The sequence below is a fragment of the Bradyrhizobium sp. USDA 4451 genome (genome assembly GCF_054822585.1).
Window position 1 is genome coordinate 4,593,452 of record NZ_JBTRCH010000001.1, and the last position, 57,671, is coordinate 4,651,122.

The window sequence follows — 57,671 nt, forward strand, 5'->3', positions numbered from 1 at the left end:
GGCGATGGTGGCCTCCAGCGCGGCGTCGGTGATTACGGTCGTGCTGACCAATTCGGCGCGGGAGCGGATATGACGAACGACGCATCGGGCCGCGCGCTCTCGAAGTTGCATATCGGCGCCTTCAATTGCGGCATCGAGGGCTGGATCAATACCGACATCACGATGCATCTGTGGATCGCGCGCCTGCCGTTCGCGGCGAAAGCGCTGCATCTCGCCGGCCTGCTGAGCGATGCCCGCTATGCCGAGCACCGCCAGGGCAAGTTCGCAGGGCTCCGCCACATGGACCTGACCAAGCCGCTGCCGTTCGCGGATGGCAGCCTCACGGCGGTGTTCAGCGCGCACGTGTTCGAGCATCTGTTTCCCGACGAGGTCGAGCGGCTGGCGCGCGAGATCGTGCGGGTGCTGGCGCCCGGCGGGGTATGCCGCATCGTCGTCCCCGACATGGAACGGATCGTCGCGCTGTACGATCCGGCGGCGCCGCAGGCTTTCCTCAAGGGCGTGTTCGAGATCGAACGCCGAAAGGAGGTGGCCTTCGCGCATCACTGGGGTTTTACCCGCGCGTCGCTCGCGACGCTGTTCCGTGGCGCCGGGTGCTCGGAGACCCACATAAGGGCCTATCGCGAGGGCATTTGTCCCGATATCGACCGGCTCGACAACCGGCCGGACGAATCGATCTTCTTCGAGGCCATCAAGTGAGCGGGAAAGATCGCATGCGTCGTGCTGGATCGGTGCGACCGAAAGCAGGAGGCTGATCGTGCTGGGCGTCATTCAGGCCCGATTTTCCAGTGCGGCACGCCAGCGGCGCGGCGAGTTCCTCGTCCACACCGTGAACCTGCCGCTCGATGCAAAGATCCTCGATCTCGGCGGCGGCACCGGCCGGCACATTCGCGCGATCCTGCCGCGCCATACCGACATCACGGTTTGCGACATCTCGGCCGACGATCTGAAGGCTGCGCGCGAGCGCTTCGGCTTCAAGACTGTGCTGCTGCAGGAGACCGAGCGCCTGCCGTTCGACGACCAGGCGTTCGACTTCTGCTTCTGTTCGTCGGTGATCGAGCACGTCACCGGGCCGAAGCAGGACGTGGTGAGGATCGCAAGCGACGCGGATTTTCTGAATGTCGCGCGCGAGCACCAGAACCGCTTCGCCCGCGAGATCTCGCGGGTCGCAAAATCCTTCTACGTGCAGACGCCGTACCGGTACTTTCCGATCGAGAGCCATACCTGGCTGCCCGGCATCATCGTGCTGCTGCCGCGGCGGATGCAGATCGCGCTGATCGATATCTTCAATCGCTTCTGGTTCAAGCGGACCGCGCCCGACTGGCACCTGTTCGATTGGCGCGAGATGACGGAAACCTTTCCGGACGCGAAAATCTATCGCGAACGCTATCTCGGCATGACCAAATCGCTGATGGCGATCAAGACGTGAGACGGGCGTCCGCCTGCCGCATCAATCGTCGCGGCGGGCCAGGATGTTGATCAGCGTGCCGATCGTCGGCCGGCGATCGAGCGCCGGCGGCAGCGGGGAGCCGGCAAAGCTCGAGCCGAGCATCGTGAGGCCATGCTGTCGCAGCAGGCCCTGCATCGCGGCCGGCGAGGTGTCGAATTTGGAGAAGGCAAGGTAGCGGAACAGTGGCCGCGCCATCACGCGTGATGATGCCGCGTGCGCGAGCTTGTAGCCCCGGCGCAGCAGCGATCCGCGGTTCGGGATCGAGACCAGCAGCACGCCGCCGGGCCTGAGCACGCGATGGATCTGGCGGAGGCACTGCGCCACGTCCGGGACATATTCCAGCACGCTCGCGCACAGCACGCCATCGAACGATCGATCGGCGAAGGGCAGGTTTGCGATGGTCGGGATCTGCCGGAAGGTCAGCCGTTCGGCCGGTAGGTCGGCGAGGCGGCGGCGCGCCGCCGCGATCATCTCGGGCGAGGCGTCGACGCCGGTGACGTCGCAGCCCCGTGCGGCGAGCAGGCGCGACAGCGTTCCGGTGCCGCAACCCGCATCCAGCCAGCGCTGGCCGTTGAGCTCCGCATTCCCGAGCAGGCCAAACATCGCGGTAGTGCGCGCCCTGAAGGTGCGGCTCTGATGCAGTGCCTCCCATCCCGACGAGATCTCGTCGTGGAAGCGGATTTCGGGTCGGTCGCGGGTCTCGGCCATGGTCGCCATGGTCATCCCTACCAATGGAAGCCGCTCACTCTGGCGCTGACTTCGTCGGGCAGTCCGATATCAGCCAGTTCGAGCACGGTCTGGTCGGGACGGCTTGCCGTCAGTGCCGCGACGAAGCGCGGATCGGCCGTCGTCAGCACGATGATATCGGCCCATTCGATCGTCGCCGCCACGTCGTCATGCAGCAGGCCGACCAGGTCCGGGTTGCGCATCAGGAAGTCGCGGTTGGCGCCGATCAGTTGTGATAGCTGCACATTGGGGTCGTAGATCCGGATTTCGCGCCGTTCGCCGCGCAGACTCTTCACCAGTTCGACGAACGGGCTGTCGCGCACGTCGTCGGTGCCGGCCTTGAAGCTGATGCCGAGGAAGGCGATGCGGCGCCCCTCGTGCGACAGGATCCAGTCGGCTCCGCGCGACATGATCATGTCGTTGCTCGGCAGAATGCTTTCGAGCACCGGCGTCGACAGCCCGCGGCTGTGCGCCAGATGCTTCAGCGCCTTGACGTCCTTGGGCAGGCACGAGCCGCCGAACGCAAAACCCGGCCGCAAGTATGCCGGCGAGATGTTGAGCCGCGTGTCCTGCATGAAGATGTTCATGACGTCGCGGCCGTCGATGCCGAGTGTCTTCGCGATGGTGCCGATCTCGTTGGCGAAGCTGACCTTCAGCGCATGCCAGCTATTGTCGACATATTTGGCAAGTTCCGCGGTCTCGACCGGCGGCGTGATCTTGGCGCCCGGCAGGTCCTTGTAGAGCGCCATGACGCGGTCGGCGGTTTCCTGGTTGAAGGCGCCGACCACGGTCTTCGACGGCGCATTGAAGTCCGCGATCGCTGAGCCTTCGCGCAGGAACTCGGGATTGAAGGCGAGGTCGAAATCGCGTCCGATCCTGTTGCCGGAGGCTTCCTCGATCAGCGGCCCGACGGTGCCGCGGGTGGTGCCCGGCAATACAGTGGAGCGGATCGTCACGGTATGCGGCGCGTTCTTGGCGCGCAACCCGCGGCCGATCTCGATTGCGACCTGCCGGATCGCGGTGAGGTCAAGATTGCCGTTGCCGGAGGAGGGCGTGCCGACGCAGACCATCGAGATGTCGCTGTTGACGATCGCCTCGGTGGCATCGGTGGTCGCGGTCAACTGGCCGGCTGAGACCGCGCGCGCCACCTTGTCGGAAATGCCTGGCTCGATGACAGGCGATCGGCCGTCGCGGATCAGGTCGACCTTCGCCACGCTCTTGTCGACGCCGATGATCTGGTGGCCGAGCTCGGTGAAACAGGCGGCACACACCGTTCCGACATAACCCAGGCCGAATATGCTGACATTCATGCTTCGACCTTCAACAGCTTGGAAACGCGCGCGTGGCCGCGGCGCGCTTGGCGTGGGTGAGGCGGCAGCGCGTTCAACGCGAGGCCCGCCCGGCGGCCGCATTGGCGTTGATGCCGGAGGCTTGTGAGGTCGGCCGTTCCGCGGTTGCGCTCGTGCGTGGCGTACGGCTCTCCGAGGCCTTCTCGGCGAACAGCGCCTCATAGGCCGCGAGCAGCTTCGGCTCCTCATGGGTCCACGACAATGCGCGCTCGACGCGGCTGCGGCCGAACGCGCCCATCGTCTGACGCAGCGACGGATCGTCGATCAACGTGATGATCTTGCTGGCAAAATCCTGCGGGTCGTTCTTCGCTGCATAGAGCGAGGCATCGAGCGCGGAGCGGCGGCCCTCGCGGACGTCGAACTGCACGATCGGCCGCCCGAGCGCCATGTACTCCATGATCTTGTTCATGGTGGAGATGTCGTTCATCGGCGTGACGCGGTCCGGATTGACGCAGACATCGGCGGTCGAGAGCATCGTGAACAGCGCATCGTCGGCGATGGCGCCGGTGAAGTTCACATAATCGGAGAGCTGCATCTCCTCGCAGAGCTGGACCACTGCGTTCCATTCCGGCCCGGTGCCGCCGATGTTGAATTGGATGTCGGTGCGTCCGAGATCGTGCACGATATGGCCGATCGACTGCAGCAGCAAATCGATGCCTTCCGACTGGCCGATCACGCCGACATAGCCGACGCTGTAGCGCCGGCCACGGCGCCACGCCGGATCGTCCGGGCGCAAGCGCACCCGCTCGAGGTTGGGGCCGGAGCGCACCACGAAAACCCGGTTGGCCGGCATGCCGCCGCGCGTGACCGCGATCTCGCGATAGGATTCGTTGGTCGCGATCGAGATGCTTGCCGTCTTGAAGGTGAGATATTCGACCAGCCGCAACAGATGCCAGAAAAAGTCCCGTCGGCCGAATTTCGCCTCATAGAGCTCGGGATTGACGTCGTGATGATCGAACACGAAGCGCCTGCCGCCGAGCTTGAACAACAGGCCGATCAGGAAGATCAGGTCAGGCGGATTGCAGCCCTGGATCACGTCGAAGCCGTGCTTCCACGCCACCTTGATCGCAAGCCAGGTTTCCCAGAACAGTGCGACCGGATACTCGATGAGATAGGCGGCGATGCCGCGTGCTTCCAGCGGCATCGGATGGCGGTAGATGTGAATGCCCTCGAGACATTCGTAGGCTTCGTCGTGACCGCGGCCCATCGGGCAGATCACCGAAACCTGATAGCCCGCCTTCCGCAGCGACGTTGCCTCGCACCACACCCTGCGATCGAAAGGAACCGGAAGGTTCTCGACGACGATCAGGATCCGCCGCGGTGATGGTTCAGCTCTCGACATCTGCGATGATCTATACCATTGACCTAACAACATCACAATCCGACTAACATCGGCATTAACATGCGCGACTTGCATTTAGCAATCCCGGCGCGGATGTGACGGCGACGAGACGAGGACATGGCAGGCAAAGTGAGGGAATGGGGTCAAAGGGCGTTGATTGCCCTGGTTTTGAGCGCGCTCGCGCCGCTGGCCTACAAATGGCCGTTGCTGTGGGCCGGCTCGACCTCAAACGATGCGCTCGTCGCGAGCCGTCTGAACGCGGTGGTCCCGTCGACGCTGTTCGGCATGACGGTCAACGCGATCGGGCAATCGCAACCCTGGCCTGAACTGAAATTCGACGGCGTTCGGCTGTGGGGCGCGATCTACTGGGCGCAGATCAATCCGGCGCCCGGGATCTATAACTGGGCGCGCTTCGACGCCATCCTTGCGGCGGCGGAGCGCGAGCACGTCGATATCGTGCTCAATCTCGCCTTCACGCCGCGCTGGGCCGCGTCGGTGAAGGACGCGCCGCCAGCGTTCACACCCGGCGCAAGCTCGCCACCTGCCGATCTGGCGACATGGGATCAATGGGTGCGCGCCGCCGTCACACGTGCCGCCGGACGCATCAAATACTGGGAAATCTGGAACGAGCCGGAAGATCCCAAATATTACTCGGGCGATATCGCCACCATGGTCCAGATGCAGAAGCGGGCCTACGAGATCATCAAGAGCGCCGATCCCGATCTGATGGTGCTGACGCCGCCGTCCAACGGCACACCCGACGGATATCGCTGGCAAAAGGCCTTCATGGCGCAAGGCGGCGGGCAATATGCCGATGTGTTCGCCTTCCACGGCTATAGCGGCGAACCCGAAGCGGTGATTGGCATCATTGCGCGCTTCAAGCAGATTCTCGCCGCGCACGATCTCTCGGCAAGGCCGATCTGGGACACCGAGGCGGGCTGGTCGTCCTATGAGGACAATCCGGACGGGTGCCTGGCGCGGGCCTACATCCTGAAATGGATCAGCGGCGTCGACCGGTTCTATTGGTACGAGTTTGCCGGCGGCGGCAGCGACTTTGGAAAATTATGGGATCCGGCACGCGGGCTGCTTCCGAGCGGAATTGCCTACCGCACGGTCCAGTCGTGGTTGGTCGGCGCCAGCGTCGTGGCCGCAGGCAGGACGTCGCCGTCGACGTGGCGGGTCGAGCTTCGCATGCCGGATGGCCGCAACGGCCTGATCCTCTGGAGCACCAAGGGCCGGTCGCTCACCCGGGTCGATCCGCATTTCAGCCGTTATCAGGGTCTCGACGGCGGCGAAGGAGCTGTCGCCAATGGCGAGGTCGAGATCTCGCCGAAACCGGTGCTGTTGCTGGAATGATAACGATGTTAAACCCCGGCCGCGGAATAACTATATCGATGTTCTTGGCTTCATTGCCGGCGGCGGGCGCGATACAAGGGCGCTGTTAACGTGAGGCGATTGACCGACTGTGAAGCAGATCGCGCAGAACTATAAGAGCGGCGAGCTCAAGCTGATCGATGTGCCGGCGCCGCGCTGCCGCCCCGGCGGGGTTTTGGTGCGCACGGCATTCTCGGCGGTGTCCACCGGCACCGAGATGATGAAGTTCACCGAAGGCCGCCTGTCGCTGCTCGGCAAGGCGCGCGCGCGGCCCGATCAGGTCGTGAAGGTGGCGCGCTCGGTCCGCCAGCAGGGCCTGCTTGCGACCTATCAGAAGGTGATGAACCGGCTCGATTCCTACACGCCGCTCGGCTACTCACTGTCGGGCACCGTCGTCGAAGTGGGCGAGGGCGTCGGCGGCTTCTCGGTCGGACAGCGGGTCTGCTGCGGCGGCAATCAATATGCGACCCACGCCGAATACAATTGGGTGCCGGTGAACCTCTGCGTGCCGCTGCCGGACAGCGCCGCGCTCGACCAGGCCGCCTTCACCACCATCGCCTCGATCGCGCTGCAGGCGATGCGCCAGTCGGAGATCCGTTTCGGCGAGACCGCCTGCGTGATCGGCCTTGGCCTGATCGGGCAGATCATGGTGCGCCTGCTGCGCGGCGCCGGAGTCGTGGTCGCGGGGCTCGACAGGCTGGAGGCGCGCTGTCGGCAGGCCGAGTCTGCGGGGGCTGCGGCCTGCGCCGTCGCAGCCGACGATGCCGCGGTCTCCTTTCGCGCCCGGATCGATCAGCTGACCGCAGGCAACGGCGTCGATTGCGTGTTCATCACCGCAGGCAGCGACGATCCCGAGCTGGCATCGCGTTCGGCGGCGTTGCTGCGCGACCGCGGCCGCATCGTCGATATCGGCAAATGCACGCTGAACCTGCCGTGGAACGAATTCTACGACAAGGAGCTCGACGTTCGCTTTTCGCGCTCCTACGGCCCCGGCCGCTACGATCCGCTCTACGAGGAGGGCGGCATCGATTATCCGATCGGTCATGTGCGCTGGACCGAGAAGCGCAACATGGAGGCGATCGTAGCCCTGCTCGCCGACGGACGGCTCGATTTTTCCTCGCTGATTTCCGAAACAGTGCCGCTGGAGCAGGCAACATCGGCATTTGAGCGCATGAGCCGGGGCGAAGTCGGCCTCGGCATGGTGTTCGCCTATCCGGACGCCGCTCCCCGCACGATGCAGATGACCTATCGTCCGGCGCTTGCCCTGCGCAGCGGCCGGGTGCGGCTCGGCGTCATTGGCGCGGGCAATTATGCCTCCAGCATGCTGCTGCCGCAGCTCGCGAACAACGCACGCGTCGATCTGGTCGAGGTCGCCACCAATACCGGCTTGAGCGGCGCGACCGCGGTGCGCAAGTTCGGCTTCGCGCGCGCCTCGACCGATGCCGCCTCCGTGCTCGGCGCCGACGACATCGACGCGGTGCTGATCGCGACGCGCCACGCCTCCCATGCCGGCCTTGCGGTGCAAGCGTTGCGTGCCGGGAAGGCGGTGTTCGTCGAAAAGCCGCTGGCGATCGATGCCGGTTCGCTCGGCCAATTGGAGCAGGTGATCCGCGAGACCGGCAACAACAGGCTGATGGTCGGCTTCAACCGCCGCTTCTCGCCGCTGCTGCAAGCGATGCGCGCGGCATTCGCTCCGGCAGGTCCGCAGACCCTGCAGTATCGGGTCATCGCCGGCCCGTTGGAGAAATCATCCTGGTATTTGCAGGCCGAGAGCGAGGGCAGCCGCTTTGTCGGCGAAGGCGGCCATTTCATCGACGTGTTGTCGTGGTGGCTCGGCACTGAGCCGGTGCGCGTCTCCGCGCGCGCCGCGGGCAGGGATGTCGACAATCTCGTCGCCACCTTCGACTTTGCCGACGGCTCGGTTGCGAGCCTCAGCTATCTCACCGGCGGCGATCCACGGGTGCCGAAGGAGGCGCTCGAAATATCGGCAAGCACCGGCTTTGCCGCCTTCGATAATTTCGCAGGCTTCGAGGTCTGGCACGCCGGACAGCGGACGACGAAAAAAGCGCGGCTGGACAAGGGCCAGCGGCCGATGCTGGATGCCTTCATCGCGGCTGTCGCAGCGGGGAGCGCGATGCCGATCGGGCTGGATTCCCTGCTTGCGACCACCCGCGCAACGCTTGCGGTGCAGGAGAGCGCGGCCGCCGGCATGCCGGTCGATCTGACGCGTGACGTCGCAGAGCAGGGCGCCGCGCGCGCCGCGACCGGCGCGAGATGAATCCGGCCTGGTATCTGCGCAGGCTGCGGCGCATGGAGCCGTCCGAGCTTGCGGGACGGGTGAACGACCAAATGCTGCGCCAGCTTTGGCGGATCGCTCCGCCCGATCTCGCGCGGCGCACCGGCATCAGGCTCGCGCCGGGCACGCGGCAGCCGCGGCTGAAGCCGCTGCCTTCGCCGGACCGCGCGCCGCAGCCAGCCGCCGAGCGGCTGATCGCGTCCGCCAACCGGGTTCTCACCGGACACTGGCGGATCTTTGCCAGGGATCATGATGCCCTCGGCGAACGGCCCGACTGGTTCGTCGATGTCCGCAGCGGCAAGCGGGCGCCCGCTGGTGCGTACGCGTTTGCGGTTCCGTATCGCGACGAAGCCGCGATCGGAAACATCAAATACATCTGGGAGCCGTCGCGTCACCACCATCTCACGGTGCTCGCGTCCGCATACTACCTGACCTCGGATCAACGCTACGCCAGCCGCGTGGCCGAGCACCTGTCGAGCTGGTGGCGCGAGAATCCATTTCCCTGCGGTCCGCACTGGATCAGCGGCATCGAGCTCGGCGTGCGGCTGATCTCCTGGGCCTGGGTGCGCCAGCTGTTGCAGGGCTGGCCCGGTGCGCCTGCGCTATTCGAGGACAACGATCAGTTCCTGACGCAGCTTTATGCCCATCAATACTGGCTGTCGCAGTTTCCAAGCCGGGGCTCGTCCGCCAACAACCACATCATCGCGGAGGCTGCCGGACAGTTCGTGGCGGCCTGTGTGTTTCCCTGTTTCCGCGACAGTGCGCGCTGGCGTGCGCAATCCTCAGCGACGCTGGCGCATGAGGCGGTTGCGCAAACCCTTGGCTGCGGCAGCAACGCCGAGCTCGCCACCGATTATCACGGCTTTGTCCTCGAACTTTTGCTCGCCGCGGCGGTGCAGGGCGAAGCGTCGGGACATCCGCTTGACGACGCGGTCTGGGCCAATATGTGCCGGATGAGCGACGTCATTGCCGCGATGCTGGACGATCGCGCGCATCCGCCGCGTCAGGGCGATGGCGACGACGGCATTGGCCTGCTGCTCGACGATCACGCCGGCAATCGCTGGCTCGGCTTGCTCGCCACCGGCGCGCGCCTGTTCGGCGATCTGCCGTGGTGGCCGCCATTGCCGGAGTCCGATTTGCGCAGCTTTGTGCTGACCGACGGCATCGCGGGGCGCGCGATCGCGGGACGGCCGCAGCGCCGTCCGCATCTGCTGGCTGAGGCAGGACAAGCCTTTCTCGTCGATGCCGAGCGCGCGGTCTGGTGCCGCTGCGACCACGGTCCGCACGGCTTCGGCCGGATCGCCGCGCATGCCCATGCCGATGCGCTGTCGCTTGAATGCAGGATCGCCGGCGTCGATGTCCTCGCCGACCCCGGCACCTATTGCTATCACGGCGATCCGCGCTGGCGCGCCTATTTCCGCTCCACGCTGGGCCACAACACGCTCTGCCTGTTGGCGCGCGACCAATCGGTGTCGGGCGGGCCGTTCCTCTGGACCCGGCATGCGCAGAGCCGGCTGATCGCGACCAGTGGCCTGGATAATCGTGATGCAGACGCGAGCTGGGTCGCGGAGCACACGGGATATCGCGACGAAGCGGGTCTCGTGCATCGCCGCTCGGTGCATCTGCAGCGTCAGGCGGCGCGGCTCGTCGTCACCGATATTGTGCTTGGGGATGAAGGATTTGGCGACGAAAGACGTGCGGTGCCGGCGAGCCTCAGTTGGCATCTCGGTCCCGAGGTTGAATGCAGGCTCGAGGGGCGCACGGCGCAGCTCGCATGGCCGGGCGGACGCGGCGAGCTCGATCTGCCCGCCGGGCTCAGCTGGACGTCATATCGTGGTGACGAGGCCGTGCCCGCCGGCTGGTACTCGCCGTCGTTCGATCTGAAAGTGCCGGCGACCACGCTGATCGGCTCCGGTGCGCTTGCCGCCGGCCAAAGCCTGGTGACGGAGCTGCGCTGGTCGCGAGACTTGGCGCCCCGATCATGAAGATCCTGGTCGCTCACAACAGATTTCAGGGGCGCGGCGGCGAGGACGTTGTGTTCGAGGCCGAAGTCGGCCTGCTGCGCGGCGCGGGACACAGTGTGGAAACCCTCACGGTCAGCAACGAGACGATCAATTCGCTTGCGGCGCGGATCGCGACCACGCTGTCGATCGCCGACAATGCGGACGGCAGCAGGGTCATGGCGGATGCGATCGACCGCTTCCGCCCCGAAGTCGTGCACGTCCACAATTTCTTTCCGCTGCTGTCGCCCGCGGTGTTCGATCTCTGCCGGCAAAGGGGCGTGCCCGCGGTGGTGACGCTGCACAATTATCGCACCATCTGCACCGGCGGCATGTTGCTGCGGGATGGCCGCATCTGCCACAAATGCCTGGACCGCGGCCATCTCTGGGGCGTTGCGCATCGCTGCTACCGCGGATCGCTCGCCGGCTCGATGGCCTCGGCCTACATGATCGCGCAGCACCAGCGCCGCGGCACCTGGACGCGTCCCGGGCTGCGCCTGATCGCGCTAACGCAATTTGCCAAGACCCTGTTCGCGCAGGCCGGCTTCGACGCGGACCGGATCGACGTGAAGCCGAATTTCATGGCTGATCCCGGCGCGCCCGATCCGGCCGCGCCGCGTGCCGGATTGCTCTATGTCGGACGGCTGAGCCGCGAGAAGGGCGTCGGGGTGCTGCTCGATGCCGTTGCCGGGACCGACGTGCGGCTGCGGATCGTGGGCGCGGGCCCGGAGCGCGCCGCGCTCGCGGCGCGGGCGTCCGGCGATGTGACGTTCCTTGGTGCGCTTTCGCGCGCGGAGGTGCTGCGGGAAATGGCGAAAGCGCAGGCCTTGGTCGTGCCGTCGCTCTGGTACGAGGGCTTTCCGATGGTCGTGGTCGAGGCGTTTGCGCGCGGCACGCCGGTGATTGCCTCCGAGATCGGCGGACTTGCCGAGGTGGTGAGTGCCGGCAGGACCGGCGCGCTGGTGCCGCCGGGCGATGCGGCTGCGCTCCGACGCGCGATCGCCGACACCCTCGGCGCCGCGGACCTTGCTGCGGACTGGGGGCGGGCCGCACGGGCCGCCTACCTCGAACTCTACGCGCCGGCTGAGAACCTTCGACAGCTTGAGGCGGTCTACGCGCGCGCGACCGGAGGACGATCGCGGCCGGTGGCCGTCTTGCCCGATCGGAGGCCATCGGCCGGGCCGCGCTGCTAACAACTCGCGGCAAATCTGTGTTAATTTGTTATGTGCGGCATCCGACATGGCTCCGCACCGACCCTGGTCGGTGAGGGAATCGCCTCGAATCTGCGGCCGATTACGCGATTTCCGCCCGACCCGGAGCGGCAATCCGCAACCAGGAAGCGCAATAATGCCGGTCAGTTTGCTGGCCGGTTGTGAAGTTTGACGCTTTTTTGGAAAAGCTCTCACGCGGCGCAGAAATATTTTTTCAGATCAAAAAATCGCGTCGAAAGCAGCGCAACGACTGCAAAATTCCGCGCTCCGATGCGGTCGGCGGACCCGATGAAACCCCGTATAATCACTACCCTTTTTTGCGTCGCGGCTAACATTTCTGAGTTGTGTGCATTGAATGTTATTTCGTATTCGAAATCGCGCTAAGTCTCACATAAGTCTCAGGGAACCAGACGTTAATAGCACATTGCTGATTGACACTGCGTAATTGCGGACTTAACAATGGACTTAACAAGTTCGTAACGTGTGTCCACTTTTGGGTTGCGTCGCAACAAACCGGTTGTGAATCAACGGCTTAAGTGCGGGCGAGCGGCTTGAATCCTCGTATCCCAAGCAGGGGCTACCTCGATGGCGACTTACAATCTAGACCAAACGGACCTCAAAGCAGCGATCCACGGCACAATCGATCATGCAACCCAGCAACAGATTCTTGACTATCTGATCAATGCTGGGATCGGGTACACCAGCCCGGACAATGGCGCGACGATTCCGGTGCAGGAAGGGGCCGGCATCAGCAACCCGGATCCGAACGCCAACGTTCTCATCGAAACCAACGCAAATAACACTGTTAACACCGACGCCAACCTGAAGGCGATCATCGAGGCGACCAACCAGGACGTCACGCTGACAGTGAACGGCAGCACCCCGGTGCTGGTCGCGACCGGTAACGGCAACGATCAGATCTACATCAACAACACCGGTGACACGACGGTTCTTGCCGGCAACGGCAACGACACGATCTTCGGCGGTTCGGGTCACGACTCGCTCGTCGGCGGCCGCGGCAACGACGTGATTGTCGACAACCTCTCCGGTCACAGCACGCTGGACGGCGGCTCGGGCAACGATCTGCTGGTCGGCACCGGCGCCGACACCCTGATCGGTGGCTCCGGCAACGATACGCTTTACGGCGGCACCTCGTCGACCCTCGAGGGCGGCAAGGGCAATGACGTCCTGGTCGGCGGTTCGGGCAACAATCAGCTCATCGGTGGCGCCGGCAACGACGCGCTCTACTCGAACTCGGATGCGTCGCACGGCTCGACCCTCGAGGGCGGTGCAGGCAACGATTCGCTGTATGGCGGTGCGGGTGCCGATACGCTGTATGGCGGCGCCGGCAACGACCTGCTGGTTGGCGGCACCGGCACCGTTGCGGAATACGGTGGTGCCGGCAACGACATCATCTACTCGGGCAGCGACGCCTCGCACGCGACCTCGCTCTACGGCGGCGGCGGCAACGACTCGCTGTACGGCGGTGCCGGCAACGACACCCTGTACGGCGGCGCCGGCAACGACACGCTCGTCGCCGGGTCGGGTACCCAGACGCTCATTGGTGGCGCCGGCAACGACTCGTTCGTCGGCTCCGCGACCGGTACGGCGTCGATGGTCGGCGGCGCTGGTCAGGACTACTTCTACCTGTCCAACCTCCACAGCAGCGACACCATCGACGGTGGCGCAGGCAGCAAGGACTCCCTGACCTTCCTCGATCATTCCTCGACCGACGTGACCGGTATCACTGCCGGCAAGGATGGTTCTCTGGACGTCAACTTCAGCAATGGCCAGGTGACCCAGATCAGCAACATCGAATACCTGATCTTCAACGATGGTCACTCGACCAAGCTGTAATATCCCAAGTCTGAACCAAGCGAACCTGAACTAAGCAAAGGCGCCGTCTCAACTCTGGTTGAGGCGGCGCTTTTGCGATTGGCAGGAGCTATATCGACGGTGACGCAGAGCCTGAACCAGACGCAGCTCCAGGCCGCGATCAGCTCCACGATCGATCAAGCGCCCCAGGTCAGCAACGTTGAATACCTGATCTTCAACGACGGTCACCAGGCTGTGAGGATCGATCCCGGATTTGCATCAGGCGAAGCGCCGTCTCGACACCAGTTGAGGCGGCGATTTCCTGCATACGAATGTTAAGATCGGAACTTTGTCGACCGATCCGCGTCGAATCTGCTCCCCTCCATCACAAGTTCCCCGCCTGGCATTTCCGCCAGCGGATGTTAGAAGTTAGTTCGTCACATTCGGACCACGTAGCTTTTGTAAAGGCGTGCTCGATTGACGTCACGCGAACCCCGCGGAGCTCTCGAATTGGCCAAGAAGAAAATGCTGAATGCCGGCGCTGGATCGACGGTCAACAAGCGGATCCAGCCGCTCCTGACATCGCATGAGTGGGAGGAGATTCGATTGGACATCGACGGCGAGGTGAGCCCGGATGTCGTCGGGTCGATCACCGACCTCTCCCTCTTGTTCCCGCTGGCCTCGTTCGATGCGATCTGGTGCTCGCATGTCATGGAGCATCTCTATGCCCATGAGGTTCACCCGACATTTGTCCAGTTTCGTGAAGTCCTCAAACCGGACGGCTTCGCGCTGATCATGTCGCCCGACCTGGAGGCGGTGGCTCAGCACATGCTGACCCGGGGCCTCGGCGCGATCGCCTATGTCTCGCCGGCCGGTCCGATCCGGCCGCTGGATATGATCTACGGACACTCCGGCGCCATCGAGCAGGGGCGCCACCACATGGCGCACAAAACCGGCTTTTCGTGCGACCGGATGGGAAACCTGCTGCTCAGCGCCGGCTTTCCGACCGTTTCCGTCCGCAGCGGGAATTTCGAGATTTGCGCGCTGGCGCTGATGCCGCAGGCCCGGGAGGAGCGGATCCGGCCGCAGCTCGAGGCCTGCGGTTTCGACTTCCGGGAGACGGTGACCGCCGTCCCGTAATCGCAGATGTTGCTAAATGTTATAAAGTTCCGCGATTAACCTTCCACGGCAATGTTCGAAACCGGCTTTCGGGCCTGCCGCTCAAATATCTTTTTTGACCGGTGCGCTGAAAATGCTGCGTTAGCGAACTAACAATGATAAGTTATAACTCGCCCGATCCCCGTGATCATGCGCAGTCGAAACTCCGAGGCCTCCATGACCAAACACCTCTCGCTCGTCGGCGCACCTTCGGTGGAGGCGCTGCCACCCTCGGGTCTCGCCTGCCTCGTCATCGTGGCACGGCAGCACGGTTTGCACCTGACGCCGACCCAGCTGATCCACGACAATCTGCTGGGCGACCAGGAAGTCACGCTGCCCGAGCTTCTGAAGTGTGCGAATTCCTCGGGCATGACGGCCAAGGCCGTCACGCTGGATTGGCAGGGGCTGAGCCACCTCAAGCGGGCGCTGCCGGCGATTGTTCGGCTGCGCGACGGCAGCCACATGGTATTGCTGCGCCTCGAGGGCGATGAAAACAGCTCCCGGGTGGTCTTGCAGGATCCGAACGCGAGTGAGGACGCGCTGCTGATCATCGATCAACCGCGCTTTGAGGACATCTGGTCGGGCGACGTCGTCATGGCCAAGCGCGACTACGAAATTTCGGACGAGACCCAGCCGTTCAGCTTCGGCTTTGTCACCGCGTTGCTGTTCCGGGAACGGCGCATCCTGCGCGACGTATCGATCGCTGCGCTGATCCTTGGTTTCATGGGCCTGGCGCCGATCACGTTCTGGCGACTGCTCTCGGACAAGGTGATCTTCTACAAGGCCTACAACACGTTCTACGTGCTGTGCATCGGGATGCTGGTGATCATCCTGTTCGAGGCGGCATTCTCGTTCCTGCGCCAGTATCTGGTTCAGCGCCTGACGGCACGGCTTGACGTCAAACTGTCGACCTACGTGTTCGAAAAGGTGCTCAACCTTCCGATCGACTATTTCGAACAGAACCCTGTCGGCCTGATTTCGCGGGATATCCGCGAGGTGTTCCGGATTCGCGGCTTTCTGACCGGGCAGTTGTTCGGAACCATTCTCGATTCGACGACGCTGTTTTTCTTTCTGCCCGTCATGTTCTTCTTCAGCCCGATCATGACGCTGATGGTTCTCGCCTTTGTCGGCCTGATCGTCGCCTGGCTTATCCTGATGCTGCCGACCTATCGGAAGAAGTCCGCGGCAACTATAGCGGCTGAAGGCGCCCAGGGCGCATTTCTGATCCAGAGCCTGAACGGCATGCGGACGATCAAGTCGCTGGCGCTCGATACGCGACAGCGTCACATGTGGGATGTGCTTGTGGCGCGCGTCGCCAAGGCGCGTCTTGCGGAAGGCATGACCGGAACCGCCATCCAGACGCTGGTGCGTCCGTTGGAACGGTTGGCGGTGAGCGGTACCTATGCGTTCGGCGTCTACCTTGCCCTGAGCAGCGGCGACCCGGTCTACGTCGGGGCGTTGTTTGCCTTTCTGATGCTGTCGCAGCGGGTCGCCGGCCCGCTGATGCAGATGGCCCAGCTCATCAACCAGTATGACGAGGCACGCTCGGCGGTCACGATCGTCGGCAGGCTGGTCAATCAGCCGCCCGAGGAGGGACGTTCCGGACATGGCGTGAGGGTTCCGCTGAAGGGCCTGGTCGAATTCTCCGGCGTCACCTTCCAGTACAAGGGGGCGGTGTCGCCGGCGCTGAACAACGTCTCCTTCGAGATTCCGCGCGGTACGACGCTCGGCGTGATGGGCAAGAGTGGCTCGGGGAAGACCACGATCACGCGGTTGTTGCAGCGCTTGCACTCGGACTACGGCGGGTTGATCAAGGTCGACGGTGTCGATGTTCGCGAATACGATGTCGACCATCTCCGGCGCAATATCGGCGTCGTGTTGCAGGAGAACTTCCTGTTCAGCGGCACGATCCGCGAGAATATCGCGGCGGCAAAGCCCGATGCGACCTTCGACGACGTTGTCAGGGCGGCGCGCCTTGCCGGCGCCGAGGAATTCATCGACAAGCTGCCGCGCGGCTATGAGACCTATATCTACGAGGGATCCACCAATCTCTCCGGCGGCCAGCGTCAGCGCCTTGCGATCGCAAGAGCACTGATCGTCAATCCGCCGATCCTGATCCTGGACGAAGCGACCAGCGCGCTCGATGCCGAGAGCGAGACGATTGTGAACGCGAACATTTCGCGGATTGCACAAGGGCGCACGTTGATCATCATCTCGCACCGCCTGTCGTCGCTGACCAAGGCCGATGCGATCCTCGTGCTCAATCGCGGCGTAGTTAACGATATCGGCCGCCACGACGAGCTTCTGGAACGAAACGACATCTATAGCTCGCTCTGGTACCAGCAGAATACGCACCTGGTTCCGGCGGGCCGCAACGAAAAGAACTTCAGGAGCCCGACCCTTGTCTCGTAATCAAGCGTCGCTCGCGACCGTTCGCCAGTTCCAGTCCGAAACCGACGCCATCCGCGAAGCCGCCGAGCCGTTGCTGGCGCGCGCGACGCTGTTCCTCCTGGCGGGGCTCCTGCTATCCGTTGTGGCGATCATGTGCTTCACGCGCGTCGATCGGGTGATCTCGAGCTCGAGCGGCAGGATCGTTCCCGTCGATCAGATCAACGTGCTGCAGGCCCTGGACGCGTCGATCATCAAGACGATCGATGTCCGGGACGGTCAGCAGGTTGAGACGGGACAATTGCTCGCGACCTTGGACTCGACCTTCACCGCCGCCGATGTGGCGCAGTACAAGTCGCAGATTGCGAGCCTGGACGCACAGGTCGCCCGTGACGAGGCTGAATTGTCCGGCAAGCCGTTGTCCTTCGCCCAGTCCACGGATCCGGAAGTTACGAGGTATAACGCCTTGCAAAAGGCGCTCTACGATCAGCGTGTTGCCCAGTACAACGCGCAGGTGACCAGCTACGATTCCAAGATCAGTCAGACCGAAGCGACGATCCAGAAGGCGAAGAAGGACGACGAGCGATATGCTCAGCGTGCCGAGATCGCCGGCAAGATCGAGGACATGCGCTCGACGCTTGCCGAAAGCGGCAGCGGGTCCAAGCTGAACCTGTATCTGTCGCAGGACACGCGCCTGGAGTTGCTGCGCCAGATCGACAACACGCACAACAGCCTGCTGGAGGCGCAACACCAGCTGGATTCGCTGAAAGCGGATCGCAGAGCCTTCATCGAGCAATGGAACGCGCAGCTGAGCCAGGATCTGGTCACGACGCGCAACAGCCTGGATACCGCCCGCGCATCCTATGACAAGGCCATCAAGCATCAGGACCTGGTGCGCTGGACCGCTGCCGAGCCGTCGGTCGTTCTGACCCTCGGCAAGCTCTCGGTCGGATCGGTGCTGAAGCCGGGCGATCCCTTCATTACGCTGATGCCGCTCAAGACGCGGCTCGAGGCCGAGATTCAGATCCTGTCGCGCGATGTCGGCTTCGTGCGGCCGAACGACCCCTGCACCATGAAGATCGATGCCTTTAACGCGGCGGAGCACGGCACGGCGGAAGGCAAGGTTCGCTGGATCAGCGAAGGCGCCTTCACGACCGATGATGACGGCAAGCCCGTCGACGCCTACTACAAGGCGCGGTGCTCGGTCGACGCGACCAACTTCAAGGACGTTCCGGCGAACTTCCGCCTTATCCCCGGCATGACGCTGCAGGGCGATGTCAATGTCGGCACCCGCTCGGTGGCGATGTATCTGCTCGGCGGCATGCTGCGCAGTGCAAAGGAGGCAATGCGCGAGCCATGACGGTGTCGGCGCGATCCCTGCTCGACTTGCTCCGGCCCGGTTCGTCCCGTTCAGACTCAAAGCAGTTTGAACGGGGGCTGGCGGCGTATGAGGCCCGGCAATATCTCGAGGCGCTGCGCCTTTGGCGGCTCGCGTCGCGAGCCGGCAATCCGGAAGCGGATTACCGGATCGGGCTGCTCTACGCGAGGAATGAGGGTGTTATCGGCAATCTTCCGGACGCCGTCGCGTGGTATGAACGCGCCGCGCTGAACGGACATACCGAAGCGCAATTTCAGCTTGGCCTGATCTACCTCAATGGGGTCAAGGCCACGGTCGGGCCGAACAGGCCCGAGATGTGGCGGCAGTCCACTGCGGCGCGTTTGGGTGACAAGGCGACCAACCTGCACGATCTGGTCTTCCCGAACGGAATCGGCGTGCCCAAGGATATCGATGCCGCTTTCCTCTGGATGTCGGTGGCGGCGGAAGCCGGCAAGGCGGAGGCCCAGGCGATCCTCGGCGACATGTACGCCAACGGATGGGGCTGCACGAAGGATCACGCAACCGCGTTGCGCTGGTACGAGGCCGCGGCCGAGCAGAAGGCGGCGTCCGGCGAATTCGCGCTCGGCGATGTGTACTATCAGGGCCGCGGCGTTCCCGTTGATTTCGCGCAGGCGGCGATCTGGTATCACAAGGCCGCGGAGCAGGGACATGTCCGCGCGCAGGTTGCGCTCGCGTTCATGTGCCTCAAGGGCACCGGGCTTCCGGAGAATGCCGACGAAGCTGCACGACTGTTCCAGAGCGCTGCTGCCCATGACGATACGATCGCGCTCTACAACATCGCGCTGTTGCGGCTCGCCGGCAAAGGCGTTGCCAAGGATATCGACAAGGCCGAGACCGCGTTGCGCAAGGCGGCGCGGAAAGACTATCTGCCGGCGATCCAGGCATTGGCCGAGTTCTACGCGCTTGGCACCTCAGCCGAACCGGATCTGCGCGAGGCGGCGTATTGGTACGAGAAGGCGGCCGACCGCGGCGACGCGCAGGCGCAATTCTTGACCGGGCGCTTCTATGCCACCGGCACCGGCGTCCCGCCCAGCATCCGCCAGGCGGCGAAATGGTTCGAACGCGCGGCCGAGAGCGGCCACGCCACGGCGGCCCACAACATTGCGGTGTTCTATCTCAACGGCAACGGCGTGACGCGCGATGTCGCGACCGCGATCAAGTGGTTCGAGCGTGCGTCCGAAGGCGGCATCAGCGCCGCGGGTGTGCAACTCGGCCGGCTCTACGCGGCGGGCAACGGCGTGCCGCGCGACCAGGTGCGCGCAGCGGAATGGCTGAGCAAGGCCGCCAATGCCGGTGATGCCGATGCCAAGACGGCCTATGCCGTGTTTCTGATCCAGCAAGAGCCATCCGAAGCGCGTCTTGCGCAAGCACGCACGCTCTTGACCGACGCTGCCGAAGTCGGTCATCCCGCGGCGGCATTCCAACTCGGCGGGCTGCATATGGGAAGGTCCGGCGGCGCCGTCGATCTTGCGGCCGCGGCGCAATGGTTCAAGCGTGCGGCAAGCGCCGGCCATGTCGAGGCCCAGCACACGCTGGCGCTGCTGTATTCCGATCCCAAGAGCGACCTCAAGGATCCGCAGGCTGCGGCGAACTGGATCGTCAAGGCCGCCGAGGGCGGCAACGCCGCGGCGCAGTTCAAGCTTGCCGTTATGTATTGCACCGGGCAGGGCGTCGAGCAGGACCTTGCCCGGGGCGTGACGTGGTACGAGGCCGCAGCGCGCCAGGGCCACGCGACGGCGCAATACAACCTAGCCGTGATGCTGGGGAAAGGGCAGGGCTGCAAGCAGGATCAGCGGAAGGCATTCGAATGGTTCGAGCAGGCCGCCGAACAGGGAATGACGGCGGCACAGGTTGCGGTTGGGGACACACTCCATTCCGGAAACGGCGTGACGCAGAACGTCGAGGCAGCGATGGTTTGGTACGAGAAGGCCGCGGCGCGAGGCGATGAGGTGGCGCGGCAGAGACTGACTGCGATCGGCCACCGATCGCAGCGCGACGGAGGCTCAGATCCTTCATGAAGTCGTTCGGCATTCGCAGGGAATTTCTGCACGGCTTGTGAGGTTCGATTCTTGCATCGCATTTGTCATGCGAAGCAATCTTCGAGTTAGTCAGTAATCGGAATGATCAGAATGTCTAAATACACCTCGTTTGCAGAGATCGAAAACCTGTTCGAAGCGACGCCGTATTTCGATCCAGCGTGGTACGTTAGGTTCAATTCTATCACCTTGGCTCCAGATCAAACTCCGCAGCAGCATTTTCGGGATGTCGGCTGGGCTGCCCATCTTCAGCCAAGCTTCTATTTCTCTCCCAAATGGTACCTGTCAAAATACCCCGATATCAAAAAAGCCGGGATGAACCCCTTTTCTCACTTCTTGCTGAGGGGCATCAACGAGAACAGAGAAACCGCAGAATTCGTGAAGAGCGGCAAGCTGAACTTTCCGCCGGCGAAGTTGGCGTCGTTCGTAAGGGAGTCAGGCCTTTTCTCGCCTGAATGGTATGTTTCGAAAAATATGGACGTTGCGAGTGCAGGAATCGACCCTCTCGCTCACTTCAACGGCAAGGGGTATCGAGAGAATCGAACTCCAAATCCGATTTTCGATTTGAAATTTTACAAGCTGGCCAACTCCGACCTGGAGGCCTTCGGCTGGAACCCTCTCTTGCACTACGTGTTTGTGGGTTCGCTGAAGGACCAGTCTCCCAACCCCTTGTTCTCCCATGCTTGGTATTCAAGCAAGTATGGTCCGTTCAAGGAAGGCCAAACGCCTCTGGCTGACTTTCTCTTGCACCTGCACGATCGGGATCCCAATCCATTCCTGCATTCGGACTGGTACTTAAAAACGTACGCAGATGCGGCGGGCTATCCAGGCGGGCCGCTCAAGCATTACTTCGACATAGGGTATCTCGAAGGTCGCGATCCCTCGCCCGACTTCGATACCAAGGGCTACATTGATGCAAATATGGACGTAAAGGCTTCCAAAGCGAATCCTCTAGTCCATTTCGCTCTATTCGGACAAAAGGAGGGACGGGCTCCGAAACCGGAGCTGCGTGGCCGGCAAACCAAGCTGTTTCGGGTTGGCGTGCCTGAGTACGGTCCAATCGAGCAGGTGTTCTCGCACGATGCAAAAGTTGTCGGATCTCCCAAGATCGCAGTCCACCTGCACTTGTTCTATCCCGAACTATCCGAAGAATTAGCCGGCTATCTCGCCAACATTCCGATCGATTTCGATCTCTACATATCTACCCCCAAATCGGTGAGCGATCTGCTCGAGATTGAAGCGCGCTTCCGAAGGCGGCTGCCGAATGTCGACCTGATCGACGTTTGGAATTGCGAAAATCGCGGCCGGGATATGGCGCCGCTGTTCGTGGACATAGTCGATGAGATAGCCAAGTACGACCTGTTTTGCCATCTGCACTCAAAACGCTCGACGCACAATTTCGCGCATAGCGACTGGCGGCGCTTTCTTTGTCACCACATCCTGGGGTCGGAAGAAACCGTGCGGTCGATCCTGAATCAGTTCGAGACCCGGCCGGGTCTAGGGTTACTGCAGCCGCCATACCACGGAGCGCTCCGCAGCCAGCCAAACTGGGGTAAAAACCGCGGCGTCGTCGACGAAGCGCTCGAGCGTATCGGGGTAGAGTACGAAGGAGATGTGTGCCCGGACTATCCAGCCGGCTCATTTTTCTGGGCGCGGCCGGCTGCGATTGCGCCGATCCTAAACGCAAAGCTCACGCTCGATGAGTTTGCTCCTGAGGAGGGACAGGTAGACGGAACATTCGCTCATGCGCTTGAAAGGCTTCTGGGTATCGTTCCGTTGACTCTCGGCTATCAGGTGAGCTGCTTCTCGATCGACGTCGCTCACAATCTCACGAGCTACTATCATCCCAAGAGGCTCTACAAGCCTCTCGAGCGAGATCGAACCGACGATATTCTCAGATACCGGGCCAGCCGGAAAAATAGAGGGCTCGCGCGGACCGCCGTTTGCACGGCTGTTTTCGGAGATTTCGACACTTTGCTTCTTCCCGAGGTTCTGGAGGAAGATTGTGACTACTACTGCTTCAGCGACCGACAAATAGACGGGTACGGTGTATTTGACATTGTACAGGCGGACTATCGCGACCCTGATCCGCGGCGGAGCGCGCGTTATGTCAAGACTCATTTGATTAATTATGTCGGCGAGTACGAGAACGTCATTTGGCTCGACGCAAATGTTCTTATTCGGAAATCTGTCCAACCCTATTTGAAGATGTTGGGAGGCGACATTTCGTTGGCGGCAATCGCTCATCCGTTCCGGGAAACCTGCTTTGAGGAAGCTTCGGTATGCAAAGAGATGAAGCTGGACGAAGCCGAACTGATAAACGAGCAGATCCGACGGTATGTCACCATTCCCGAATTGGCTTCGAGCCAGCTGATCGAAACAAATTTCTTTTGTTTCCTCGCTCAGCGAAAAGAAGTCCGGGAGATGTTCAGGGTTTGGTGGAACGAATTGAACCGCTACAGCCGCCGAGATCAGATCAGCATCAATTATGCGATCTATAAGAGCGGGGTTCGCTGGAAGCCCGTATTCGCCGATCGCATTTCGCTGAGGGATGCTCCCGATTTCTGCCTGTTCGAACACGGCATGAACAAGTGGCCCGGTCGTCCTCTGTCGGATCAGCCGTGGTATCGGCCAGCAAGCGTATCGTTCGCGGAAGGGACGGCATCGGATCGGAGGGGCGCAAAGCGAAAGAAATCCGCAAAGCGCCCGAGCGCCAGTTCGCGTGAGCCTACGGTGGACGTTGTGGTGTGCGTCCACAACGCGTTAGATGACGTCTTGCAGTGCCTCCGGTCGCTAGTTGACCAGGAGGATCGGAACTTCAGGTTGATCTTGGTCGACGACGTATCCGACAAGCCCACCAAATCCGCCATCGAACGCTTTGAGTACTCCTGGCTGGAGCATCAGATCGTGCCGCTCACCGTGCGTGGGGGTTACACTAAAGCGGTCAATGCAGGGCTCCGGCAGTCGAAAGCGGATGCGGTCTTTCTACTTAACAGCGACACGATTGTGCCACCTGCGGGCATTAAGAAACTGCGAGCCGCTCTCTTCAGCTCCGATGCGCGCGGAATAGTGGGTCCTCTCTCGAATGCTGCAAGCTTTCAGTCGGTTCCCAGCACCAAGGGAACAGTCGGGCAAACGGCCATCAATCCTTTACCCGTAGACATGACTGTGGAAGATTTGGATCAATATCTAGAGGCCAACTGGAATGGAATATATCCGCTGACGCCTTTGGTTCACGGGTTCTGTCTGTGTGTTCGGCGAACCGTGCTGGATGCAATCGGCGAATTCGATGAGAGTGCGTTTCCGTTCGGATATGGCGAGGAGAATGACTTTTGTTTTCGCGCCGCCGACGCCGGCTTCGAACTGGCCGTGGCCACGAATACCTACGTCTTTCATGCAAAGTCCAAGAGTTACTCGGATGCGGAACGAACCAAGTATATGGAGGCGGGCGCCGAGGCGCTCTTTAAGAAGCATTCGAGAGGGCGCGTGAAATCTGCCGTGAAATTCATGGAGGACAATCAGGTTTTGAACGAGGTCCGTCTTCTGGCTGCCAAGCTGTTCGACAGCAGGGGCCGGCAGATTATTCAGTCTAGAGACAGTCGAACTAAGGGTACCGTGGCTTGACGCCGGGATGTCGTCTAATTGCAGTGGAGCTGAGCGTATGAATAACCCCGTGACGGAACTGGACGGCAAGGAACTTCCTCTTCCACCGAAGGACTTGCTGTTTATGAATGAAACTTGGGAGAGCTTTCCCAAGAATGGGGCGGGTCTGCTTGCCTTGGGCAATCGAGTTTTGCAGCTTCGTGGACGGCCGATTGTCGATATCGGGTGCGGCTTCGGCCGGATAGCCTACGCATTGGCGGCAAAAGGATATCGCGGCAACTACTGCGGCGTAGACGTGTTGTCGCCTCAGATTAGCTGGTTGCAATCCAATTTCTCTCCGGTTCTGCCGAGCTACCAATTTCATCACTTCGATGTGCTGAACGATCGCTACAATGCGTCGGGAAAGCTGAGGACAGAAGACTTCAGAATAGATAGGCGATACGCGTCGCCCGACGCGATCTTTGTCCTCAGTGTCTTCACTCATATGTATGAGGCGGACATTATTGCTTATCTCAAGGAAATCGTAGCGATCATGGACGAGAAGAGCGTGATATACGCGACGTTCTTCCTTTCGAACGGCGAAAGTCGACACCTGGAATCGATCGATAAGTCGTCGTATCCAATGAAGCACGTGCTGAACGATCACTGTTCATATTTCAACACTGAGGATCCATTGCACGCTATTTCATTCGACGAAGTCTGGTTGAAAGCGACGCTGGCCGAATTGGGTCTCTACACCGCGGCCGTGTTTTACGGCACGTGGGCAGGGAGAAAGGGCGCGTTGAGCTTTCAAGACTCGATCTTCCTCATGAAAGCGTAAAGGCCCGGACGACCCGGCGACCAGGGGAAGGATCAACTGCGGCCTGCGATCTTTGTACGCAATCTTTTCGGAGGTGGATTGTTACCCAAGCGAAAAATCAGCAGGCTATCGAGGACCTCGATTGAGGTCAGACGGTGCCGCATCTCGGATACGTTCGCCTTGTTTTGATTGATCCAGTCGGCGTTGTCGAACAGCTCGGATGTTCCGGCAGCGATAAACCATTCATGCAAGGTATCCAGTTTATCGACGAGAAAGTTCGACAACGCGGCCTTGCTTGGAGGCGGTTGCCAGTATGCTGCGTGGGTATCCTCGATGATGTAGGCGTGTCTTGTCGATCGTATCAGCGACTCGAATGAAGCGATTTGGTCGGAGACCAGGTGACTTCCGTCATCGATGACGATGTCGAAGCCGCCAAATTGTGCCGATAGATCGGAGAGGAAAGCCTGATCGCCCTGGTCGCCGATCACGACATGGATGTTGCCGCCTTCATGTTTCTTGCACTCCGGATTCTTATCGACTCCTACGATGACGCTATCCGGCGAAAAGTACTCACTCCAGAGGCGAAGAGATCCGCCGTGGTACACGCCGATCTCGAGCAACTTCACCGTTCGAGGAAGCTGGAGAAAGAGTTCGGAGTACTTGGCGATATAGTGTTCCCACTTGTCGAGGTCGGGCCGCGGGCGCTCGGAAAACAGCTCAGCCAACGTTGGTTGCCGATTGGCGATGTATCTTGAAAGCAGTCGACTTATTTTCATCAAGATCGAAGACTCCAACTGTTGATCGTTTGAGACTGCGCGGGCCGGCTATGTGTCGAGAGCAAGTAGGAGGGAACCTTGAAACGATCTGTTCGTCATCTCCGGGACGTCCTCGTCTTCATCGCACTCGCCTGCAATCTAGCCGGGGCGTCTGGCGCCGATGCTCCGGCCCCGGTGATCGTGCCAGTAGACAATGTCTGGACAGGTACCAACTCGCAGTTTGCTAGCCTGACGGTCGGAGAGCAAGCGTTCATCGCCTACTACAACGCACAACGTGTGTTCAGTGTTGCGCAGATCGACCTAGCGTCAGGATCGGTGCGCCGTAAGGAGCTTCAAGCCAGCACCCCGGGTTGGGACAGTCACGATGAGACGAAGCTGGCACTTGACGAGCAGGGGCACTTGCATGTGGTTTTCGTGAACCATGCCCATCCATTGGAGTATTTCCGCTCAACGTCCGCGCGTTCGATTGCTGACATATCTGCAGCGACCATGACCGGAAGGAACGAGGAGCACATAACTTATCCATCGTTCGAAAAGGCTGGAAAGAATCTGCTGTTGGTATTTCGCGACGGCGTAAGCGGCAATGGAGCGTGGTACGCCAACGTTTGGAACGGCACGAGCTGGAAGCGGCTTTCCGAAACGCCTCTATTCTCGGATAGGGCTAAGGGTGGATCGGTAAGCGCCTATCCCACGGCATTCGTCAGAGGGCCGGACGGAGAGGTCAATGTCGCAATCGTGTGGCGGAAAACCCCTGATGTCGCGTCGAACTTCAGGATTACCTTCGCCAAGAGTCGTGATTTTGTTTCGTGGACCAAAGCGAATGGTGATCCGATCCTCGGTTCAGTCAATCCAAGGAATAGCGATCTCGTTGATGATCCGGGCGAGGGCCGAGGCTTAGTGAACAATGCCGAACTGAACGTGACCACGGACGGCACTCCGCTCATTGCCTACACAAAGTTCGATGAAGCCGGAAGAAACGGCGTGTATCTGGCTTATGAGAAGGAAGGCTGGAAAACTCTGAAACTGGCCGCGTCCAGTGCGCCGATCGAAATTGCCGGGAGAGGATCGCTTCTTCGCCTTCCAAGATTCTCTCAACCGGTCATCACAAATGGAGTCGGCAGGGTTCACGTGACCTTTCCTGGTGAAGCCGCCATGGACAAGACATTTGACGCCAGAAGTCTTGGGCTTGCCGATACAAAATCGAACGAGGCTCCCAAGTTCCAGTTTCCCGCGATTTCTACCGAAGGACTCTCCGAAGCAGTGACGCTTTCGTCGCTTGCGAAGCAATATGCTCCAAGCAAGTACAACGTTGTTTTTCGATGGGTCTCCCAAGGGCCACACTCGGACATTCCTCGGTCCTGCACCCGGCTTGAGCCAGAGGCTTGCAAGCCGAGGCCAGCACAGCTGCAGGCCTATATTTTCAAGCGATAAGAGGAAGCTCGACAGCGAAGCCTGCCGCGGGATTGGTCTCGCGTATGATGTGCTCGACGTCATCGCAGGTACCGACCGGCACGGTCGGTTCGCTGACGATGACGGCAAAGCCATTCAGATGTGCGACGATCTCGCGGGCGGTTGCAAAGCCTATTCGCCGGACTACTGGTTCAGCCCGACGCGCTCAACCTTGTAGCCCCGCTCCAGGATCGCGCGCCACCAGGGTTGCTCGTCGACGTACCAACGCACGGTCTTGGCGATGCCGGTCTCGAAATTCTCCTCGGCGCGCCAGCCGAGCTCGGTTTCGAGCTTGGTGGCGTCGATGGCGTAGCGGCGGTCGTGGCCGGGACGATCGGCAACGAAGTTGATCAGCTGCCGTCGCGGGCCTGCAGCCGACGGCGCAACCTCGTCGAGCAGGTCGCAGATGCTTTCCACGACGTGCAGATTGGTGCGCTCGTTGCGGCCGCCGACATTGTAGGTCTCGCCGATCCTGCCACGCTCCAGCACGAGCGTCAGCGCCTTGGCGTGGTCCTCGACGAACAGCCAGTCGCGGATGTTCTGGCCGTCGCCATAGACCGGCAGCGGCTCGCCGGCGAGCCCCTTGATGATCATGTGCGGGATCAGCTTTTCCGGGAAGTGATAGGGGCCGTAATTGTTCGAGCAGTTGGTCACCAGGGTCGGCAGCTCGTAGGTCTCGCGCCAGGCGCGCACTAGATGATCCGACGATGCCTTGCTGGCCGAATAGGGCGAGTTCGGCGCATAGGCCGTGGTTTCGGTGAACAGCCCCTCATCGCCAAGGGTGCCGAACACCTCGTCGGTCGAGATGTGCAGGAAGCGGAACTGGTCGCGCTTCTCGGGCGAGAGCGTGCGCCAGTGGCGCAGCGTCTCCTGCAGGATCGTGAAGGTGCCGACGATGTTGGTCTGGATGAATTCGCCGGGGCCGTCGATCGAGCGGTCGACATGGCTTTCGGCGGCGAGATTCATCACCGCATCGGGCTGATATTTCTCGAACAGCCGTCGCAGGCTCTGCGCCTCGCAGATACAGGCCTTCTCGAAGCTGTAGTTCAGGCTTTCGGCCGAGCCGGGCAGCGAGTCCAGATTGGCCGCATAGGTGAGCTTGTCGATGTTGACGACCCGGGCATGGGTGTCGCGCAGTAGATGGCGGACCACGGCGGAGCCGATGAAGCCGGCGCCGCCGGTGACGAAGATCGTCGATCCCTTAAACCGCATGTTTGAAGACCTCGGCGGTGCGGGGTTGGCCCTGGAACGAGCGGTAGACCGACAGCAGATACTCGCCGTAGCTGCTCTTGGCGGTCTTCTGCGCCACCTTCGCGAAGGCCTCCAGCGAGATGTAGCCCTGGCGCAGCGCGATCTCCTCGGGACAGGCGATGCGCAGGCCCTGGCGCTGCTCCAGGATCTGGACGAAATGGCTGGCCTCGACCAGCGAGGAGTGGGTGCCGGTGTCGAGCCAGGCAAAGCCGCGGCCGAGCACCTCGACATAGAGGTCGCCGCGCTCGAGATAGGCCTTGTTGACGTCGGTGATCTCGATCTCGCCGCGCGGCGACGGCTTGATGCCGGCTGCGATGTCGACCACGTCATTGTCGTAGAAGTAGAGGCCGGTGACGGCGACGTTGGATTTCGGCCGCTTCGGCTTCTCCTCGATCGACAGCGCCAGGCCGGTGTCGTCCAGCTCCACCACGCCATATTGCTCCGGCGCGTTGACGACGTAGCCGAACACGGTGGCGCCCTTCTTGCGAACCGAGGCGGCCGACAGCATGCTCGGCAGGCCGTGGCCGTAGAAAATGTTATCGCCTAACACAAGGGCGACGGAGTCGCCGCCGATGAAGTCGCGGCCGACGATGAAGGCGTCGGCGAGACCGCGCGGGGTCTCCTGCGTGGCGTAGGAGAACCTGATGCCGATCTCGTGGCCGTCGCCGAGCAGCCGCTGGAACAGCGGCTTGTCCTGCGGCGTCGAAATGATCAGAATGTCGCGAATTCCGCCCAGCATCAGCGTCGACAGCGGATAGTAGATCATCGGCTTGTCGAACACAGGCAGCAGCTGTTTGGAGACGACAGTGGTCACGGGGTAGAGGCGCGAGCCGGTTCCACCGGCGAGGATAATGCCCTTCATGGTCCCTCACAGTTTGACTATCAAAACATAACAGATAGCGTGCGCCGCACAAGTTTGTTACGAGTATCAAATTAACATTTCGGGCCTGCTCAAAACTGGAACCTGCGTTACATGAACGTCATCAAGACCGAGCTCCCAGAAGTCCTGATCGTCGAGCCGAAGCTGTTCGGCGACCAGCGCGGCTTCTTCCTCGAGACCTATCAGGCGCCCCGTTATGTCGAGCACGGCATCACGCGACCCTTCGTGCAGGACAACATGTCCCGCTCGGCCTATGGCGTGCTGCGCGGGCTGCATCTGCAAAACCCGCTCACCCAGGGCAAGCTCGTGACCGTGCTGCGCGGCAAGGTGCTCGACGTCGCGGTCGACGTGCGCATCGGCAGCCCGAATTTCGGCAAGCATGTCGCGGTCGAGCTGAGCGAGGACAACCGCCGGCAATTATGGGTGCCGCGCGGCTTCGCGCACGGCTTCGTGGTGCTCTCGGAAACCGCCGACTTCTTCTACAAATGCGACGATTTCTACAGCCCCAAGGACGAGCTCTCGATCCGCTGGAACGATCCGGCGATCGGGATCAAATGGGGCGTCGACAAGCCGCAGCTGTCGGCCAAGGATGCGGACGCGCCGCTGCTCGCCGATGCCAGCAACCTTCCGACCTACGGACAAATCTGATGATGCGGATCTTGTTGACGGGAACACGCGGGCAGGTTGGCAGTGCGCTGAAGCCGCTGCTGGAAAGTCACGGCACGATCCTCGCGCCGCCGACCGCGGAATTCGATCTGTCGAAACCGGATAATCTGACGGGCCAGCTCGAAAACCTGAAGCCCGATCTCATCATCAATCCGGCGGCCTATACGGCGGTCGATCGCGCCGAGGACGAGCGCGAGCAGGCCTTCCTGGTCAACGCCAGGGGGCCCGAGACGCTCGCCAGATGGGCCGCGGCGAACCATGTGCCGCTGGTGCATTTCTCCACCGACTACGTCTTCAACGGTTCGGGTGACAGGCCGTGGCGCGAGGATAGCCCGACCGAACCATTGTCCGTCTATGGTGCCAGCAAGCTCGCCGGCGACGTCGCGGTGCAGGCGGCGGGCGGTGCGCATCTGATCGTGCGCACCTCGTGGGTCTATGCCGCAAAGGGCACCAACTTCCTGCGCACGATCGCGCGGCTCGCCGGCGAGCGCAAGGAGTTGCGGATCGTGGCCGATCAGATCGGGGCGCCGACCTCGGCACAGGCGATCGCCAGCGCGGTGGCCGGCATCGTTCTGCCGAACCTCACCACGCTGCACGACCAGCTCGCGCGCAGGGGCGGCGTCGTCAACCTGGTTTGTGCCGGCGAAACCAGCTGGCACGGCTTTGCCAGCGCCATTGTCAGCGGGTTGAGGTCGCGTGGCGTCACGTTGGCCGTCGAGAGCATCGCGCCGATTGCAACGGCGGATTTTCCGACCAAGGCGGTGCGTCCGGGCAATTCGCGGCTGGATCTGACCCGGCTGAAGGCGCAGTTCGGCGTGGCGATGCCGACCTGGCAGGAAGCGCTCGCGCACGAGCTTGATGCCTATGTCCAGCTCGGCGCGCCCGCGCACGCTTGATGCGTCTTCGAGGTTTGCAAACAAGCGCATCAAAAACCAAGGCCCCGGCTCAGATTTGATCTGAACCGGGGCTCGTTGAACCGAGCGGCGGCGATCGCCGCCGAGGTGCTACCGCTCAGCGCGGCCGGCCGATGCTGTCGTAGGTGAATCCGTGCGCGGCCATCTCGTCGGGACGGTAGATATTGCGCAGGTCGACCACGACCGGACGCTTCATCTCCTGCTTGATCTGCTTCAGATCGAGTGCGCGGAACTGGCGCCATTCGGTGACGATGACAAGCGCATCCGCCTGGCGCGCGCACTCATAGGCATCCTTGCAGTACTCGATCTCGGGCAATTCCTTGCGCGCCTGCTCCATGCCGATCGGATCGTAGGCCCGAACCTTGGCGCCGAAATCGATCAGGCCGTTGATCAGCGGGATCGAGGGCGCCTCGCGCATGTCGTCGGTATCGGGCTTGAAGGTCAGGCCGAGCACGCCGATCGTCTTGCCGCGCAGCTCGCCGCCGAGCACGTTGGCGACCTTGCGCGCCATCGCCCGCTTGCGGTTGTCGTTCGCGGTCAGCGTGGCTTCGACGATTTTCAGCTGGACGTCGTGGTCGAGCGCCGTCTTGAACAGCGCGCGGGTGTCCTTCGGGAAGCACGAGCCGCCATAGCCCGCGCCGGCATGCAGGAACTTGGTTCCGATCCGGTTGTCGAGCCCGATGCCGCGCGCGACCTCCTGCACGTTCGCACCGACCCTCTCGGAGAGATCGGCGATCTCGTTGATGAAAGTGATCTTGGTGGCAAGGAACGCATTTGCGGCGTATTTGATCAATTCAGCGGTGCGCCGCGCGGTATAGAGGATCGGCGCCTGGTTCAAATAGAGCGGGCGATAGACTTCGCCCATCACCCGCTTGGCCCGATCGTCCTCGGTGCCGACGACGATCCGGTCGGGATGGCGAAAATCCTGGATTGCCGCGCCTTCGCGCAGGAACTCGGGATTCGACGCAACGGCGAAATCGGCGTCGGGATTGGTCTCGCGGATCAGGCGCTCGACCTCGTCGCCGGTGCCGACAGGCACGGTCGATTTCGTCACCACCACGGTGAACTTCTTGAGCGCCGCGCCGATCTCCTTGGCGGCAGCATAGACGTAGCTCAGGTCGGCATGGCCGTCGCCGCGCCGCGATGGCGTTCCGACCGCGATGAACACGGCGTCGGCATCGGCGACGGCGCCGGTGAGCTCCGTCGTGAAGGTCAGCCGTCCGGCGGCGGCGTTGGTTTCGACGAGCTTGTCGAGGTCGGTTTCGTAGATCGGGATCTTGCCGCGCTTCAGGGCTTCGATCTTGCCGGCGTCCTTGTCGACGCACACGACCTGATGGCCGAAATCGGCAAAACACGCTCCGGACACGAGACCTACATATCCCGTTCCAACCATTGCAATCTTCATCAATCCGCTCGTCGATCAGTGTGGAGAGGAGGAGTTAGCACTAGCACAATTGGCGCCGACAACGCCAAGTTTTATAACGTATAGTTTGTGTTGGAGCTCGGCGGCTTTTTGTGCAAACGGTGATCGCCTCAGTGCAGGTGAATGCTCGCTAGTCACCTTTGGGCGCGCCATGGACACATTCTCAACTTGAAATCGACCGACAATCGAGCCGCCGTTTGAGGGGTGGACATGAGCACGAAGACGATTGGCAAGCACAGGCCCTCGGGAGCTGATTACGCGTCGTTGCAAACGCAGTTCACCAGATACGATCGCACGACGTTTTCCGGGTTTGTCTATGACCGCGCCGATCTCGGCCGGCGCTACACCGTCGAACTGCTGGTCGACGGCGAGCCATACATGTCATCATTGTGTGACGAGTTTGTAACAGAGCTTGCCGAGGCCGGTATAGGCGACGGGCGCTTTGGTTTTACATTCAATGTGCAGGATCAGGTCGGCGCGAACGCTGGGATCGTCGAGGCCAGATTGGCCAACATCGGCAGTCCCGTCGGCGCTCCGATTCGCTGCGATGTCGCGGCACTGCAAGCCCAGTGGCATCGGATCGCCGACATCGAATGGGTCGGAGGCTTGCGCTTCGAGGGCTGGCTGTCCCGCGACATTGACGAAGATATCGAGATCCTGATCGCGCAGCGGCCGGTGATGACGGTGAAGCCGACCGGCTGGACCAACGTTGCGCGGGGAAGCGAGTTCGGCGTCGGCCGCCGGATCGATTTTCATCTGCCCGAGCATTTTGCCGACGGTCGCATGCGCGGCCTGTCGGCGCGGACGGTTTCCGGACGCAGCCTGATCTCGGAGCCGATTCCCTTTGTCGCTTTCGAACGCGGATTGGAGCAGACGCTTGCGGATCTCGGGCGCTGGGACAGCGAGCGGCTGCGCGGAGAACTGTTCGACCGCGTGCTGCCGGCCTCGATGCCGCTTCACGCCTATCGCAGCTGGAAGGAGCGCTTCGCGCCGGCGACGCAATCGGAACAATCCGACGTTCCGTCCGAGGCCGCGGTCGTCCTGATCGGCGAGAACAGGGTGGATGAAAGCATTGAGAGCCTCGAAGCCCAGGGGCATTCGGCCTGGTCGGCGGTGTGCCTGCCGGCGCAGGCCTTCAGTCGGTTCGATCGGAAAGCGGCCCGCGACTTCGTCGTCGGCGATGCCGCCAGCAGCGAGTTCTTTGTCTTTTGCCTGAGCGGGACGATCCTCGCGGAGGATGCCTTGCAGCGCTTCGCCGCTGTGTTCGCGGCCGAGCCCGGCTGCGATCTCGCCTATGGCGACGTCGAGGTCGCTGCGGGCGCCGGTGCGGTCTGGCCGCTGGCGTTTTCGGCGTTCGATCTCGAACGCGCGCTCGAGCAGGGCTATGGCGCGTACTGTTTTGCGGTGCGCCGCCAACATGCCATCGAAGCACTGCGATCGGCGACGTCGCTCTACGACATTTTTCTGTCCTGCGCGGAGTCTGGCCGAACCTATCATCTTCCTGGATCGATTGCGGCACTGCCGCCGATCGATGCGTCGGCCGCAACCGGCGAACTGGCCGCCGCAAGCAAGGCCTGCTTGGCCAGAGCCGGCATCGAGGCGAGTGTCGAGCCGCGCAAGGCGGGGCTGCTTCCTGCCGTTCAGGTCAAGCGCACCGTCGATTGGAGCGAGCGCACCACCATCGTCATCCCGACCAGAAATCGCGCCGAACTGCTCAAGCGATGCATCGAGACGGTCACGCCGGCCGCGAATGAGACCAACGCCCGCATCCTTGTCGTCGATAACAGCTCGACGGAGCCTGAAACGCTCGACTATCTGGAGAGCCTGTCCGAGGAAGACATCGACGTTATCTCCGTCGAAGGCCCGTTCAACTTCGCAGCCATCAGCAACGCCGCGGTCGACTGTGTCGATGCAGAGAACATCTGCTTGCTCAACAACGATATCGAGGCGCTCGACGACGGCTGGCTGGCGGAGCTGCTGTGGCGGCTCGCCGCTCCCGATGTCGGGGCCGTCGGTGCAAAGCTGCTCTGGCCGAGCAGCGTCGTGCAGCATGGCGGGGTGGTGCTGGGGACCAATTTCGCGGCCACGCACGCCTTCAATGACCGGATGGATGGTGATCCCGGCTACGGCGATCTGCTCCAGGTGGCGCACGAATGCTCGGCGGTGACGGCCGCGTGCCTCTTGATGCGCAAACGCGATTTCGTGGCCGTCGGCGGCATGGACGAGACCCGTTTCCCGATCAGCTTCAACGACGTCGATCTGTGCCTGAAGCTGCGCCAGCTCGGCAAGCGGATCGTGTTCACGCCGGATGCGAAACTCGTTCATCTGGAATCGGCAAGCCGGGGCCGCGATTCCGCACCGGATCGCAAGGCACGCTTCAAGCGCGAGCTGTCGATGCTGCGCGCGAAGTGGGGCGAGGTGCTGCTCGACGATCCCTATTACAGCCCGTTGCTGGGGCTCGACTCGACGCCGTTCTCCTCGCTGGCATGGCCGCCGCGATCATGGAAGCCGCGCGCCAACCTGCCGCCTGTGCCGGCCGCGCCTCCGGTCGGGATGTAGCCGGCGGGCATCCTCGCTCACCCAGCCGAGCACGGCGGCAATTGTTTGATCGGCATCAAGGCCCGGCGGCAGCTTCAGGTCGGTTTCCCGGCCACGTCCCGCTGCTGTCGGCCTCCAGTCCGTCGCGGCGGCCGGCAGCCCGGTTGCCCTGAGTGCATCCACCAACGGATGTCCAAAGGCGGGCTCGCCGATGTCGAGCACCAGTTTCGTGATGCCGTGACCCTCGACGAGCGTCGCGATGTCGTCGACGGCGACGTCGCCGGTGACCAGGACATTGCTCCGCTGCATCAGCTTGAGATCGTCGAGCGTGGTCCCGAGCACGATGATCTCGAGGTCTTCACCGGCATCGGCGATTTGATCGCTCAACGCCCTGATGAAGCGAAACTCCGCCGCGCTGGCGCGCAGGACAAGCAGACCGAGACGCACAGGGCCGCTCACGGCGTGATGCCGCGCCGGCGGCGCAGGCGGGTCGTCCAGCCGGGTCGCTTGCAAGCCGAGCACCGTATCCGAAAAGGCGGCCCCGTCCTCTCCGATCGCGGTCACGCGTTGAGCGCCGGCGATCAGGCTGCTCCAGTCCGGGTGAACGCCCGATCCGATTGCTGTGCGCAGTGCGAGGGCGGTGTCGGTGATCAGGACGTCGTAGGGGAAGCGTTGCGTGAGCTGGGCCAGGCATGCGGCGGGGATGCGGTTCGGCTCCGCAATCTCGATCGCGCGGATTTTGAGGTCGGTGAGCAGCGTCAGCAAGGCCTCACGGCCTTCAGGCGTTGCAACGTCGAGTGCGATCGACTGCGGTGCTCCGCCATCCGGATCGAAAATGGTCGCCAGCTGGCGCGATCCCTCGGCTCGGGTCTGCACGACCAGCGCGCGCTGGTCGTCCGCCGCGAGTTGCCCGCATCGCCTGATGGCGATCTCGCGGCCAATCGCGGAACCGCAGAGGATGACGTACGGGGCGGCAGCGTGCGGTTCGCTCGCGAGCAGCTTGAGCTCCAGTGCCGCACGGCAATCGCGGAGCGGATCGGCGAGCAGGAACGCGGCGCACTCCGTCGCATAGCGCCGGTAGCGCTGCTCGAGAACCCGCAGATTGCGCAGCACCAGCGAACGCTTCTCGCCGAGAAACGAGCGCGAGCCCTCGTGCCCGACAAATACCGACGGGATACACACGTTGCGGAGGCCGGCTTCTGCCGCGCGCAGGCAGAAGTCGACGTCTTCGAGATAGCCGCGATAGAAGTCGTCGGAGAGCTCACGCACGGCGTCGAGGCATTCGCGGGTGATGTAGAGGCAGAACCCGATGCCGTTGGGGATGTCGATCGCCTTCCCGGAATTTGCCGCGCCGGCGAGGTCGTCGAGCAGCGCTATCTCGTCCGGCGAGGGCAGGGGATTTGACCGGTTCGGGACCGGGAAGCTGGTGAATTCGCCGTTGTTCGACAGCGGCGTCGCCGTGCCCACGCGCGGTGTCGATTGCACCGCGCTGCGCAGCCGTTGCAGCGCGTATTTCGGCACGATGGTGTCCGAGTTCAGCAGCACGACGTCGCCGGCATCGGTTTCGCCGAGTGCCCGGTTGACCGCGCCGACGAAGCCGAGATTCTGCTCATTGATCAGCAGATGGATACGCGACCCGGCAGCCAGCTCGGCGAGCAGGCGCTTGATGTCTCGTTCGGGCGAGGCATCGTCCACCACGACGATGGTCGCGCCCGGCGTGCAGGCGGCGGCAGTCAATGCGCTCTCGATGCAGGCGCGCGTCGCGGCCAAATCCCGGTACACTGGGATGATGATGGTGAGTGGGGGCGTTTCACCGTCTCGCGCGCGCTCGGCCCGTGGCGGCGCGTTGCGGCGGTCCGGCGCGCGATTGGCCGGGAGTTGAACGCTTGCAATGATCCGGCCGGCTTGCGCTATCTCGAGCCGTTGCGAGGTCGCCGATGGCGGGCGGATCAGGCGAAAGCTCGCGGCGTGCCGCCCATCGCGTGCGAATCTGTGGCGGGGATCGGAGGGAAGCTGCACGGCACTGGATTGGTCCGCCTGCGCCAATGAAAGCTGTGGGTCGTCAGGCCCTCGCCACGTCACCCATCCCTTCACCTCTTCATCCAGGAAGTCGATACGGGCGCAGCTGTCCTGACCGTCCTGTTCGAGCAGCACGAGGGCGCTCCTCACCGAATCCGGATCGTCGTCGCGCCGTGCGATGCTGCGTGCGGCCTCGATCCGCTGCGGGCCGTCACCCCACGCCATCATGCGCCGTGCGGCAACCAGATCGTCCGGTTCGAGTTCGATCGCCCTGGCAACGCTGGCGACGGCATCATCCCTGAGATCAAGGCGGGACAGCGCCTCTGCGCGCAGCAGGTGGGCGCGGGCACCCGGATGCGGCATGATCCGGCAGCGGCGGTCGGCGAGCGCGAATGCCAGCCGGAAGTTGCGCGCCTCCAGGGCCGCGACCGCGGCCCGCTCGAGATCGACGTGATGGAGCGTTCTGGACGTAAAGGCGATCTTGCGCGCGTCGGCGGTCAAATGTCGCCCTTACCTGCCGGATGTCAGCCCGCGGTCTTCACGGCGCCCTGCCGGCTCCGGAACACGCGCACGCGGCCCTCGAGACGCGGTCCGTCCTGGCGCGGCGCCGGGTCGATCGGTTCGACGCGCCTCGGCTGCTGCGGCGCAAGCGGCGCGGCCTGCACGCGACGTTCTTCAAGGTTGAGCTTGAAGCCCACCAGGGGTTCCCGTCCCGACGGGCCCGACACCACAATCCGGTTCCCGGTCGCGCGCAGGGCTGGAGCGCCCAGGAAGATGGTCTCGGCCGAGATGGTATAGCGATCCACGCTGGGTCCTGCGGCCTCCAGCGAGAACCCGGTGATGGCCAGTGCGCGGCCGCGGGTTCCAGCGAAGGTTCCGAGCGGAACGAACTGGTTGTCGCCGCGCTGCGGCCGGGCGAATTTGACCGCATATTGCAGGCTGAGATCGCGCGGCTTGTTCGGCCATTCGAGCGAGATGCCCTCGATCCGGGCGGGAGCGGACGGTCCGGCGATCCAGGTGTTCGGGCCGACGGTCACATCACCGAGGCCGGCGACGTGGGCGAGCAGCCGGAGGTCGCCCTGCCCACCGGTGCCAGCCTGAGGCGCGAATTCGGGCTCGAACTCGGGCTCAAAGGCGTCAAACGGCTGGCTGGCCGGCTGCGCAGCCTGCTGCTGGCCCTGGGTCAGCGGCTCGATCTTGATGTTGGCGGCGGTCGACCCGCCGATGCGCCCCGCAGTGACCTCGACGATCAGGCGGCTCGGCCGGGCGACCGACACGACCAGCGCGCTTTCGGGCGCAAACAGGGTTCCATTGACGGCGTCGGGCCCGGAAATGATACTACAATTGTTAAGGCTGGCGCGGTCCGCGTATACGCGCACCACTGGAGGCGACATCTTATCATCTGCGCCGTTATACCGAACCAGGAAGAGGCCCCGTGCCAGATCAATGGTTTTCTGCTGAATCTGTTCGTTCATCGTCGCCTGCGAGCCTAACGGGATGGATTGATATGTTGCCCGCGCAGTGTGCACTAAAAATCTGTGTGATAGAAGAGGGCTTAATGTTAATCCGGTAAGATAGTTTCACCCGTGCATATCGATGCCACACCCCCGGTCATGATGCAGAGCCTGACGCCAATCGAAGATCGCCCGGCCGGGGGGCGCGTCCGCCCGCCGATGAACGTCCTCTTCGTCCACAATAACTTTCCAGCCCAGTACCGCCACATCGCGCGCGCGCTTGCGGAGCAGCCCGGCAACAAGGTCGTCGCGGTCGGCTCGTCGACCGCGAGCACGACGCCGGATATCCGGCTGATCAAATACTCGACGACCAAGTCGGACTCCGCGATCGTGCATCCCTTTGCCCGCCGCTTCGATGTCGAATCGCGGCGCGCCGAGGAGGTTCTGTATGCGCTGTCCTCGCTGTCGGGGCAGGGCTTCGTGCCCGACCTGATCTTCGCGCATCCCGGCTGGGGCGAGACGCTGCCGTTGCGCACGATGTTTCCGCGCGCGCGGATCATCCTGTATTGCGAGTTCTTCTACGGCGCGGAGGGCAGGGACGTCGGCTTCGATCCCGAGTTTCCGATGACCGGCCTCGATGGCAATGTCGCGCTTCACCTGAAGAATGCGACCACGCTGCTGGCGCTCACGGAATGCGATTCCGGCGTGTCGCCGACGCCATGGCAAAGGTCGACCTTTCCCCGCGAGTTCCAGGGCAAGATCGAGGTCATCCACGAGGGCGTCGACACCGACGAGGTGAAGCCCAATCCGGTCGCGCGGTTTCAGCTGCCGAACGGCGCGACACTCTCGGCCGAGGATGAAGTGATCACCTACGTCTCGCGCAATCTCGAGCCGGTGCGCGGCTTCCACATCTTCATGCGGTCGCTGCCCAAGATCCTGGCGGCGCGGCCGAATGCGCAGGTGGTGATCGTCGGCGGCAGCGGAACGTCCTACGGGGCGAATCCGCCCAAGGGCTCGAGCTGGAAGTCGATGTTCCTCGACGAGATCAGGTCGGAGATCGACCTTCGCCGCGTGCATTTCCTCGGCCGGATTCCCCGGGACCAATATCTTGCACTGCTCCAGATCTCCTCGGTGCACGTCTATCTGACCTACCCCTTCGTGCTGTCATGGTCGCTGCTGGAAGCGATGAGCGCGGGGTGTGCGGTGGTGGCGTCCGACACCGCTCCGCTGCGCGACATCATCTCCGACGGCAACGGCCTGCTGGCGCCGTTTTTTGATATTGATGCCCTGTCGGATCAGGTAATCTCGGTGCTGAAACGGCCCAAGGCCTTCAAAAAGATGCGAATGAAGGCGAGAAGCTTCGTGAGGGACAATTACGACGCGAAACGGGTCTGTCTGCCCAGGATGCTGACGCTCGTTGGATGAAGGTGTCCTCCCGCGCACCCATCGGATCGCGCGGGGGATCACGCCCAGGAGTTTGCGATGCCGCTTGTCATTTCGGTTGCCCAGCGCAAGGGCGGGGTCGGCAAGACGACTCTCGCGGTCTTGCTGGCCGCGGAACTGGACCGGCGCACCGGCGTGGTGGGATTGGTCGACGCCGACTCCCAGGCATCCGCCTGTCATTGGGCCGAGCCCGGCAATCTGTCGTTCCCGGTCTATCAGCTTGATCCGGAAACCCGCCCCGTCGCCGAATGGGCCAAGCTGATGCGGCAGATTCCGCATCAGATCATCGTGGTGGACTCTGCCCCCAACGATCGGGTGCTCGGCGCCGTTCTCGCGGTCGCCAACATCGTGCTGATGCCCTGCACGCCGTCCGGCCTCGACATCGAAGCCACCGCGCGGACGCTCGACATCGTGCGGGAGGTCCGCGCCGCGCGGCGTACCGCGCTCCGCGCCATGATCGTGCCGAACCGCGTCGACCAGCGCACCCTCGAAGGCCAGCAATTGATCGAGGAGCTCGATACGCTCGACGAGGAGATCGGGCCGATGATCGGGAGCCGCTCGGCCTATGTTCGTGCGGTTGCGCTCGGCCAATCGGTGGCTGATTTCGCCGGCGGGACGCCCGCCGATCTCGAGATCAAGATGCTCGCCGATCTCGTGATGAACTGGTGCGGGATCGCGCCCAGGCAACGCGTGACCAGTTAACAGATCGCCCCGGCGCCTTCACGTCGGGCTAACCATTTCCGCAACGGAATCAGAAATCCCGCGCCGCAACCGGCCCTTGTCTGATCGCGCTGTCCGTGGGAACCGCAGGGAAAAGCCTGCAAAAGACGGCTCATCTGCCATCCATCGTGCATCACGACGCCGATGTGCGCGTTATCGTTGGCAATCGATAAGCCTGCCGGCGCCGCCGACGCCGCGTGGTTAACGGATGGCGCGCGCGCGCCCGCGCATTTGAAGCAAATGCCGCCGTGCGCTTGAGCCGAAGCGCAAGACATTTCGCGTACATGCTTCCCGGCACGGTGGGGAGTGAAGAATGTACAGCGTCAAGAAAGTGATGGCCCTGGTTCTGGCCATCGTCGCGCTCGGGACCAGCGCACGGGATACCCAGGCCGGCATGATCGGCTTTCCGCTGCCGCTGCGCGGCGTGATCGAGCAGATCCGCTTCAGCGAGCCGACGCTTGCGCCGATGGCCTACACCATGTTCTGCATGCGCTATGCCAACGAATGCAAACCGAAAGCCCGCGCCCGCATCGTGTTCCGTGGCGGCGCGACGCGCCTGACCAAGCAGCGCATCGCCGACCTGATCGAGATCAATGCGCAGGTCAACCGCCAGATCGCTCCGCAGCGCAATGAGCGCGGCCTCGCCGGCGAGGAATGGCTGATCAATCCGGCGCGCGGCGATTGCAACGATTATGCCGTCAGCAAGCGCCATGAGCTCCTGGCGCGCGGCTGGCCGATGCGCAATCTGCTGCTGAGCGAAGTGGTGACCTCCTGGGGCGAGCATCATCTGGTGCTGGTGGTCCGCGCCAAGGGCGGCGACATCGTGCTCGACAACCTGAATGCGCAGATCCGCAGCTGGTCGCAGGCGCGCTATCGCTGGGTCAGGATGCAGACCCCTGCGAACCCCGACCACTGGGCCGCGGTCGCACAGGCCGGCGTCTGAATTCCCGAGTTCACTCCATCGATCGAAACTGGCGCGGCGAGACATTTCGCCGTGCCGTTTTTGTTTGAGGTATGGATGACGATCGCAAGATCGCTGCGCTCACATTCCGGAACGATTGCCGGCTTGACCGGTTGATCCTGATCGCATCCATCGAAGCATCGCCATGAAACTGGCCGGCCTGTTCACGATCGCGACGCTGGCGGCTGCCGCCGCAGGCCCCGCGCTTGCGCAGGGCACCGGACCGACCACGCAGGGCGGATCCCGCTATTCGATCGACGGACCGGGCGGCGGCGTTCCGACCTCGCGGCCGCAGGCGACCCGGCCGGTCCCGTCGGCAACACCGATTTACCCTTACGGGAGAGCGTCGCGGCAGGCGCCGCCGGTCGGCCATCAGACCGGTGTGCCGCTGCGGTCGCGTTAACCGTCACTGCTGCGCACAAGCGGGACGGTCTTAACGCTATTCGCATTGCCGTTTTGCCGCGCCTGGCGGAATGTCGTACCCATGCAGGCGCTGCGTCTGTTGAGAGGCAGGATGGGTCCGCGCAGGGACGGCATTTTCGATGACGAGCAAGGGTTCGATACTGATCACAGGCGGCGCGGGATATATCGGCTCCCACTGCGCCAAGGCGGTTGCAGCGGCCGGATATGTTCCGGTCGTCTACGACAATCTGTCGACCGGTCATCGCAACTTCGTGCAATGGGGACCGCTGGTCGTCGGCGACGTCGCCGATCACGACAAGATCACCGCCACCGTCCGCGCGCACGATGCGTGCGCCGTGATGCACTTCGCGGCGTTCAGCGCGGTCGGCGAGTCCGTGGCGGATCCGCAGAAATACTTCACCAACAACGTCGCCGGCACGCTCGGCCTGCTGCGCGGCATGCGGCAGGCGGGTTGCGACCGGCTGGTGTTCTCCTCGACCGGCGCCGTCTACGGCAATGCCGGGCGCGATCCGATTCCGGAGAGCGCCGCGGGTCCGACCGTCAATCCCTACGGCCGCTCCAAATACATGATCGAGCAGATCCTGGCCGATTACCGCGCCGCCTATCAATTCAACTCGGTCTGCCTGCGCTACTTCAACGCCTGCGGCGCCGATGCGTCCGGCACCATCGGCGAGCTGCGTGATCCCGAGACGCATCTGATTCCGCGCGCGCTGATGGCGCTGTTGGGGCACGTGCCCGATTTCGCGATCTTCGGCGAGGATTATGACACGCCCGACGGCACCGCGGTGCGCGACTACATCCATGTCGACGATCTCGCCAGCGCCCATATCGCCGCGCTCGAGCTGCTGCTGAAGGGCGACGCCGGCGGCGTGTTCAACCTCGGCACCGGCACCGGCTATTCGGTGCGCGAGGTGCTCGACGCGATCCGCGCCGAGACCGGCGAAGCGGTGCCGAGCGTGGTGCGCGAACGCCGGGCCGGCGATCCGCCGATCCTGGTCGCCGATCCCTCGAAGTCGGAAAGCGGCCTCGGCTTCAAGGCCAGTCGCTCGGATCTCGGCACCATCATCCGCTCGGCCTGGGCGTGGCACCAGAAGGCGCATCCGCGCCGGCGCTGACCACCGAGGCCGCAGTGCCTCAATCCAGCGTGATGTAATGCTGCTCCGCCAGCCGGGCGAGGAACGGCATGTCGACAAAGCTCGTCACCAGGAACACCACGACCAGCGCCAGCACGGTCAGCATCAGGCCGCGCTCGCCATAGAGCTTCTCGGGCTTCTGCGCTGACGATCCCGGTGCGGTCGACATCGAGAAATAGGCGGTGAACAGCATCACCACCAGCGGCATCGCAAGGATGTATTCGATGCGGTACTTCACCAGGAACACCGACAGGAAGAACACCGAGAACAGCGAATAGCTGAGACAGGAAGCGGTCAGCGACACCTCGGTATAGTCGGCAAAGCTCGCGCGGTAGCGCGCCAAGAGCTCGCGGCCGTGCGAGGCGGCGATCTCGCGATATTCGGACAGCCGCTTGGCCGCCATCAGGAATGCGCCGCCGAACCAGTAGCACAGGATCACCGAGCCCGGCGGCAGCGAGGTCGGGTCGATCATCGCCCAGCCGATCAACAGCCGCAGCGGATTGTTGACGGATTCCGAGATCACGTCGAAATAGGCCTTGTCCTTGCTGCGCAGCGGCGGGACGTTGTAGACGATGCCTTGAAGCGCGAAGATGCTGGTCGCGAACAGCATCAGGCGGCTGCTCGCCGCCGCGCAGGCGAGGCCAAGTACGACCAGCAGCAGCCATTCGATGCCGATGATCTTGCCGTCCATCGCGCTCTGCACCGCGGAGCGCTGCGACTTGGTCGGGTGATGCCGGTCGAAGTCGCGATCGAACCATTCGTTGATCACGTAATTCGCCGACGCGATGCAGATCGCAGCCAAGAGGCCAAGGATGATCGAGGCGGCAAGATGCTCGCCTCGCGTGCCGCGCAACAGCCAGGCCAGGATAATCCCGGGAATGATGAAGATATGCTTGGTGCTGTGATCGAGCCTGAGGATCGCAAGATACTGCTGAATGCCCGCGGCAGGCGGCTTGCTGGCTTCGACCTTGCTGTCCATCAGCGCCATGGCGCGGTTCCTTGTCCTGATCGCTTATCTGAGGAGGTAGACGTCGAAACTCTCGTCGCTCTTCGCCGGGCCGAAGCGGCGGATCATCGTGGTCGCTGCGCGGAAGTCGCTGAGGTCGGTGGCTGAGGCGCGGAACGTCCGCCACTCCTTGCCCTCGTCATAGGTCTGGTCGGGCGTGATCGCATCGAGCCGGTAGGCGAGCAGGATGATGACGGGCGCAGCACGCGTCTCGCGGAGCTCGCGCGCGAGTCGCAGCGTCTCGCCGAGATCGCCGTCCATTTTGCCCTTGCGCGAAAAGATCACGACGCTGCCGAACCTGTGGTCGCGTGCGAGATAGAGCGGATTCCCGACGTAATAGGGCAGCGCCTCGACCAGATATTCCGGCTCGCTGAGGATGATCGCGTTGGCGAGATCGGGGCGAGCGGCGATCAGGCGACCGAGATCGGCGCTGCGGCTTGCGACAACGCCGGTCGCCGCGTTGCGCAGATCGTTGATGCCGGCGGCGGTCTGGACAGCGAGCACCAGCAGTAGCGAGACGCGTCCGATCGCCGGCAGCAGTCCGGCGGAAGTCGCGGTGATCTTGCTCCAGCCGATCCAGTACAGCGCGATCAGGAAGCACAGGAAGACCGCGGCGTGGCGATAGGCGCCGTTGGCGGCGACGGCGAAGAACAGCGATGTCAGCAGCAGCGCGGCGATGGCGGCGAGAAACGCCGGTCGGCGCGGCAATAGCCCGAGGGTCGCGCCGAACAGCAGCGCCGATCCGACGACCGAAGGCAGCAAATTGGCAAACAGCGCGCCCAGCGACGTCGCGCCGGGGTTCACCAGCGAAAGAATTGCGGCCGTCAGCGGCGAAGCGTGCGACCAGTCGCGGGCCGCCGCATCATTGTAGGTCGGCAGCATCGTCACCGCGCAGATCGCGACGCCGATCGTCGCGATGGCCGCATTGACCGCGAAATTGGTCAGGAGCGGTGACCAGCGCCAGCCGTGAACTTCGAGCAGGTCGAGCAACCAGAACAGCAGGAAAGCGCCGGCCATGATCGCGCCGACGACATTGGTGTTGGCGAGCAGCAACAGCAGCACGCCGAGCACGAGGCCGCGGTCGCGGTGAGCCGGATAGCAGGCCGCGATCGCGAACAGGAACAAGGCCGAGATGCCGTAGTTCCTCGCCATCACCACATATTCGAACAGCAGCGCATGGCCGGTGATCAGCAGCAGGACCAGCGGCCGCGGCAACGGCGACCGGAAGATCAGCAGCGCGACGGTGACGAGCCCGACCGCGAAGGCCACACCGGGCAGCACCTCGACCCGGCCGACCGCGGCATGCGCGCCGCGCAGCAGCAGATACCAGAGGGCAGGGTGGCCTTCGCCATGCAGCCCTCGCAGCATCGCGATCACATCATCGCCATCAAGGGCGATGGTGAGCGCGCGCACCTCGTCGCGCCACATCACGTGACGGGAGATTTGGAAGCCGGTCAGCGCGATCCAGCCCGCCAGCAGCAGCAGGTCCGGCCAGGACCGGCGATCCCGCTTCGGCGCGAACAGCCAGTCGTCCAGGATTTGCAACAAGCGGGTCAATGAATCCTGCTGTATCCGGGAACGGTCACGCCGGACCGCGGCGTCATCTGCGGTTTCGTCATTTGTGTTAACAGTAAAAGCCACCTACAATATTGTAACATTATGGGCAATCCAGGCTAACATTTATGACGTCGACGCCGGCCCAGAGGTCGCTCAGCGACATCAGCCCTGCGCATCCCGAAGTGGAGTTCGCGCTGGTGCTGGCGCGGACCATCGATTCCGTGAACGCCGACCCGCAGCAGCTGCGCAGCGCGGTCTACGAGCTCGCGCGGCAAAAGCTGCAACAGCTCGCGCATCAGGATCCCAAGGAAAAAGCGCGCCTGATGCAGGCGCTGGAAGTCGCGATCGAGGGCGTCGAGGCGCACACCAGGGACAATCTGGTCGAGCGGTTCTCGGTGCCGCCGGCGCGGGCGCTGCCGGCATTCCTGGAAGCGGCAGGCGCCGCACGGCGGATCGAGGGTCCGCAGCGGATCGATGCCGAGGAGGCCTTTGTCGCGACGCTCGATCGGGTCGAGCTGCGGCGCCGGCCGCGCTGGTCGTCGTCGGCGCCGCTGCGCTACGTCGCGATGCTCGGCTTCTTTGCGTTGATCGCGGCCGTCGTGCTGTTGCAGCAGCGCGGCGTGTCATTGGCGGCAGCGCGGGCGATGATCGCGGGAACGCTTGCGCCGGTGCCGGCCGAACCGCAACGGCCCGCGGTCGTCGCGGCCGTGCCGGCGCCGGCCGCGCCCGTCGTGCCGCCCGCACCGAAACGGCCGTTGCCGACGGCTTACGGCGTCTACGCCGAGAGCGGCGGCAAGCTCTATGAGCTGCAATTGATCCAGGGCCGCGCACCGGATCCGCGCGTGGCGATTTCGGCTGCGATCACCAGGCCGAGCGAGACTGCATTGCCGGACGGCCATCTCCGCTTCATCGTGTTCCGGCGCGAGGGCGCCGGCGGCGCGTCCGATCCGATCGACGTGCGCCTGATCGCGCGCGTGACCCAGCAGACCACATTCGACACGGCCGGCAAGCCGGTGGTCTCGCCCGGTGACGACACCTGGGTGATCCGCAACATCTCGATCCCGTTCCGCGCCGCGCCGCTCAGCGAGGATCCGCAGATGTTCGAGGTCCAGCCGCGCGACGACACGCCGCTGTCGCCGGGACGCTACGCGCTGATCCTGAAGGCGCAGGCCTACGATTTCACAGTCGAGGGCGGGGTGACCGACAAGCGGCACTGCCTGCAGCGGCTGGCGGCCGCCAATGGCGTGTTCTACTCGGAATGCGAGAAGCCGTGAGCGGCACGCCCATTCGGCTCGGCATTGTGCTGGCGTTGTTGCTGTCGTCGCGGGCCGCCATCGCAGCCCCCGATGCCGAGACGGCGAAGCGGTGCCTGCGCGCGGCCTATATGGTCTATCCGTACAAGCGGCCGGGGGCGGCGCCGATGAATGGCGACCGGTTGAATTTCTTCCAGCAATGCATGGCGCAGCAGGGCACCAGGTCCGCGGAAGCGCCGAAGCGCGATTGAGCGGTTCAACCCGCGGATTGTTCCGCGCGCGACCGCAGCCGGCCGAACTGGCTGCGCAGCACCAGTAGGATGAGGTGACCCGCGCCGACGCCGGCGAAACCTCCCGCCACCTTGACGATCGCGTCGAGCAGCCGGCCGTGACGGTCCGGCGTCAGCAATTGCATCGCCTCGAGCGTGAACGAGCTGAACACGACAAACAGCACGATCAGCCCGGTCCGCCGCGGGTAACCCAGCAGGAAGGCCATGGCCATCACCGCATATGCGGCGAAGCGCTCGGTCTGGGGATGGAAGAACGACGGACGGTCCTGGATGGGGGACAACGTGACGAATGCGATGAAGGCCAGCGCAAGCCAGCCGGCAACCACGCCAAATGTCCTAATCTTCGAAACAAGCAATCAAGTATTCCCGGTCCCTGTGCCCCGCCGTGCCGCTGGATTAGCGTATCGCTGATACCAGCGAAAATGAATTGCCCGCCGAAGGTTAACCTGCCGCCGTCTGTGACATTGCTCACGCTGCCGATGCGTCAGGACCATGATGATAGACCAGCGGTCGCATATCCAAAATTATAGTATCATAATACCAATAATTGAAACCAAGCCTCATTCCGTCCGCACCTTGCGGCGGGAACCGGCCGCGCTTGCGCGGGTTCCCGGGATGGTGCACCTGACGAAAAAATTAGCTTTGGCCGGCGGCTCCATTCATAAGCCGTTCACGGCGCGAAGCCTCATTTGATGCCCGGACTATCGCAATGCTCACTCTCGGAGGCCAAAGTGCGTTTGCTCGTCGTTGAGGATGACCCGGATCTGAACCGCCAGCTCACCACCGCGCTGACCGACGCCGGCTATGTGGTCGATCGCGCGTTCGACGGCGAGGAGGGGCATTTCCTTGGCGACAGCGAGCCCTACGACGCGGTGGTGCTGGATATCGGACTGCCCAAGATGGACGGTATCTCGGTGCTGGAGGCCTGGCGGCGCAACAAGCGGGTGATGCCGGTCCTGATCCTCACCGCGCGCGACCGCTGGAGCGACAAGGTGCAGGGCTTCGATGCCGGCGCCGACGACTATGTCGCCAAGCCGTTCCATCTGGAGGAGGTGCTGGCGCGGATCCGCGCGCTGCTGCGCCGCGCCACAGGGCATGCCCAGGTCGAGCTGGTCTGCGGGCCGGTGGCACTCAACACCCGCACCAAGCGGGTCACCGTCAACGGCAACCCGATCAAGCTGACCTCGCACGAGTACAACCTGCTTGATTATCTGATGCACCACACCGGGCGAGTGGTGTCGCGCACCGAGCTGGTCGAGCATCTCTACGACCAGGACTTCGACCGCGACTCCAACACCATCGAGGTGTTCGTCGGCCGCATCCGCAAGAAGCTGGAAGTCGATATCATCCAGACGGTTCGCGGCCTCGGCTACATGCTGTCGCCGCCGACCTAAGGCATTTTCTGAAGCCGCCGGCGCGCGCGAGGAAAGCGCGACCAAACAACAGGATAAGAGCATAACCTGTTCAATCGGATCATGCTCTTGAGGTGCTTGATCGCCATGCGGGCATTGTCATGATCCGGGCCAGGAGAAACTGGATTCGCGAAACTGGATTCGCCGATGTCTGAATCCCCGACGTCTGTTGCCGCCGGCCCGCTGCTCGAGCGCGTGCCCTGATGGGCGGCAGCTCGCTTGCGACACGCCTGTTCGTCTCGGCGACCGCCTGGGTGGTGGTGATCCTGGCGATCACCGGCGTCATCCTGTCGTCGGTCTATCGCGACGCGACCGAGCGCGCCTTCGACCGCCGGCTCAATCTCTATCTGCGCACCCTGATCGCCGAGGTGGCGACGCCGGACGAGCCGGCCGACCGCCAGTTCCAGTCGCTCGGCGAGCCATTGTTCGACCTGCCGCTGTCCGGCTGGTACTGGCAGATCACCCGCACCGACACCGAAAAGGGCGAGACCCGGGCCTCGCGCTCGCTGTGGGACAAGAAGCTGCCCAAGCTCGAGGATCACGGTGCCGAACTGACCGCCGCCGGCGTCCGCCTCGGCTATGTCGACGGGCCCGAGGGCCAGAGCCTGCGGATGGTGGAGCGGCCGGTCGATCTCGGCGCCGACGGCAAGTTCCTGGTCAGCGTCGCCGGCGACGCAACCGAGATCTTCGATGAGACCCGCAGCTTCGATTATTACCTGTTCGGCACCTTCGCAGCTCTCGGCATCGTGCTGCTGCTGACCACCATCTTCCAGGTCCGCTACGGCCTGGCGCCGCTGAAGCGCATTTCGGACTCCATTGCCGATATCCGCTCCGGCCGCGCCGAGCGGCTGGAGGGCCGCTTCCCGGTCGAGATCGCGCCGCTGGCGCGCGAGACCAACGCGCTGATCGATGCCAACCGGGAGATCGTCGAGCGCTCGCGCACCCACGTCGGCAATCTCGCGCACGCGATCAAGACGCCGCTGTCGGTGATCGTGAACGAGGCAGGCGCGCATGCCGCCGACCCGTTCGCCAGCAAGGTGCTGGAGCAGGCCGATCTGATGCGGGACCAGGTCGCCCATCATCTCGAGCGGGCGCGGATCGCCGCCCGCGCCACCATCGTCAGCACCATCACCGACGTCGCGCCCGCGATCGAGGCGTTGCGCCGGACCATGGAGAAGATCCATCGCGATCGCGATCTCACCATCGAGGCCAAGGCCGATCCGGCGGCGCGGTTCCGCGGCGAGCGGCAGGACCTCGAGGAGATGGTCGGCAATCTCGTCGACAATGCCTGCAAATGGGCCGCCTCGCAGGTGCTGATCGAGGTCGCCGTGGTGCCGCCGGAGACGTCGGGCGCAGGACCCAGGCTGCGCATCGTGGTCGACGACGACGGCCGCGGCCTGTCGGAGGCCGAGCGCGCCCAGGTGGCGCGGCGCGGCCAGCGGCTCGACGAATCGAAGCCCGGCTCGGGGCTCGGCCTGTCGATCGTGACCGACCTCGCCGGCCTTTATGGCGGCAAGCTCACCCTGAACGACGCTCCGATCGGCGGTCTGCGGGCGGAGCTGGTGTTGCCGGCGGTGTAGGCGAGCAATTCCATGAAACCAGCTCATAGGAACGCTCGTTGGGTATCGTCATTCCGGGGCGATGCGAAGCATCGAACCCGGAATCTCGAGATTCCCCGATGCGCAACTGCGCATCTGAGGTTCGCTGCGCGCCCCGGAATGACGATGTTCGCCGCCGCATCGTTCGTTGCGCCCTCATTCTTCCTAAACGCGTTCTTAACGCGCCAACCACTATCATCGCGGGCGGACGGGCTGCGGCGTTTGCCGGGCACCAAGCTTTCACGACCGGGCGCATGAGCCAGAAATCGACCGAGCGGCTGAGGGATTATCTCGCGCAGCTTCCGCCGCAATCGCAGGCGCTGCTGATGCGCGAGCTGGAGCGCGCGGTCGAACGCGGCGACGATGTCGCCGTCGCCAATCTGGTGCTGGAGCAGCTGCGCAAAATCGTGCGCGGGGCCGAGGAGGACGAGCGGATCGAGCCGCGCAGCGACGATCCGGCGCGGCTCTTGTTCCGGCCGCTCGAGCCGTTCCTCGCCGAGACCAATTTCCCGACCCGGCCCGGCCAGCTGCGGCGCGCCTCACTGCTGCCGATCTGGCAGTGGCTGGCCCGCGAGGGCGCGCCGGAGGCGGCCCGCGCATTCGAGGCGGCGCTGGCGGCGGCCACCGAGAGCGGCCCGATGGAAGTCGCCGCGCGAAAATTCCAGCTGGCGGCTGCGGAAGCCATCATCAAGGTCGCAGGGCCGAGCCAGGACGACCGCCAGCGCGCGCTGGCGCGGGTCGGCCCGCCGAGCGTGGTCGAGGACCTGCTGCCGATCGGCCTGGTGCTGCAGGCCCGCGAAGCGCTGGAAACCCTGGGCAGCCGGCTGCCGAGCCAGATCCGCGTGTTCGCCGATTCCCAGATCGCCTCGGCCACCGAGGCGCTGAAGCTGCCGTCGCTGCAGACGCCGCAGCTCTTGCCATTCGCGCTGTCGCTGATCGCGCAGCGGCTCGCCGCGCCGTGGCAGATCGTCCGCCTCGCGATCAAGATGGCGGCCTCCGACGACGAGCTGCGGGTTGCGGCCACGCCCTACGGCGTCGCCGTCACCATCGCGCTGCATGATCTGTCGTTCGTCGCGGCCTGCCTGCGCACCGACATCAAGCGCGGGCATTTCGACTATGTCGGCGAGCAGCTCAAGACCCTGCACGATGGGGTCCGCGGCCTGCGCACCGAGCTCGACCTGCGCAACGACTCCACCTGGGGCCGGCAGCTGACGTCGGTCCGCGCCGATACCTCCAACGCGCTGCAATCGGAGATCGACAGCGTGCCGGGTCGGGTCCGCCGCATCCTGCGCCAGCGCGCCGACAAGGACATCACGGCCGGCGCCAAGATCGACCCGTCCGAGGTCGAGGACGCCGCCGCCCTGATCGATTTCGTCGCGGTGTGCCGCACCTATGCCAGCGAGCTCGCCATCAACGAGGTGACGCTGCGCACCTTCTCGGACCTGCAACATTATGTCGAGCAATCGACCGAGGGGCTGGTGCAGTCCTTGCGCGGCGGCGATGCCCGGGTCCGCGCCTTCCGCCAGCAGCAGGTCAAGGCCGCGATCCGCTTCTGCGAAGTGCTGTTCGGCCACGACTACGCCTCGCTGATGAACCGGGCGGCGGATAATGCCGTGACAGGGGAGCGGAAGTCGTCGCGCGCGGGGTAGGGCAGCCTAGTGCTGTCATCGCAATTATAACAGCGTCATTCCGGGGCTCGCGGAGCGAGAACCCGGAATCCATTCATCCGCGCAGCTTGTGGCCCGATGGATTCCGGGCTCGTGCTTCGCACGCCCCGGAATGACGACAAGGCATTACGGTGCATTTAATTGCAATGTGCACCAGCACAAAGCACTGCCGGACTATCTTATAGGTCGCGGCAATTCCCGCGCATGTTCGACGGCAAAACCGACGAGCCCGTCCAATGTGGGCGATAGGCATTCACACAATTTCGGAATAATGGAAGTGTGCCTCTGAGTTGCCCGACGTGTCAAGTCGGCATTTGAGTGCCGGCGGCCGCCGTCCGGCTCCTTTGCATGGGGTTGTTTTCGCAGTTTTTGGTCGCACACTCCTTGGCACCGAAAACGCCGTCGCCAGACTGCCGGAACGGCTCCGGAAACCGCCCGATTCCGACCTTCAGCCGATCCAGCAATTGTCAATTGCCGGGCTCGTCGCCGGTGGTGTAAAGCGATTCTAAGGCGGCTCGTGTGAGGCCGCCGTTCCATCCGGGAACCGCTTGATGACGCTGTGGTTTGTGTTCGCGCTGATGACGGTCGCGGCGATCTTTGCCGTGCTGTGGCCGCTCAGCCGCCGCGGGCGGGCGGACTCAGGCGGCAGCGAGGTCGTGGTCTACCGCGACCAGCTCGCCGAAATCGACCGCGACATGGCCTCAGGGATCATCGGCGCCGCCGAGGCGGACGCCGCGCGGATCGAGATCAGCCGCCGGCTGCTGGCCGCCGCCGACCAGAGCGGACGCGACAGCCCGGTAACCGGCAGCCTCACGCTGCGGCGCGCCGCCGCGGTGGTGGCGCTGGTCGGGCTGCCGGTGATTGCCTCGAGCTTCTATCTCGCGCTCGGCTCGCCGCGGCTCGGCGACTTTCCGCTCGCCGAGCGCAGCAAGGTCGCCGATGCCAACCAGCCGCTCGCCAATCTGGTCGCGCAGGTCGAGGCTCATCTGGAGAAGAACCCGACCGACGGCCGCGGCTGGACCGTGTTGGCGCCGGTGCTGTCGCGGCTCGGCCGCTACGATGATGCGGTCCGCGCGTACCGTAATGCCATCACCTACGCCGGCGACAGCGCCGATCGCCGCGCCGATCTCGGCGAGGCCTTGATGGGGAGCGCCGGCGGCGTCGTCACCGCGGAGGCCAAGGCGGAGTTCGAGCGCGCGGTCGCGCTCAATGGCGACGATGCCAAGGCGAACTACTTCCTTGGTCTGGCCGCCGAGCAGGACGGGCGCACGGCCGACGCTGCCGCGCTCTGGCAGAAGATGCTGGCGAAGGCGCCGTCGGACGCGCCGTGGCGGCCGCTGGTGCAGGCCGCGCTGGTGCGGGTCGGCGGCAGCGTGCCAGACGTCCCGCCGGGCGTCAGCGCGCCGAGACTGCCGGACGGTGCGATGGCTGCGGCGAAAGACATGAGCGAGGCGGATCGCGGCACCATGATCAAGGGCATGGTCGATCGGCTGGCGACGCGGCTGAAGACCAATGGCGACGACGTCGAGGGCTGGCTGCGGCTGGTGCGCGCCTATCTCGTGATGGGGGAGCGCGACAAGGCGATGAGCGCGCTTGCCGATGCCCGTCAGGCGGTCGCCAACGATGCGGACCGGTTGCGTCAGCTCAATGAAGGGCTGAAGAATCTCGGGTTGGATGGATAAACCATGACCAGGAAGCAACGGCGTTTGACATTGATCGGCTGCGCGCTCGCCGTGCTCGCGATCGCCGCGGGTCTGGTGCTGAACGCGCTGCGCGATTCCATCGTGTTCTTCTCGACGCCGTCGATGGTCGCCGAAAAGCATCTCGGCCCGGGCAAGCGTTTCCGCCTCGGCGGCCTGGTGGAACAGGGCTCGCTGAAGCGCGGCGACAATCTTGCCGTGACCTTCACCGTCGGCGACGGCGGCGCGACGCTGCCGGTCGCCTACAAGGGCATCCTGCCGGATCTGTTCCGCGAAGGGCAGGGCGTCATTGCCGAAGGCGCGCTCGATGCGGACGGCGTGTTCCGCGCCGACACCGTGCTCGCCAAGCATGACGAGACCTACATGCCGAAGGATGTCGCCGATGCCCTGAAGAAGCAGGGTCATTGGAAGGACGATTACGGCAAGAAGCCGAACAATATGCCGAGCGCCTCCGCGGCGCCGACCCAGGGAGCCATGCGGTGATCGCCGAAAGCGGACATTACGCGCTGGTGCTCGCGCTCGCCCTTGCGCTGATCCAGTCGATCGTGCCGATCGTCGGCGCGCGCTGGCGCGATGCGGCGCTGATGAACGTCGCGCGCTCGACCGCGCTCGCGCAATTGCTATTCGTCGCGGCGTCGTTTGCAGCGCTGGTGACGCTGCACGTCACCTCGGATTTCTCGGTCGCCAATGTCTACGAGAATTCGCATTCGCTGAAGCCGCTGCTCTACAAGATCACCGGCGTGTGGGGAAACCATGAAGGCTCGATGCTGCTGTGGGTGTCGATCCTGGCGCTGTTCGGCGGCCTCGTCGCGGCGTTCGGCAACAATTTGCCGCTGTCGCTGCGCGCGCATGTGCTGGCGGTGCAGGCCTGGGTCGCCAGCGCCTTCTATCTGTTCATCCTGATCACCTCGAACCCGTTCCTGCGCATCGCCAATCCGCCGCTCGAGGGGCGCGACCTCAATCCGGTGTTGCAGGACATCGGCCTCGCGGTGCATCCGCCGATGCTCTATCTCGGCTATGTCGGCTTCTCGATCTCGTTCTCGTTCGCTGTGGCGGCGCTGCTGGAAGGGCGGATCGACGCCGCCTGGGCGCGCTGGGTGCGGCCGTGGACGCTGATGGCGTGGATCTTCCTGACGCTCGGCATCGCGATGGGCTCCTACTGGGCCTATTACGAACTCGGCTGGGGCGGCTGGTGGTTCTGGGATCCGGTCGAGAACGCCTCGCTGATGCCGTGGCTTGCCGGCACCGCGCTGTTGCATTCGGCGCTGGTGATGGAGAAGCGCAACGCGCTGAAGGTCTGGACCGTGCTGCTCTCGATCCTGACCTTCTCGCTGTCGCTGCTCGGCACGTTCCTGGTGCGCTCCGGCGTGCTGACGTCGGTTCACGCCTTCGCCACCGATCCGACCCGCGGCGTGTTCATCCTGCTGATCCTGTTCGTGTTCATCGGCGGCAGCCTGTCGCTCTATGCCTGGCGCGCGCCGGCGCTGAAGCAGGGCGGCCTGTTCGCACCGATCTCGCGCGAAGGCGCGCTGGTGCTCAACAATCTCCTGCTCACCACCGCCTGCGCGACGGTGTTCATCGGCACGCTGTATCCGCTGGCGCTCGAGGTCCTGACCGGCGAGAAGATCTCGGTCGGCGCGCCGTTCTTCAATTTCACCTTTGCGCCTTTGTTCGTGCCGCTGCTGCTCGCGGTGCCGTTCGGGCCGCTGCTGGCCTGGAAACGCGGCGATCTGCTCGGCGCGGCGCAGCGGCTGATGGTGGCCGGCATCGTCGCGCTGGTTGCGATCGCGCTGGTGTTGGCCTGGACCTATGGCGGCGCGACGCTGGCGCCGCTTGCGATCGGGCTTGCGGCCTTCGTCATCATGGGCGCGCTGTGCGATCTCGCCGAACGCGTCGCGCTGTTTAGGATTCCGCTGTCGCTCTCGCTGCGCCGTGCGCGCGGCCTGCCGCGCGCCACCTGGGGCACGGCCTTCGCGCATGCCGGTCTCGGCATCGCGCTGATCGGGATCGTCTGCGAGACCACCTGGAACAGCGAATATATCGGCTCGATGAAGCCAGACGACACGGCCCGCGTCGCCGGCTACGAGCTGCGGCTCGACGGCCTGAACCCGCGGCAGGGGCCGAACTTCCGCGAGATGGTCGCGCAATTCACCGTGACCCGTGACGGCGAAAAGATCAGCGTGATGACGCCGTCGAAGCGCAATTTCACGACCCGCGGCGCCTCGACGACCGAGGCCGCGCTGCTGACCCGCGGCGCCAGCCAGCTCTATATCTCATTGGGAGATGCCTCGGCCGACGGCACGATCGCGGTCCGCATCTATCACAAGCCGCTGGTGCTCATGATCTGGTGGGGGCCGGTGCTGATGGCGTTCGGCGGGTTGCTGTCGCTGTCCGACCGCCGCTTGCGGGTCGGTGCGCCGAAGCCGGCCAAGGCGGCCGCGCGTGCCTTGCAGGCGGCCGAGTGATGCGGTCGCGCAGCCTCGCAGCCGCCATGATCGCGGCGACCTTGATTCTCGGTGCGATGCCGGCGCGTGCCGTGCTGCCGGACGAGATCATGACCGACCCAGCCAAGGAGGCGCGGGCGCGCGAGCTGTCGAAAGAGCTGCGCTGCATGGTCTGCCAGAACCAATCGATCGACGATTCGGAGGCACCGCTGGCGCGCGACCTCCGCCTCTTGGTCCGTGAGCGCATCTCGGCCGGCGACAGCGACGCCCAGGTGATCGACTTCCTGGTGGCCCGCTACGGCGAATTCGTGCTGCTCAAGCCGCGCCTCAACGAGCATACGCTGGTGCTGTGGCTGACCCCGCCGCTGGCGCTTCTGCTGGGCGGTTTTGCGCTCTGGCGGCTCGGCCGGCGCAGGGCAAATCCGCGCCCCGGCGGGGCCGATTCCGGCCCCGGATTGACGCCCGACGAAGAGGCGCGCCTGGAACGGCTGCTGGCGGCTGAATCCGCGCCGGACAAGCCGGTTTAGTTCCGGCTTTAAGCCGTTATTTTGCCTGCGCTATTCTGCCGCAGCACCAGCCGCCTCAATTACCAAAGTTTAATTCCGCAGCCAGCGCGCTGTAAGGCTGATGACCCCATGTTCAGATGCATCAGGTGCTCGCCCCGCACCAATGATTCTGGCCCTGGAGATTTCAGCCAATGACCGAACGTCCCGACCTCTCGACCCTTCCGTCCTACAAGGCGCCGAAGCGCGCGCTGTTTTCCGCCCGCAAACTCGCGCTAATGGCTTCGGTCGTGGCCGGCCTCGGTGCCGCCAGCTACGGCTTCAGCCCCTCGCATAATCCCGCCGACCTGTTCACGACCCCCGCGCATGCGCAGGTCAATAACGAGGTCAAGAAGGTCCAGCAGCCGGTCGGGTTCGCCGACATCGTCGAGCGCGTCAAGCCGTCGGTGATCTCGGTCAAGGTCAACATCCGCGAGAAGGTCGCCAAGGACGACGGCGGCAACAATGACGATTCGCCGTTCCAGCCGGGTTCGCCGATGGAGCGCTTCTTCCGCCGCTTCGGCGGTCCGGATGGCTTGCCCCCGGGTCTGCGCGGTGGGCCGCGTGGCGGTGGCGTGGTGACCGGTCAGGGCTCCGGCTTCTTCATCTCGGCTGACGGCTATGCCGTGACCAACAATCACGTCGTCGACGGCGCCGACAAGGTCGAAGTCACGACCGATGACGGCAAGACCTATTCCGCCAAGGTGATCGGCACCGATCCGAAGACCGACCTCGCGCTGATCAAGGTCGAGGGTGGCCCGAACTTCCAGTTCGCCAAGCTCTCCGACAGCAAGCCGCGCATCGGCGACTGGGTGCTGGCGGTCGGCAATCCGTTTGGCCTCGGCGGCACCGTGACCGCGGGCATCGTCTCCGCCTCCGGCCGCGACATCGGTAACGGCCCGTATGACGATTTCATCCAGATCGATGCGCCCGTGAACAAGGGCAATTCGGGCGGCCCGGCGTTCGACGTCTCGGGCGAGGTGATGGGCGTCAACACTGCGATCTACTCGCCGTCCGGCGGCAGCGTCGGCATCGCGTTCTCGATTCCCGCGGCGACCGTGAAGAGCGTCGTCGCCCAGCTGAAGGACAAGGGCTCGGTCAGCCGCGGCTGGATCGGGGTCCAGATCCAGCCGGTGACCTCCGACATCGCCGACAGCCTCGGCATGAAGAAGGCCGAAGGCGCGCTGGTTGCCGAACCGCAGGCCAACG

Annotated in this window: 45 protein-coding genes and 1 pseudogene (2 of these 46 running past the window's edge); 33 read left to right on the top strand and 13 right to left on the bottom strand. The window is 63.7% G+C overall.

The genetic code is table 11. The features are described 5' to 3' along the window. The 3 genes in view from ACVMB0_RS21125 to ACVMB0_RS21135 are tightly spaced (at most 58 nt apart) and all read left to right on the top strand, a layout consistent with a single transcriptional unit that may run on beyond the window. Positions 1 to 73, top strand: the final stretch of a protein-coding gene (locus ACVMB0_RS21125) for an MATE family efflux transporter (RefSeq protein WP_461347543.1). Its footprint begins 1,247 nt before the window's first position; the window shows 73 of its 1,320 coding nt (coding positions 1,248–1,320); its start codon lies off the left edge, out of view; the stop codon is at positions 71 to 73. Further along, positions 70 to 696 carry a class I SAM-dependent methyltransferase gene (locus ACVMB0_RS21130; RefSeq protein WP_461347544.1) on the top strand — a complete coding sequence of 209 codons (627 nt, stop codon included), beginning with the start codon at positions 70 to 72 and terminating at the stop codon, positions 694 to 696. The genes ACVMB0_RS21125 and ACVMB0_RS21130 overlap by 4 nt, the downstream gene beginning before the upstream one ends. 58 nt (positions 697 to 754) lie before the next feature. Next, positions 755 to 1,426 (top strand): class I SAM-dependent methyltransferase, encoded by a 672-nt coding sequence (locus tag ACVMB0_RS21135; protein ID WP_461347545.1) that lies wholly within the window; start codon positions 755 to 757, stop codon positions 1,424 to 1,426. A 21-nt stretch (positions 1,427 to 1,447) separates the two neighbouring features. Here the strand turns inward: ACVMB0_RS21135 and ACVMB0_RS21140 are convergent, their stop codons facing one another. From ACVMB0_RS21140 to ACVMB0_RS21150, 3 genes are all read right to left on the bottom strand, one after another. After that, entirely contained in the window at positions 1,448 to 2,164 is a 717-nt protein-coding gene (locus ACVMB0_RS21140; protein ID WP_461347546.1) for a class I SAM-dependent methyltransferase, read from the bottom strand. An 8-nt stretch (positions 2,165 to 2,172) separates the two neighbouring features. Further along, positions 2,173 to 3,483, bottom strand: a complete 1,311-nt coding sequence (locus ACVMB0_RS21145) for a nucleotide sugar dehydrogenase (RefSeq protein ID WP_461347547.1) — start codon at positions 3,481 to 3,483, stop codon at positions 2,173 to 2,175. A 73-nt stretch (positions 3,484 to 3,556) separates the two neighbouring features. Beyond that, positions 3,557 to 4,864 (bottom strand): glycosyltransferase family 4 protein, encoded by a 1,308-nt coding sequence (locus tag ACVMB0_RS21150; RefSeq protein WP_461347548.1) that lies wholly within the window; start codon positions 4,862 to 4,864, stop codon positions 3,557 to 3,559. Between the two features lie 117 nt (positions 4,865 to 4,981). Here ACVMB0_RS21150 and ACVMB0_RS21155 point away from each other — a divergent pair, with 117 nt between their 5' ends. The 11 genes from ACVMB0_RS21155 (at position 4,982) to ACVMB0_RS21205 (ending at position 24,964) form a co-directional block, all read left to right on the top strand. Beyond that, positions 4,982 to 6,220, top strand: a complete 1,239-nt coding sequence (locus ACVMB0_RS21155; RefSeq protein ID WP_461347549.1) for a glycosyl hydrolase — start codon at positions 4,982 to 4,984, stop codon at positions 6,218 to 6,220. 109 nt (positions 6,221 to 6,329) lie between these two features. Then, positions 6,330 to 8,516 carry a bi-domain-containing oxidoreductase gene (locus tag ACVMB0_RS21160; RefSeq protein WP_461347550.1) on the top strand — a complete coding sequence of 729 codons (2,187 nt, stop codon included), beginning with the start codon at positions 6,330 to 6,332 and terminating at the stop codon, positions 8,514 to 8,516. After that, positions 8,513 to 10,519 carry an alginate lyase family protein gene (locus ACVMB0_RS21165; RefSeq protein ID WP_456755750.1) on the top strand — a complete coding sequence of 669 codons (2,007 nt, stop codon included), beginning with the start codon at positions 8,513 to 8,515 and terminating at the stop codon, positions 10,517 to 10,519. The genes ACVMB0_RS21160 and ACVMB0_RS21165 overlap by 4 nt, the downstream gene beginning before the upstream one ends. Then, positions 10,516 to 11,727 carry a glycosyltransferase gene (locus ACVMB0_RS21170; RefSeq protein WP_461347551.1) on the top strand — a complete coding sequence of 404 codons (1,212 nt, stop codon included), beginning with the start codon at positions 10,516 to 10,518 and terminating at the stop codon, positions 11,725 to 11,727. The genes ACVMB0_RS21165 and ACVMB0_RS21170 overlap by 4 nt, the downstream gene beginning before the upstream one ends. A 603-nt stretch (positions 11,728 to 12,330) precedes the next feature. Continuing rightward, positions 12,331 to 13,602: a calcium-binding protein gene (locus ACVMB0_RS21175; protein ID WP_456755748.1), complete on the top strand. Its 1,272-nt coding sequence runs from the start codon at positions 12,331 to 12,333 to the stop codon at positions 13,600 to 13,602. Between the two features lie 483 nt (positions 13,603 to 14,085). Then, on the top strand, positions 14,086 to 14,700 hold the full coding sequence (locus ACVMB0_RS21180) for a class I SAM-dependent methyltransferase (RefSeq protein ID WP_456756582.1): 615 nt from the start codon (positions 14,086 to 14,088) through the stop codon (positions 14,698 to 14,700). Between the two features lie 195 nt (positions 14,701 to 14,895). Next, complete coding sequence (locus ACVMB0_RS21185; RefSeq protein WP_456755747.1) at positions 14,896 to 17,130, top strand: peptidase domain-containing ABC transporter; 2,235 nt, start codon at positions 14,896 to 14,898, stop codon at positions 17,128 to 17,130. Further along, entirely contained in the window at positions 17,120 to 18,466 is a 1,347-nt protein-coding gene (locus tag ACVMB0_RS21190) for an HlyD family type I secretion periplasmic adaptor subunit (protein ID WP_456755746.1), read from the top strand. Before ACVMB0_RS21185 ends, ACVMB0_RS21190 begins: the two co-directional genes overlap by 11 nt. Further along, positions 18,463 to 20,523 carry an SEL1-like repeat protein gene (locus ACVMB0_RS21195; RefSeq protein WP_461347552.1) on the top strand — a complete coding sequence of 687 codons (2,061 nt, stop codon included), beginning with the start codon at positions 18,463 to 18,465 and terminating at the stop codon, positions 20,521 to 20,523. Before ACVMB0_RS21190 ends, ACVMB0_RS21195 begins: the two co-directional genes overlap by 4 nt. Before the next feature lie 111 nt (positions 20,524 to 20,634). Beyond that, positions 20,635 to 24,165, top strand: a complete 3,531-nt coding sequence (locus tag ACVMB0_RS21200; RefSeq protein ID WP_456755744.1) for a rhamnan synthesis F family protein — start codon at positions 20,635 to 20,637, stop codon at positions 24,163 to 24,165. A 37-nt stretch (positions 24,166 to 24,202) separates the two neighbouring features. Further along, positions 24,203 to 24,964 carry a class I SAM-dependent methyltransferase gene (locus ACVMB0_RS21205; RefSeq protein ID WP_456755743.1) on the top strand — a complete coding sequence of 254 codons (762 nt, stop codon included), beginning with the start codon at positions 24,203 to 24,205 and terminating at the stop codon, positions 24,962 to 24,964. Positions 24,965 to 24,996: 32 nt separating this feature from the next. On the opposite strand, the gene ACVMB0_RS21210 is transcribed toward ACVMB0_RS21205, so the two are convergent. After that, positions 24,997 to 25,668: a class I SAM-dependent methyltransferase gene (locus tag ACVMB0_RS21210; protein WP_461347553.1), complete on the bottom strand. Its 672-nt coding sequence runs from the start codon at positions 25,666 to 25,668 to the stop codon at positions 24,997 to 24,999. Positions 25,669 to 25,797: 129 nt separating this feature from the next. Between ACVMB0_RS21210 and ACVMB0_RS21215 the strand changes: the two genes are divergently transcribed. Further along, entirely contained in the window at positions 25,798 to 27,150 is a 1,353-nt protein-coding gene (locus tag ACVMB0_RS21215) for a BNR-4 repeat-containing protein (RefSeq protein ID WP_461347554.1), read from the top strand. Between the two features lie 10 nt (positions 27,151 to 27,160). Here the strand turns inward: ACVMB0_RS21215 and ACVMB0_RS21220 are convergent. The 3 genes and pseudogenes from ACVMB0_RS21220 to rfbA form a co-directional block, all read right to left on the bottom strand. Further along, positions 27,161 to 27,295 (bottom strand): annotated as a pseudogene (locus ACVMB0_RS21220) (UDP-glucose 6-dehydrogenase); the annotation flags it as partial. A gap of 17 nt (positions 27,296 to 27,312) precedes the next feature. Beyond that, entirely contained in the window at positions 27,313 to 28,380 is a 1,068-nt protein-coding gene (rfbB, locus tag ACVMB0_RS21225) for a dTDP-glucose 4,6-dehydratase (protein WP_456755740.1), read from the bottom strand. Further along, positions 28,370 to 29,281 carry a glucose-1-phosphate thymidylyltransferase RfbA gene (rfbA, locus tag ACVMB0_RS21230; protein WP_461347555.1) on the bottom strand — a complete coding sequence of 304 codons (912 nt, stop codon included), beginning with the start codon at positions 29,279 to 29,281 and terminating at the stop codon, positions 28,370 to 28,372. Before rfbA ends, rfbB begins: the two co-directional genes overlap by 11 nt. Positions 29,282 to 29,392: 111 nt before the next feature. Between rfbA and rfbC the strand changes: the two genes are divergently transcribed. Beyond that, positions 29,393 to 29,947, top strand: coding sequence for a dTDP-4-dehydrorhamnose 3,5-epimerase (gene rfbC / locus ACVMB0_RS21235; RefSeq protein ID WP_456755738.1), 555 nt, complete (start codon positions 29,393 to 29,395; stop codon positions 29,945 to 29,947). A 2-nt stretch (positions 29,948 to 29,949) separates the two neighbouring features. After that, entirely contained in the window at positions 29,950 to 30,861 is a 912-nt protein-coding gene (rfbD, locus tag ACVMB0_RS21240) for a dTDP-4-dehydrorhamnose reductase (RefSeq protein ID WP_461349691.1), read from the top strand. A gap of 115 nt (positions 30,862 to 30,976) precedes the next feature. On the opposite strand, the gene ACVMB0_RS21245 is transcribed toward rfbD, so the two are convergent. Then, entirely contained in the window at positions 30,977 to 32,284 is a 1,308-nt protein-coding gene (locus ACVMB0_RS21245) for a UDP-glucose dehydrogenase family protein (protein ID WP_456755737.1), read from the bottom strand. A gap of 228 nt (positions 32,285 to 32,512) precedes the next feature. Here ACVMB0_RS21245 and ACVMB0_RS21250 point away from each other — a divergent pair, with 228 nt between their 5' ends. Then, positions 32,513 to 34,861, top strand: a complete 2,349-nt coding sequence (locus ACVMB0_RS21250; RefSeq protein WP_461347556.1) for a glycosyltransferase family 2 protein — start codon at positions 32,513 to 32,515, stop codon at positions 34,859 to 34,861. Here the strand turns inward: ACVMB0_RS21250 and ACVMB0_RS21255 are convergent. Then, the gene (locus ACVMB0_RS21255; protein ID WP_461347557.1) at positions 34,802 to 37,360 is read right to left on the bottom strand and encodes a glycosyltransferase; all 2,559 of its coding nucleotides are present in this window, start codon (positions 37,358 to 37,360) and stop codon (positions 34,802 to 34,804) included. The two genes, ACVMB0_RS21250 and ACVMB0_RS21255, sit on opposite strands and share 60 nt — an antisense overlap. Before the next feature lie 23 nt (positions 37,361 to 37,383). Then, a complete protein-coding gene (locus ACVMB0_RS21260; protein WP_461347558.1) occupies positions 37,384 to 38,334 on the bottom strand; it encodes a hypothetical protein in 951 nt (316 codons plus the stop codon). A gap of 198 nt (positions 38,335 to 38,532) precedes the next feature. Here ACVMB0_RS21260 and ACVMB0_RS21265 point away from each other — a divergent pair, with 198 nt between their 5' ends. From ACVMB0_RS21265 to galE, 5 genes are all read left to right on the top strand, one after another. Next, a complete protein-coding gene (locus ACVMB0_RS21265; protein ID WP_456755733.1) occupies positions 38,533 to 39,738 on the top strand; it encodes a glycosyltransferase family 4 protein in 1,206 nt (401 codons plus the stop codon). Positions 39,739 to 39,795: 57 nt separating this feature from the next. After that, positions 39,796 to 40,458 (top strand): ParA family protein, encoded by a 663-nt coding sequence (locus ACVMB0_RS21270; RefSeq protein ID WP_212019004.1) that lies wholly within the window; start codon positions 39,796 to 39,798, stop codon positions 40,456 to 40,458. Positions 40,459 to 40,789: 331 nt separating this feature from the next. Next, positions 40,790 to 41,419: a transglutaminase-like cysteine peptidase gene (locus tag ACVMB0_RS21275; protein ID WP_461347559.1), complete on the top strand. Its 630-nt coding sequence runs from the start codon at positions 40,790 to 40,792 to the stop codon at positions 41,417 to 41,419. Between the two features lie 163 nt (positions 41,420 to 41,582). Then, positions 41,583 to 41,840 (top strand): hypothetical protein, encoded by a 258-nt coding sequence (locus ACVMB0_RS21280; RefSeq protein WP_456755731.1) that lies wholly within the window; start codon positions 41,583 to 41,585, stop codon positions 41,838 to 41,840. A gap of 139 nt (positions 41,841 to 41,979) precedes the next feature. Further along, positions 41,980 to 42,975, top strand: a complete 996-nt coding sequence (galE, locus tag ACVMB0_RS21285; protein WP_456755730.1) for a UDP-glucose 4-epimerase GalE — start codon at positions 41,980 to 41,982, stop codon at positions 42,973 to 42,975. 19 nt (positions 42,976 to 42,994) lie between these two features. Here galE and ACVMB0_RS21290 read toward each other — a convergent pair whose 3' ends face one another. After that, positions 42,995 to 43,981 carry a UbiA family prenyltransferase gene (locus ACVMB0_RS21290; RefSeq protein ID WP_456755729.1) on the bottom strand — a complete coding sequence of 329 codons (987 nt, stop codon included), beginning with the start codon at positions 43,979 to 43,981 and terminating at the stop codon, positions 42,995 to 42,997. A 24-nt stretch (positions 43,982 to 44,005) separates the two neighbouring features. Beyond that, the gene (locus ACVMB0_RS21295) at positions 44,006 to 45,556 is read right to left on the bottom strand and encodes a hypothetical protein (protein WP_456755728.1); all 1,551 of its coding nucleotides are present in this window, start codon (positions 45,554 to 45,556) and stop codon (positions 44,006 to 44,008) included. A 125-nt stretch (positions 45,557 to 45,681) separates the two neighbouring features. Between ACVMB0_RS21295 and ACVMB0_RS21300 the strand changes: the two genes are divergently transcribed. Further along, positions 45,682 to 46,830 (top strand): hypothetical protein, encoded by a 1,149-nt coding sequence (locus ACVMB0_RS21300; protein WP_461347560.1) that lies wholly within the window; start codon positions 45,682 to 45,684, stop codon positions 46,828 to 46,830. Further along, complete coding sequence (locus ACVMB0_RS21305) at positions 46,827 to 47,060, top strand: hypothetical protein (protein WP_456755726.1); 234 nt, start codon at positions 46,827 to 46,829, stop codon at positions 47,058 to 47,060. Before ACVMB0_RS21300 ends, ACVMB0_RS21305 begins: the two co-directional genes overlap by 4 nt. A gap of 5 nt (positions 47,061 to 47,065) precedes the next feature. Here ACVMB0_RS21305 and ACVMB0_RS21310 read toward each other — a convergent pair whose 3' ends face one another. Further along, the gene (locus tag ACVMB0_RS21310) at positions 47,066 to 47,425 is read right to left on the bottom strand and encodes a VanZ family protein (RefSeq protein ID WP_456755725.1); all 360 of its coding nucleotides are present in this window, start codon (positions 47,423 to 47,425) and stop codon (positions 47,066 to 47,068) included. Between the two features lie 405 nt (positions 47,426 to 47,830). Between ACVMB0_RS21310 and ACVMB0_RS21315 the strand changes: the two genes are divergently transcribed. The 8 genes from ACVMB0_RS21315 to ACVMB0_RS21350 all read left to right on the top strand — a co-directional run. Continuing rightward, on the top strand, positions 47,831 to 48,493 hold the full coding sequence (locus tag ACVMB0_RS21315; RefSeq protein ID WP_163154879.1) for a response regulator transcription factor: 663 nt from the start codon (positions 47,831 to 47,833) through the stop codon (positions 48,491 to 48,493). A gap of 221 nt (positions 48,494 to 48,714) precedes the next feature. After that, a complete protein-coding gene (locus tag ACVMB0_RS21320; RefSeq protein ID WP_461347561.1) occupies positions 48,715 to 50,091 on the top strand; it encodes an ATP-binding protein in 1,377 nt (458 codons plus the stop codon). Positions 50,092 to 50,363: 272 nt separating this feature from the next. Beyond that, positions 50,364 to 51,758 (top strand): hypothetical protein, encoded by a 1,395-nt coding sequence (locus tag ACVMB0_RS21325; RefSeq protein ID WP_461347562.1) that lies wholly within the window; start codon positions 50,364 to 50,366, stop codon positions 51,756 to 51,758. Positions 51,759 to 52,327: 569 nt separating this feature from the next. Continuing rightward, positions 52,328 to 53,458, top strand: coding sequence for a c-type cytochrome biogenesis protein CcmI (ccmI, locus tag ACVMB0_RS21330; RefSeq protein ID WP_461347563.1), 1,131 nt, complete (start codon positions 52,328 to 52,330; stop codon positions 53,456 to 53,458). Positions 53,459 to 53,461: 3 nt separating this feature from the next. Then, positions 53,462 to 53,959, top strand: coding sequence for a cytochrome c maturation protein CcmE (gene ccmE / locus ACVMB0_RS21335; protein ID WP_456755721.1), 498 nt, complete (start codon positions 53,462 to 53,464; stop codon positions 53,957 to 53,959). Further along, positions 53,956 to 55,941: a heme lyase CcmF/NrfE family subunit gene (locus ACVMB0_RS21340; RefSeq protein ID WP_461347564.1), complete on the top strand. Its 1,986-nt coding sequence runs from the start codon at positions 53,956 to 53,958 to the stop codon at positions 55,939 to 55,941. Before ccmE ends, ACVMB0_RS21340 begins: the two co-directional genes overlap by 4 nt. Then, complete coding sequence (locus ACVMB0_RS21345) at positions 55,941 to 56,447, top strand: cytochrome c-type biogenesis protein (RefSeq protein WP_461347565.1); 507 nt, start codon at positions 55,941 to 55,943, stop codon at positions 56,445 to 56,447. The genes ACVMB0_RS21340 and ACVMB0_RS21345 overlap by 1 nt, the downstream gene beginning before the upstream one ends. Positions 56,448 to 56,617: 170 nt before the next feature. Then, positions 56,618 to 57,671 carry the 5' portion of a Do family serine endopeptidase gene (locus ACVMB0_RS21350; RefSeq protein ID WP_461347566.1) on the top strand. The gene runs 533 nt beyond the window's last position, so 1,054 of the gene's 1,587 nt are visible here — the first part of the coding sequence; it begins with the start codon at positions 56,618 to 56,620; its stop codon lies off the right edge, out of view.

What these genes read in the sequence shown, in the direction of transcription:
- ACVMB0_RS21130 (WP_461347544.1), top strand. Translation starts at nt 70, where the DNA reads ATGACGAACGACGCATCGGGCCGCGCGCTCTCGAAGTTGCATATCGGC.
- ACVMB0_RS21140 (WP_461347546.1), bottom strand. Translation starts at nt 2,164, where the DNA reads ATGGCGACCATGGCCGAGACCCGCGACCGACCCGAAATCCGCTTCCAC.
- ACVMB0_RS21145 (WP_461347547.1), bottom strand. Translation starts at nt 3,483, where the DNA reads ATGAATGTCAGCATATTCGGCCTGGGTTATGTCGGAACGGTGTGTGCC.
- ACVMB0_RS21150 (WP_461347548.1), bottom strand. Translation starts at nt 4,864, where the DNA reads ATGTCGAGAGCTGAACCATCACCGCGGCGGATCCTGATCGTCGTCGAG.
- ACVMB0_RS21155 (WP_461347549.1), top strand. Translation starts at nt 4,982, where the DNA reads ATGGCAGGCAAAGTGAGGGAATGGGGTCAAAGGGCGTTGATTGCCCTG.
- ACVMB0_RS21165 (WP_456755750.1), top strand. Translation starts at nt 8,513, where the DNA reads ATGAATCCGGCCTGGTATCTGCGCAGGCTGCGGCGCATGGAGCCGTCC.
- ACVMB0_RS21170 (WP_461347551.1), top strand. Translation starts at nt 10,516, where the DNA reads ATGAAGATCCTGGTCGCTCACAACAGATTTCAGGGGCGCGGCGGCGAG.
- ACVMB0_RS21175 (WP_456755748.1), top strand. Translation starts at nt 12,331, where the DNA reads ATGGCGACTTACAATCTAGACCAAACGGACCTCAAAGCAGCGATCCAC.
- ACVMB0_RS21180 (WP_456756582.1), top strand. Translation starts at nt 14,086, where the DNA reads ATGCTGAATGCCGGCGCTGGATCGACGGTCAACAAGCGGATCCAGCCG.
- ACVMB0_RS21185 (WP_456755747.1), top strand. Translation starts at nt 14,896, where the DNA reads ATGACCAAACACCTCTCGCTCGTCGGCGCACCTTCGGTGGAGGCGCTG.
- ACVMB0_RS21195 (WP_461347552.1), top strand. Translation starts at nt 18,463, where the DNA reads ATGACGGTGTCGGCGCGATCCCTGCTCGACTTGCTCCGGCCCGGTTCG.
- ACVMB0_RS21200 (WP_456755744.1), top strand. Translation starts at nt 20,635, where the DNA reads ATGTCTAAATACACCTCGTTTGCAGAGATCGAAAACCTGTTCGAAGCG.
- ACVMB0_RS21205 (WP_456755743.1), top strand. Translation starts at nt 24,203, where the DNA reads ATGAATAACCCCGTGACGGAACTGGACGGCAAGGAACTTCCTCTTCCA.
- rfbB (WP_456755740.1), bottom strand. Translation starts at nt 28,380, where the DNA reads ATGCGGTTTAAGGGATCGACGATCTTCGTCACCGGCGGCGCCGGCTTC.
- rfbA (WP_461347555.1), bottom strand. Translation starts at nt 29,281, where the DNA reads ATGAAGGGCATTATCCTCGCCGGTGGAACCGGCTCGCGCCTCTACCCC.
- rfbC (WP_456755738.1), top strand. Translation starts at nt 29,393, where the DNA reads ATGAACGTCATCAAGACCGAGCTCCCAGAAGTCCTGATCGTCGAGCCG.
- rfbD (WP_461349691.1), top strand. Translation starts at nt 29,950, where the DNA reads ATGCGGATCTTGTTGACGGGAACACGCGGGCAGGTTGGCAGTGCGCTG.
- ACVMB0_RS21245 (WP_456755737.1), bottom strand. Translation starts at nt 32,284, where the DNA reads ATGAAGATTGCAATGGTTGGAACGGGATATGTAGGTCTCGTGTCCGGA.
- ACVMB0_RS21250 (WP_461347556.1), top strand. Translation starts at nt 32,513, where the DNA reads ATGAGCACGAAGACGATTGGCAAGCACAGGCCCTCGGGAGCTGATTAC.
- ACVMB0_RS21260 (WP_461347558.1), bottom strand. Translation starts at nt 38,334, where the DNA reads ATGAACGAACAGATTCAGCAGAAAACCATTGATCTGGCACGGGGCCTC.
- ACVMB0_RS21265 (WP_456755733.1), top strand. Translation starts at nt 38,533, where the DNA reads ATGAACGTCCTCTTCGTCCACAATAACTTTCCAGCCCAGTACCGCCAC.
- ACVMB0_RS21270 (WP_212019004.1), top strand. Translation starts at nt 39,796, where the DNA reads ATGCCGCTTGTCATTTCGGTTGCCCAGCGCAAGGGCGGGGTCGGCAAG.
- ACVMB0_RS21275 (WP_461347559.1), top strand. Translation starts at nt 40,790, where the DNA reads ATGTACAGCGTCAAGAAAGTGATGGCCCTGGTTCTGGCCATCGTCGCG.
- ACVMB0_RS21280 (WP_456755731.1), top strand. Translation starts at nt 41,583, where the DNA reads ATGAAACTGGCCGGCCTGTTCACGATCGCGACGCTGGCGGCTGCCGCC.
- galE (WP_456755730.1), top strand. Translation starts at nt 41,980, where the DNA reads ATGACGAGCAAGGGTTCGATACTGATCACAGGCGGCGCGGGATATATC.
- ACVMB0_RS21290 (WP_456755729.1), bottom strand. Translation starts at nt 43,981, where the DNA reads ATGGCGCTGATGGACAGCAAGGTCGAAGCCAGCAAGCCGCCTGCCGCG.
- ACVMB0_RS21300 (WP_461347560.1), top strand. Translation starts at nt 45,682, where the DNA reads ATGACGTCGACGCCGGCCCAGAGGTCGCTCAGCGACATCAGCCCTGCG.
- ACVMB0_RS21320 (WP_461347561.1), top strand. Translation starts at nt 48,715, where the DNA reads ATGGGCGGCAGCTCGCTTGCGACACGCCTGTTCGTCTCGGCGACCGCC.
- ACVMB0_RS21325 (WP_461347562.1), top strand. Translation starts at nt 50,364, where the DNA reads ATGAGCCAGAAATCGACCGAGCGGCTGAGGGATTATCTCGCGCAGCTT.
- ccmI (WP_461347563.1), top strand. Translation starts at nt 52,328, where the DNA reads ATGACGCTGTGGTTTGTGTTCGCGCTGATGACGGTCGCGGCGATCTTT.
- ccmE (WP_456755721.1), top strand. Translation starts at nt 53,462, where the DNA reads ATGACCAGGAAGCAACGGCGTTTGACATTGATCGGCTGCGCGCTCGCC.
- ACVMB0_RS21345 (WP_461347565.1), top strand. Translation starts at nt 55,941, where the DNA reads ATGCGGTCGCGCAGCCTCGCAGCCGCCATGATCGCGGCGACCTTGATT.